Annotated in this window: 34 protein-coding genes; 19 read left to right on the forward strand and 15 right to left on the reverse strand. The window is 63.1% G+C overall.

What is annotated here, in order from left to right:
* Positions 1-85: 85 nt before the first annotated feature.
* Complete coding sequence (locus ABW043_RS09750; RefSeq protein WP_353921017.1) at positions 86-697, reverse strand: hypothetical protein; 612 nt, start codon at positions 695-697, stop codon at positions 86-88.
* Positions 684-1,838, reverse strand: a complete 1,155-nt coding sequence (locus ABW043_RS09755; protein ID WP_353921018.1) for a hypothetical protein — start codon at positions 1,836-1,838, stop codon at positions 684-686. Before ABW043_RS09755 ends, ABW043_RS09750 begins: the two co-directional genes overlap by 14 nt.
* Positions 1,839-1,995: 157 nt before the next feature.
* Between ABW043_RS09755 and ABW043_RS09760 the strand changes: the two genes are divergently transcribed.
* Positions 1,996-3,135, forward strand: coding sequence for a glycosyltransferase family 2 protein (locus tag ABW043_RS09760; protein WP_353921019.1), 1,140 nt, complete (start codon positions 1,996-1,998; stop codon positions 3,133-3,135).
* Positions 3,136-3,206: 71 nt separating this feature from the next.
* Here the strand turns inward: ABW043_RS09760 and dxs are convergent, their stop codons facing one another.
* The 7 genes from dxs to ABW043_RS09795 form a co-directional block, all read right to left on the reverse strand.
* Entirely contained in the window at positions 3,207-5,135 is a 1,929-nt protein-coding gene (dxs, locus tag ABW043_RS09765) for a 1-deoxy-D-xylulose-5-phosphate synthase (protein WP_353921020.1), read from the reverse strand.
* A 144-nt stretch (positions 5,136-5,279) separates the two neighbouring features.
* On the reverse strand, positions 5,280-6,959 hold the full coding sequence (gene mepK / locus ABW043_RS09770) for a peptidoglycan L,D-endopeptidase MepK (RefSeq protein WP_502908634.1): 1,680 nt from the start codon (positions 6,957-6,959) through the stop codon (positions 5,280-5,282).
* A gap of 195 nt (positions 6,960-7,154) precedes the next feature.
* On the reverse strand, positions 7,155-8,855 hold the full coding sequence (locus tag ABW043_RS09775; protein WP_353921022.1) for a L,D-transpeptidase family protein: 1,701 nt from the start codon (positions 8,853-8,855) through the stop codon (positions 7,155-7,157).
* Between the two features lie 148 nt (positions 8,856-9,003).
* On the reverse strand, positions 9,004-10,653 hold the full coding sequence (locus ABW043_RS09780) for a saccharopine dehydrogenase family protein (RefSeq protein ID WP_353921023.1): 1,650 nt from the start codon (positions 10,651-10,653) through the stop codon (positions 9,004-9,006).
* Complete coding sequence (locus ABW043_RS09785; protein WP_353921049.1) at positions 10,650-11,888, reverse strand: FAD-dependent oxidoreductase; 1,239 nt, start codon at positions 11,886-11,888, stop codon at positions 10,650-10,652. Before ABW043_RS09785 ends, ABW043_RS09780 begins: the two co-directional genes overlap by 4 nt.
* A 113-nt stretch (positions 11,889-12,001) precedes the next feature.
* On the reverse strand, positions 12,002-13,288 hold the full coding sequence (gene fabF / locus ABW043_RS09790; protein WP_353921024.1) for a beta-ketoacyl-ACP synthase II: 1,287 nt from the start codon (positions 13,286-13,288) through the stop codon (positions 12,002-12,004).
* Positions 13,289-13,352: 64 nt separating this feature from the next.
* Positions 13,353-13,739 (reverse strand): MarR family winged helix-turn-helix transcriptional regulator, encoded by a 387-nt coding sequence (locus ABW043_RS09795; RefSeq protein WP_353921025.1) that lies wholly within the window; start codon positions 13,737-13,739, stop codon positions 13,353-13,355.
* A 177-nt stretch (positions 13,740-13,916) separates the two neighbouring features.
* Here ABW043_RS09795 and ABW043_RS09800 point away from each other — a divergent pair, with 177 nt between their 5' ends.
* The 7 genes from ABW043_RS09800 (at position 13,917) to ABW043_RS09830 (ending at position 21,255) form a co-directional block, all read left to right on the forward strand.
* On the forward strand, positions 13,917-14,807 hold the full coding sequence (locus ABW043_RS09800) for an alpha/beta hydrolase family protein (protein WP_353921026.1): 891 nt from the start codon (positions 13,917-13,919) through the stop codon (positions 14,805-14,807).
* Between the two features lie 174 nt (positions 14,808-14,981).
* Positions 14,982-15,911 (forward strand): ABC transporter permease, encoded by a 930-nt coding sequence (locus ABW043_RS09805; protein WP_035086923.1) that lies wholly within the window; start codon positions 14,982-14,984, stop codon positions 15,909-15,911.
* Complete coding sequence (locus ABW043_RS09810; protein WP_353921027.1) at positions 15,908-17,080, forward strand: ABC transporter permease; 1,173 nt, start codon at positions 15,908-15,910, stop codon at positions 17,078-17,080. The genes ABW043_RS09805 and ABW043_RS09810 overlap by 4 nt, the downstream gene beginning before the upstream one ends.
* The gene (locus tag ABW043_RS09815; protein ID WP_353921028.1) at positions 17,077-18,081 is read left to right on the forward strand and encodes an ABC transporter ATP-binding protein; all 1,005 of its coding nucleotides are present in this window, start codon (positions 17,077-17,079) and stop codon (positions 18,079-18,081) included. The genes ABW043_RS09810 and ABW043_RS09815 overlap by 4 nt, the downstream gene beginning before the upstream one ends.
* Positions 18,078-19,097: an ABC transporter ATP-binding protein gene (locus ABW043_RS09820; RefSeq protein WP_353921029.1), complete on the forward strand. Its 1,020-nt coding sequence runs from the start codon at positions 18,078-18,080 to the stop codon at positions 19,095-19,097. The genes ABW043_RS09815 and ABW043_RS09820 overlap by 4 nt, the downstream gene beginning before the upstream one ends.
* On the forward strand, positions 19,094-20,674 hold the full coding sequence (locus tag ABW043_RS09825) for a peptide ABC transporter substrate-binding protein (protein WP_353921030.1): 1,581 nt from the start codon (positions 19,094-19,096) through the stop codon (positions 20,672-20,674). The genes ABW043_RS09820 and ABW043_RS09825 overlap by 4 nt, the downstream gene beginning before the upstream one ends.
* A gap of 59 nt (positions 20,675-20,733) precedes the next feature.
* Entirely contained in the window at positions 20,734-21,255 is a 522-nt protein-coding gene (locus ABW043_RS09830) for a peptidylprolyl isomerase (protein ID WP_353921031.1), read from the forward strand.
* 137 nt (positions 21,256-21,392) lie between these two features.
* Here ABW043_RS09830 and ABW043_RS09835 read toward each other — a convergent pair whose 3' ends face one another.
* Complete coding sequence (locus ABW043_RS09835; protein ID WP_353921032.1) at positions 21,393-22,511, reverse strand: PLP-dependent cysteine synthase family protein; 1,119 nt, start codon at positions 22,509-22,511, stop codon at positions 21,393-21,395.
* 309 nt (positions 22,512-22,820) lie between these two features.
* Between ABW043_RS09835 and ABW043_RS09840 the strand changes: the two genes are divergently transcribed.
* On the forward strand, positions 22,821-25,325 hold the full coding sequence (locus ABW043_RS09840) for a PIG-L family deacetylase (RefSeq protein ID WP_353921033.1): 2,505 nt from the start codon (positions 22,821-22,823) through the stop codon (positions 25,323-25,325).
* Positions 25,326-25,542: 217 nt separating this feature from the next.
* Here ABW043_RS09840 and ABW043_RS09845 read toward each other — a convergent pair whose 3' ends face one another.
* From ABW043_RS09845 to ABW043_RS09855, 3 genes are read right to left on the reverse strand one after another with little or no spacing between them, the layout of a single operon-like run.
* Positions 25,543-26,397, reverse strand: a complete 855-nt coding sequence (locus ABW043_RS09845; protein ID WP_353921034.1) for a DMT family transporter — start codon at positions 26,395-26,397, stop codon at positions 25,543-25,545.
* 1 nt (position 26,398) lies between these two features.
* On the reverse strand, positions 26,399-28,738 hold the full coding sequence (locus ABW043_RS09850) for a PIG-L family deacetylase (protein ID WP_353921035.1): 2,340 nt from the start codon (positions 28,736-28,738) through the stop codon (positions 26,399-26,401).
* 32 nt (positions 28,739-28,770) lie between these two features.
* The gene (locus ABW043_RS09855; protein WP_353921036.1) at positions 28,771-29,994 is read right to left on the reverse strand and encodes an ROK family protein; all 1,224 of its coding nucleotides are present in this window, start codon (positions 29,992-29,994) and stop codon (positions 28,771-28,773) included.
* A gap of 197 nt (positions 29,995-30,191) precedes the next feature.
* Between ABW043_RS09855 and ABW043_RS09860 the strand changes: the two genes are divergently transcribed.
* The 8 genes from ABW043_RS09860 (at position 30,192) to ABW043_RS09895 (ending at position 38,164) form a co-directional block, all read left to right on the forward strand.
* Positions 30,192-31,427 carry a sugar ABC transporter substrate-binding protein gene (locus ABW043_RS09860; RefSeq protein WP_353921037.1) on the forward strand — a complete coding sequence of 412 codons (1,236 nt, stop codon included), beginning with the start codon at positions 30,192-30,194 and terminating at the stop codon, positions 31,425-31,427.
* Between the two features lie 127 nt (positions 31,428-31,554).
* Positions 31,555-32,487, forward strand: coding sequence for a carbohydrate ABC transporter permease (locus ABW043_RS09865; RefSeq protein WP_353921038.1), 933 nt, complete (start codon positions 31,555-31,557; stop codon positions 32,485-32,487).
* Positions 32,488-32,489: 2 nt separating this feature from the next.
* Entirely contained in the window at positions 32,490-33,338 is an 849-nt protein-coding gene (locus ABW043_RS09870) for a carbohydrate ABC transporter permease (protein WP_353921039.1), read from the forward strand.
* 3 nt (positions 33,339-33,341) lie between these two features.
* Entirely contained in the window at positions 33,342-34,850 is a 1,509-nt protein-coding gene (gene argH, locus ABW043_RS09875; protein ID WP_353921040.1) for an argininosuccinate lyase, read from the forward strand.
* A complete protein-coding gene (locus ABW043_RS09880; RefSeq protein ID WP_353921041.1) occupies positions 34,850-35,917 on the forward strand; it encodes an ABC transporter ATP-binding protein in 1,068 nt (355 codons plus the stop codon). The genes argH and ABW043_RS09880 overlap by 1 nt, the downstream gene beginning before the upstream one ends.
* Positions 35,914-36,813 carry a carbohydrate kinase family protein gene (locus ABW043_RS09885; RefSeq protein ID WP_353921042.1) on the forward strand — a complete coding sequence of 300 codons (900 nt, stop codon included), beginning with the start codon at positions 35,914-35,916 and terminating at the stop codon, positions 36,811-36,813. Before ABW043_RS09880 ends, ABW043_RS09885 begins: the two co-directional genes overlap by 4 nt.
* Positions 36,814-36,833: 20 nt before the next feature.
* Positions 36,834-37,577, forward strand: a complete 744-nt coding sequence (locus tag ABW043_RS09890) for a glucosamine-6-phosphate deaminase (protein WP_353921043.1) — start codon at positions 36,834-36,836, stop codon at positions 37,575-37,577.
* Between the two features lie 92 nt (positions 37,578-37,669).
* Entirely contained in the window at positions 37,670-38,164 is a 495-nt protein-coding gene (locus tag ABW043_RS09895) for a hypothetical protein (protein WP_353921044.1), read from the forward strand.
* A gap of 65 nt (positions 38,165-38,229) precedes the next feature.
* Here ABW043_RS09895 and ABW043_RS09900 read toward each other — a convergent pair whose 3' ends face one another.
* The gene (locus tag ABW043_RS09900; protein WP_353921045.1) at positions 38,230-39,360 is read right to left on the reverse strand and encodes a helix-turn-helix transcriptional regulator; all 1,131 of its coding nucleotides are present in this window, start codon (positions 39,358-39,360) and stop codon (positions 38,230-38,232) included.
* Positions 39,361-39,530: 170 nt separating this feature from the next.
* Between ABW043_RS09900 and ABW043_RS09905 the strand changes: the two genes are divergently transcribed.
* Positions 39,531-40,028: a cupin domain-containing protein gene (locus ABW043_RS09905; protein WP_353921046.1), complete on the forward strand. Its 498-nt coding sequence runs from the start codon at positions 39,531-39,533 to the stop codon at positions 40,026-40,028.
* 84 nt (positions 40,029-40,112) lie between these two features.
* Here ABW043_RS09905 and ABW043_RS09910 read toward each other — a convergent pair whose 3' ends face one another.
* Positions 40,113-41,297 (reverse strand): MFS transporter, encoded by a 1,185-nt coding sequence (locus tag ABW043_RS09910; RefSeq protein WP_353921047.1) that lies wholly within the window; start codon positions 41,295-41,297, stop codon positions 40,113-40,115.
* A 112-nt stretch (positions 41,298-41,409) separates the two neighbouring features.
* On the opposite strand from ABW043_RS09910, the gene ABW043_RS09915 reads away from it, so the two are divergent.
* Positions 41,410-41,781 (forward strand): ArsR/SmtB family transcription factor, encoded by a 372-nt coding sequence (locus ABW043_RS09915; RefSeq protein WP_353921048.1) that lies wholly within the window; start codon positions 41,410-41,412, stop codon positions 41,779-41,781.
* The last annotated feature ends 259 nt before the right edge of the window (positions 41,782-42,040 follow it).

The raw sequence follows: 42,040 nt of genomic DNA on the forward strand, positions 1-42,040 counted from the left end.
ATGGAGCAGGAAGCCATACTCGAGCTCTACATGTCGGCGCTCGGCATGATCGAAGGTGGCTCCGACCACTGATATCTAATGCAGCTCAGCCCGGTACTGCCGGGCTGAGCGACAAGGCGGTGAGTTTGACCGAGCGCCAATAGGTGTTCGAGACCCGCTTGCCCGGCGAGATGGCGTCGGGGTAGTCGAGTTTGATATCGACAAAGCCATCGCCATCCAGAGCACTTGCGGGGATCGAAATGGTGAACCGCTCGGTCTTGTCCGGCGTTACGGCAATTTCCCCGATTTCCTGATCATTGGCGGAGACGATGACACGCTGCTGGGCTGGGCCGGGCAGGGTTACGCCGGTCAATTCCAGCATCAGTGTCAGCGGGCGGGTTTCGCTGGTGGCAAAGCGCAGGCGAGACAATTGGCCGACGGAATGGGTGCCATCGCCCGCCGGGCCAGTCCAGCCGCAGGGGCGGAGTTCGCGGGTTTCATCGCCTTCCGAGCGGAAATTGAGTTCGGTGCCCAGCACATATTTTCCCGTCACCGGCTGCGGCAGGCAGGTGGTGGTGCGGTCGATGTAATAGGCCCGATAGTCGTCCGAGACATTGGGGTGGAGGCCCTGCCAGAGAATGGCGAGCTCGAAGAGAGCGAGGATCGCTGCGAGCGCATAGGCGCCGAGCGCCAGGGGTGATCGATCAGACAAGCGCAACATTGCCTCCGAGCCAGGCGAGGGTGACGAACCAGGCGCCGATGATGAGACCAATGAGGCTGATGGCGAAGACCACGCGGTTTTTGCCCAGGATCGTCGCGGCCGTGATGGTGATCGGGGCCATGCCGGCCATGAAGCGCAGCATGGAGGCAAGGCCGGCCGCCAGCGGAATGATGATGCAGAAGAGGCAGAAGACCACGGCGGGCCATTGTCGGCGCCAGGCGAGGACGCCGGTGATGATGAGGCCGGTGACCGCGGCGAGTGCCAGGATCTGGGAATTGCTGAGGAGCGCGCCGCCGTTGGACCAGTTGACGAGGCCTTCCCAGAGATAGGTCAGGGGATTGGCGATCTGCCGGCCCCAGGCGCGCTGGGTGTGGCTGAAGGCGAGGCCATCGCCGATCCAGTAATTGAGGAAGGCCATGTAGGTGAAAAAGCCGAGCGGCGAGATGAAGATGGCAAGGACGAGTTTGGGCTGGCCGAGAAGCCCGCCGACAATGCCGCGCCAGGTTCCCTTGTCCTGCCGATAGTCCATCAGGGCCTTGATGCCGATGGAGAGCGAGGCGAAGACCCCGACGATGCGCGTCGCCGAGAGGAGGGCGGCGGCCGCGGCGGCACCAAGATAGTCGGAGCGCCCGAGGAAGCGGAAGACCAGCGTCGTCAGGAGGACGAACATCACCTCGGTAAAGAAGGTGGTGAAATAGAACGAGACCGGGCCCGACAGCATGAAGGCGGCGTAGAGCGTGTAGGCCCGGATGTTTTTGCCCAGCAATGGCCAGGCGACGACGACGGCGGCATAGGCCGTGACGATGGAGAGGAGGCTTGCCAGCACGATGGTGGGGAGGGGGATGATCTTGCCGATCAGTCCCACGAGGATCGGATAGAATGGAAAGAATGCCCAATTGCCGGCGGAGACGCGCGAGGGCACCGGAAAGGTGTCGTAGCCGGTCTCGGCCATGCGGACGTACCAGGTGCAATCCCAGCGGCAGAGCGCGCTGAAATATTGCGTCCATTCGGTATCGGGCTGGGCATAGCGGAAGGCGAGGAAGCGGATCAGCGTGCCGCTCAAGACGAAGATGAGCGGCAAAAGCAGGATGAGCGCGGTGGGCCTATCTTGCTTGAAATCGGTATGGGGGGAATACACGGCGCCTCCGGCCATGAGGGGAATTGGTGAAGTGACACAAAGCGCGGCGGGCCACATCTGCGCTGCACGCAACCCAGCCATGAAATCTATCCCACGCAACTTTAAGTGCGCGGCGTGCTTTTAAGGGGGATGCCCCGCAGCCAGAGTGCTCAAGAAAATGTCGAACGGCCCGATCCAAGAAGCCAGCGTCGCACTTCATACCAATTTCCGCCCCCCGCAGCTCGCCGTGATCGTCCCCTCCTATAATGAGCGGGGCAATATCGAGTTGCTTTACGAAAAGGTGGCTCTGGCTCTCGGCAATACACCCTGGGAAATGATCGTCGTTGACGACAACAGTCCCGATGGCACGGCCGATGTCGTCAACGAGTTGAGCCGGGTCTATGCCAATATCCGCTGCGTCAGGCGTTTTGGCCGCCGGGGCCTGGCCTCTGCCTGTGTCGAAGGCATGGCCGTTACCGCGGCGCCCTATGTGGCCGTCATCGACGCGGACCATCAGCATGACGAAACCATTCTCCCCAAGATGCTGGCCGAAGCGGTCAACGGCGCCGATCTGGTTGTCGGTTCGCGCTTTGCAGAAGGTGGGTCGGCCGGTGATGGTCTGAGCCAGACACGGCTTTCGGGCAGCAACCTCGCCAATCGGCTCGCCGGCATGATCGCGGGGCAGGCGGTGAGCGATCCGATGAGCGGCTTTTTCCTGATGCGCCGCGAGGCTGCTCTCGAGGCTGCGCCAAAGCTCGCGAGCGACGGGTTCAAGATTCTCATCGATCTGATCGTGACATCGGCCCGCATGGGCAAGCCGCTGAAAATCGCTGAAGTGCCCTATACGTTCCGTCCGCGCCATGCGGGCGAGAGCAAGATGAACCCGCTGATCGTGATCCAGTATCTGGGTCTCTGGGTATCGAAGATGACGGCTGGCGTGCTGCCGCCGAGCTTCCTGCTGTTTGGCCTTGTGGGTGGCACGGGCGTTGTCGTTCACCTCGCCACGCTGGCGCTATTCACCTCGATCTTCGGCCAGGGTTTCGTGGTGTCGCAGATCGCGGCAACGCTGATCGCCATGGGCTGGAATTTCGTTCTCAACAACAACCTGACCTATGCCGACCGCAAGCTCAAGGGCACGCGGCTGGTCACGGGCTTCCTCAGCTTCTGCGCCATCTGTGCGCTGGGTGGCATTGCCAATATCTCGGTGGCCAATGCGATCTACCAGTGGGATCACCAGACGTTCGTGGCCGGCCTTTCGGGCGCGATCATGAGCTCGGTGTTCAATTACGCGGTGACGCGGGCTTTTACCTGGAAGTAGCGCGAAGCCAGTTCCCCAAAACAAAAATCCCCGCGCGAGCGGGGATTTTTTTATGCGCGATTGTTTTTGGTTCAGGCCTGGGCGAGCGCCGCTTTCATGGCGGCTTCGTCATAGCCGAGAGCCGTGAGCGCCGTCTGCACGATACCAGCGCGGTCAAGGCCGGCGGCGGCGTACATGTCGGCCTGGCTCGAATGCTCGTCGAAGCGATCCGGGATCATCAGTGGGCGGAAGCGCACCTTGCCGTCGAGCAGGCCGTTGGAAGCGAGGAAGGTCGCGACGTGGCTGCCGAAGCCGCCAAGGCCGCCTTCTTCGGTCGTGATCAGTACGTCGTGGGTCTGGGCCAGACGGGCGGTCAGCTCTTCGTCGAGCGGCTTGAGGAAGCGAGCGTCGACGATGGTCGGGTTGAGGCCGAGCGCGGCGAGCTTGTCGGCGGCGGCCATGACTTCGCCGAGGCGCGTGCCATAGGAGAGCAGCGCAATGGTGCTGCCCTGGCGGATGATGCGACCTTTGCCGATCGGCAAGATTTCGCCGCGGGCGGGCATGTCGACGCCCATGCCATCGCCGCGCGGATAGCGGAAGCTGATGGGGCCGGCGTCATAGGCGGCAGCGGTTGCGACCATGTGGCGGAGTTCGGCCTCATCGGCCGCTGCCATCTGCACGATGCCGGGAATGGCGCCGAGATAGGCGTTGTCGTAGTTGCCGGCATGGGTTGGGCCGTCGGCGCCGACAAAGCCGGCACGGTCGATGGCGAAGCGCACCGGCAGGCCCTGGATGGCCACGTCGTGGATCACCTGGTCATACGCGCGCTGCAGGAAGGTCGAATAGATGGCGCAGAAGGGGCGCATGCCTTCGCTGGCAAGGCCGGCCGCAAAGGTGACGGCGTGCTGCTCGGCAATGCCGACGTCATAGATGCGATCGGGGAAAAGCTCGGCGAACTTGTCGAGGCCGGTGCCCGAGGGCATGGCGGCGGTGACGGCGACGACGCGCTTGTCGTTCTGCGCTTCCTGGATCAGCGTTTCAGCGAACACCGAGGTGTAGGACGGCGCGTTCGAGGGGGCCTTGGTCTGGGCGCCGGTCACGACGTTGAATTTAGAGACGCCGTGATACTTGTCGGCCGAGTTCTCGGCCGGGGCGTAGCCCTTGCCCTTCTTGGTCACGACATGGACGAGGACGGGCCCCTTTTCCATTTCGCGCACATTGTCGAGCACGGGCAGCAGGTGGTCGAGATTGTGCCCATCGATGGGCCCGACATAATAAAAGCCGAGCTCTTCGAAGAGCGTGCCGCCAGTAAAGAACGAGCGGGCGAATTCTTCGGTTTTCCGCGCCGGTTCGTGGAGGAATTGCGGGAGCTTGCTCACCACCGACTTTGCCGCGTCGCGCGTGCCGCGATAGGCCGGGCTCGACACGAGTTGAGCGAGATAGGCGCGCAAAGCGCCGGTCGGCGGCGCGATCGACATGTCATTGTCGTTGAGAATGACGACGAGGCGCGCGTCCATATCGCCGGCATTGTTCATGGCCTCATAGGCCATGCCCGCCGACATGGCGCCATCGCCGATCACGGCCACGACATTGCGCGGGGTATCGAGGTGTTCGCTGGCAACGGCCATGCCGAGGCCGGCCGATATCGAGGTCGAGGAGTGGCCGGCGCCGAAGGGGTCGTATTCGCTCTCGGCGCGGCGGGTGAAACCGGAAAGGCCGTCCTTCTGGCGCAGCGTGCGCATGCGGTCGCGGCGGCCGGTGAGGATCTTGTGCGGATAGGCCTGGTGGCCGACGTCCCAGATGATGCGGTCATGCGGGGTATCGAAAACCGCGTGCAGAGCCACCGTGAGTTCAACGACGCCGAGGCCGGCGCCAAGATGGCCGCCAGTGACGGATACCGCATCGACCATTTCGGTGCGCAGTTCGTCGGCAAGCTGGCGCAGCTGCTCGCGCGGCAGGGCGCGCAGATCGGCGGGCGATTGGACCGTGTCGAGCAACGGCGTGTGCGGCTTTTCGGCCAAGCTGGGGCTCCTTGGGAAGCGGCGGCAACAGAAATGTGTTTAGGCGCGTGACTGTGCCAATGCAAGGACCGGCACGGTTAAGTGCCGGTCTGATCAAACGCTTGAAATCAAAGAAAGTGGCGCCGATACGGCGTCGTCAGCGTTTTAGTTGGTGGCCGGTGCGAAACGGCGATTTCCGCCCATGGTCGTGTCTTCGCCGGCACCCATGACGATGACATAGCTGCCCATTTCCGGAGTCGGGTCGAAATCGGCCTCGTCGCGATCAAAGATCACGGCGAAGTGGTTCGAACTGAGGCTGGCCGGGGCGGCGAAGACATCGGCAACGTGCTCGAAATCGGGCGCAACAAGGTCGGGCTTGCGCATGCCGGCAGCGACGGGGGGCGAGATGTGGTTGGTCAGAGCCGCAACGAGATCGGACTGCTGGGCCGTTCCGACGGCGTCGAACGTGCCGGAGAAGAGATTTGCCATCTCTGCATCCGAAGGCGGCAGTGCCGTCAGTTCGGTTGGCATCGGGGTGCCGACGGAAGCAAGAACGGAGCGCGAAGCGGGTGCGGCCGGAATGGAGCCGGTCACGGTCGGGCCCAGCGAGGCGATCACGGGGCGGCCAAGGCCGGTTGGTGCTGCCGCATAGGCTGTGAGCGTGACTTCGGGCTCGGCGGCGTGGAGCGGCGGCATGGGGACCGGAGCGTCGGTGAGCGCGGCAAGAGCGGTGACGGCGTCGCCGGCCGGCAGGGCCGCAGCCGTGGCGACACGCAGGGTTTCGGACTTGATCGCCGGGGTTGGCGCCACGACGGATGGTGTCAGTTCCGCAGCATCGAGCGGGGCGCTGCCGACGGTCGAGAAGGGCATGAAAGCGGGATCGGCAGGGACGGGCGCCACGGCGGCAGACTGAGGTTCTGCGGCCGCAACCATCATGGTGGCGGGGCGCGGCGCGGGAACCGGAGCAAGCTCGGAGGTGGCGGTCTGCGGCGCGAGGGCTGCGACCTGAACGGGAGCCGGTGCTGCTGCAGCGACCGGCGCTGCGGCATTGCCCGGCTTGCCGCCGAAGAGCACGTCCATCAGGGTTTTGCCATTACCGCCGTTGCCGGCATCGGCGACCATGGTGCCCGAAGATCCGCCGCCATTGCAGGGATAGGCGTGGCACTGTTTCCACTCGGCCATGGCAATGTTGTAGCCTTCCTGCGAGAGCGGCTTGCCGTCGGTGGGCAGGTGCATGGTGCGGCCGTCTGGGAAGATTTCCTTCAATTGCGCGCGGGTCATGCGCGGCCAGGCGCGGACGGAGCCGACGTCGAGATGGACGAAGGGGCTGCCGGAGGTTGGGTAATAGCCGACGCCGCCGACCTGCTTACTCATTGCCACGGCACGCAATTTTGCCAGGGGCACGCCGGGGATGAAGAAATCCATGGCGGTGCCGCGCATGTGCTGGGAATTGTCAGCGACCCCGGAAGACTTTTCGGCCAGCATGGCGTTGGTCTTGGGGGAGCGGTAGGCCGAGACGATATTGACCGGCTGAGAGGCGCCAACCTCTTGATAAACCTCCCAAATCAGGTCGAAGAGGCGGGGGTCCATCTTGGTGGGTTCGTTGCGGCGCCAGTCGCGCAGGAACTGGTTGAGCTCGTTAAGCCCGGATTGCACATATTGGCCATTGCGCTTGAAGACGATGCGCGAGGTTTCCTTGGTGTGCGTATAGTAGAGATAGAGGGCGCGCTCGGTCGCAGCCACGGCGGGCTGGACGGCAAAAATGCCGGTCATACAAATAGTTACAAGCGTTGTTGCGAGAAAACGCAAGAAAACACTACGCTGCAAAAAGGAAATCCCCGTCACGCCTAACTCTGCCCGGTTCAATGCCAGTATCGTTCGACGTTAGCGCAAAAATCGCACGATTTTATTAACGCTAACCAGGTGTGAACCGACCAGGTGGCCCCCTCACGCCTTCGTTATTAAGGGCAAAAACGGGCGCAACCAAGGCGAAAATGCTAACAGACTGTTACCGCCTGGCGTAGCCGGGGCCACAATTGGTTAGGGCGAAAGCTCTTCGGGGACGTTTTCGACCTCGGCGACGATGGTCGGCGGGGCAGAATTGGCGAGGCCCATGGCTTCGATCAATTTTTCATTGTGCCCATAGACGTCGCCATAGGAGCGGATCGCTCCATCGGTGCCGACGCGCAGCGTGAAGTAAGCGAGGTGCACCGGGATCTGGGTTTCCGGGTTCACCCAGCGCTCGGAGGGGCCGAACATGGCTTCGAGCGAGGCGCGGCTGATCTTGGTTTCATTGGCCATCAGCGCATCGGCAAATTCGAACGGATTTTCGACGCGGATGCAGCCGTGGCTGAAGGCGCGGAAGGAGCGGGCGAACAGCGACTTGGACGGCGTATCGTGGAGATAGACGTCGTGCTTGTTGGGGAAGAGGAACTTGATCTGGCCAAGGGCATTGCCGGCGCCGGGGCGCTGGCGGACCTTGAAGGGGAAGTAGGAGGTGGAGACCTGCGACCAATCGACCTGCCAGGGGCTGACCGGGGTGCCGTTATAGAGCAGGTCCATATTATGGCTGTCGGTATAACCGGGATTGCGCAGCACGGCCGGGGCGATCTCGCCCTTGATGATCGAGGACGGGACGTTCCAATAGGGGTTCACCACCAGATGCCGGATATTGTCCGAGAAGATCGGGGTCTGGTTCTTGGTGGTGCCGACGACGACACGGGTGCCGTATTCCTCGACGCCATTACGCTGAATGGAGAGGCGGAATTCGGGGATGTTGACGAAGACGTTGAACTGGCCGAGATCGGCAGGCATCCAGCGCCAGCGCTCCATATTGGCCAGAATATCTTCGCGGCGCGTGGCATTGCCGCCATTGAAGGCCGCAATGGTCGCTGACCCGATAATGCCGTCAACTTCGAGGCCCTGGCTTTCCTGGAAGGTTTCGACGGCGGTGACGAGGGTGTCGTCGTAAAGGTTGGTGGCCCCTGCCGGCAGTTCGAGGCGGGCACGGATGGCGTGGACGCGGGCGTCGGAATTGCCGGGGCGCAGCACGGGGCCATCGCCGATCGGGGCCGGACGGGCCGTGGTGCTGGTTTCGAAATTGGCGAGAGCGGCCTTGAGGGCCAGGAATTCGGGGTGCTTTGGCTCAAGCTCGGCCAGGATCGGGGCGGGGTCCTGGCTCTGGGCGAGGCGCTCGAGCAGGGCCGCCTGATCGAGCGGCTTGGGCGTGATGTCGAGGTTTTCGCTGACCGACTGGGGGCGAATGCGACCATTGTAGAGGTGATTGGCATAGCGCAGCACGGCGCCGGAAAAGGCGGTTTCGAGCCCGGCGAGCGCGATTGGGTCGCTGCTATTGGCGCGCGAAAGGTCGATGTCCGCGGTCAGATAATCGCTGGGGCGCAGGCCTTCGGTATCGGCCTTTTCAAAGAGCGCGATGATCTGCTGCGCGGACGGAGAGAAAGTGACCTTACCGCCGGCGCCTTCGCTGAGCCAGATCGGCTCGAAGTGACGTTCGCCATAGAGGAAATAGAGCTTTTGCGCCTCTTCATAGGCGCGGGAGCCAGACTTGGCAGAGCCATAGGCCGAGGAAAGACCGGTCTTGATGGTGCGTGCGAGATCGTTCTGCGGCGGCGCGATGACGACGGGCTGAATGGCCAGAGCGGCCACTTCCTGACCTATTGCCGAATGGCCAATGGAGGTCGCAGCGAGCACTGCAACGAGACTGACCAATAGCTTACGCATCTTCGCTCCTATTACGCCGGAAACACCTGCGAATCCCTGAGATTCGGGCACATCTGGAGTAAATTCATTACTCATGAAACCTTAACGGGAGCAATCGCTCCCATAAACGTGATGTTCATCTGTGGCGGAGACGCAACGCCGGGGGCAGCTAGACCGACAGATGGCCGCGATAGGCGACAAGGCGGCCAAGGAGCGGCAGGTCGATTTCGACATCGAAGAGGTGGCGACCTTGGTCGTCGACACGTTCCTCGGCCTTGATCTGCGGCAGCAGGAAAGCGGGGATAGGAAGGCCCAGAAAGCTTCCATCGACGCGCTGCATGTCGAGGCCACTGGCGTCGGCCGCAAGACGCATGCGGATGCTGAAAAGACCAAAGCTCTCGGCGATGAGGCCGCCGGATTCGCGCATCTGGGAGCGCATGATTTTGCCGGCGAAATTGCGGGACCAGTATTCGCGGCCATCGCGCTGCTCGATGACGACGCGCACCGGGACGGTGCCGGGTTTTGTCGGCATGCCGAGCAGTTTTGCGACGAGACGATTGAGCGGGGAAGACGCAGGGCGAACGAGCGCCTCGCCATCGGCGACGATGGCGGGCATGCCGCGGTGGAGACGCCTTGTGGTCTCGGGCAGGGACGAGAACGCGGCGCCGAGCACGCGCTGATAGAGCGGGGGTTCCGGCACGAGGGTTTCGGATGAGATTTCGATAGAGAGGCTGGTGTACCAGGCGCTGATTTCGTCGATGCCGAGGAGGCCTGCGGCGCTTCTGGCGCCGGGTTCTATCGGGGTGCCGAAGGCGAGGCGCTGGACCATGGCGGCAGCCGGGCCGACGGGCACATAGGGGCCGTCGCCGGCCGTGGCCTTGAGTTGCCAGCGCGCGTGGCTGGCCTGCCCATTGGCGTCTTCGCCCGAGATCTCGATGAGCATGCCGCCATCCTGGCTGCCGAAGCGGTCGAGAGCGTTGGCCACGAGCGTGCCGAGGCCGGTGAAGAGGCGCGCAGAGGGGACAAAGCGCCAGCGCACGGCAAGGCCGGAGAGGGCAATGAGCCAATTGAGCACGGGCAGTTCCATGCCCGCGTCGAAGGCGGCGCGGACGCGCGGGGACCAGCGCGCGGGCAGGGTGTCGAGATCGGGGACGTCGGCGAGCATGGCGCGGCGGGGTTTCAGGCCGGAGATGGTGACCCAGCGCGGGCGAGACCAGCCATGGCCGGTCTGCCATTCGCCTTCGCGATAGACGCGGACCGGCTGGCCGACCCAGGAAAGAATGCCTTCGATGACGGAGCGGCCCTTGGGTGTCTGGTTGCCGGGGACGATGGCGCAGTCGATCGTGTCCAGGCTGCGCCAGCCGGCGGCAAGGCTGTCGAGGGCGGCATTGCTGAGGGCGGGGGTGGAACTGGCGCCGGTGGTGACCGAAATGCCGCTGGCGCGGGCGGCAGCGTCGAACTGGGCTATTCCGGCGATGAACTGGCGGGAGTCGGCGAGGTCAACATAGTGGCAGCGGGCCGCTATGGCGGCACTGATGAGATTGGGGCCGGAAAGTTGGAAGGGGCCCGCGCAATCGACGACGATCTGGCAGCCGAGGGTGTTGAGGTTTTCCGCGGTGGCCGTGTCGCGGTCGATCTGGATCGTGCTGTGACTGCCCTCGGGATCGAGGCCTTTCAGCTCCTCTGCGAGCGCTGCAAGTTTGCCGGGGGAGCGTCCGCCGAGCGAGAGCTGGAAGCGGCCGGCTTGCGCGAGGAGCCGGGCGAGGCGGGACCCAAAAGTGCCGCCGGCGCCGATGATGAGGACGTGGGGGCGGGTCATTGCCGCGTCTCTTCGGGATAGAGGGCGGGCGGCAGGCCGATGCGGCGCAGGGGATTGAGCAACTGGCCGGAGACAAGGCCGGCGAGCAACCAGGGAATGGGCGGAATCTTGGCGCCGCTCGATATGGCGATGTCGCGGAGGAGCGGAAGGACCGCGCTGTCGGACTGGTAGAACGGGGTCAGGGCGATGGACATGAACTGGTAGAAGCGGACGTGCCAGCGGCGCATGCGGCAATAGAGATCGAGTGCATCTTCGATGGAGGTGGAGCGCTCGATGGCGGCGGAAAGCGCGGCGGCATCAAGGAGGGCCATATTGGCGCCCTGACCAAGCTGGGGACTGGTGCAATGGGCGCTGTCGCCGATGAAGGCGATGCCCTCGCCGGCCGGTACGCGCATTGTGCCGTGAGCATAGCGGGCGAGGGTCATGTCTTCGAAACTGGACATGTTGTCGAGGTGGGGCTGTGCGTCCGGCCAATGCGACAGGACCTCGGCATGCCAGGCGGCAATTCCCCGGGCGCGAACCGTTTCATAGTCGTCGGGTTTAAGGCTCCAGAAGAAGGCGGCGAGTTCGGGGCCATCGAGGGTTCGGCGGCCAATGGGCAGGACGCCGATCATGACGCTGGCCTTGCGATAGCGCTGGGTCAGGGCCTCGCGGTCGAAGCCGCCATCGATCCAGGGGACAGTGCTCCAGATGGCGCCGTATTCGAGGGGTTTTGGGCCGCCGCCAAAACGGGCGGAGGCCCTGAGGGGTGATCTGGCGCCAGAGGCGTCGACGATGAGGTCGAACGGGCCTTCGCGGCGCCCATCGCTTTCTAGCCAATGGCCGCCTGCGGCTGCCGTGTGGCCGGTGGCGGTGAAATCGGTGACGAGGCGGATATCCTGCTGCAGGACGGCGTTGTGCAGCACATCGAAGAGCGTGGCGCGGTGGACGCCGATAGCGTGGATATTGCGGCCGAGGGGGCGGTAGCTGACATCGAGCACTTTGCGGCCAGAGCGGGAATCCGTGCCGGTCAGGCGGCTGACCCGGGCGCCGAGGCCGGCCATTTCACTCCTGAGGCCGAGGGCATCGAGAACGGCGAGGCCGGTCGGCTGCAGCATGAGGCCGGAGCCGACAGGGTGGGGCGTTTCAAAACGCTCGAAAATCGTCACCCGATGGCCGCTTCTCTTAAGGAAGAGGGCGGTGCTGAGGCCGCCGGGGCCAGCGCCGACGATGGCAATTTCGAGAGATTTTCGCAGGGTGGCACCGCGTCATGAAATCATGGTGCGGCATTTGTGGCGCAGGCAAGTGCCTGCGGCAACCAGATTATTTTGCAATTGGCCGGGCCCTGCAAGGCCCGGCCAAGGCGAACTTACTGCGGGGCCTTGCCGAAGATCAGCGCTGCGTTGACGCCACCAAAACCGAAGGAATTGGAGAGGGCGTAGTCGAGCTTCTTGGCGCGAGGCTGGTTGGGGACGAGGTCGAAGGGGGCGGCTTCTTCGATCGGGTCTTCGAGATTGATGGTGGGCGGGAGCTGGCCGGTTTCGAGGGCCTTGATGGAAAAGACGGCTTCGAGAGCGCCGGCGGCGCCGAGGAGGTGGCCAGTGGCGGACTTGGTCGAGGAGATCGAGAGGTCCTTACCGCGGCCGGTGAAGACGGCGGCCAGCGCAGCGATTTCGGCCTGGTCGCCGACGGCGGTGGAGGTGGCGTGGGCGTTGACATAGCCGATCTGGGACTGGTCGAGGCCGGCCATGGAGAGGGCATTGCGGATGGCGACCTGGGCGCCGGCACCATCGGGCGCACCAGCGGTCAGGTGATAGGCATCGGCCGAGGTGCCGTAGCCGGCGAGAATGGCGAGCGGCTTGGCGCCGCGGGCGCGGGCGTGGCTGAGCTTTTCGATGACGATTGTGGCGGCGCCTTCGGAGAGAATGAAGCCGTCATGACCCTTGTCGAACGGGCGCGAGGCCTTGGCGGGATTGTCGGCATGGGATGCCGAGAGGGCGCGGGAGGCGCCGAAGCCGCCGAGGGAGATGGGATCGACCGAGCCTTCGGCGCCGCCGACGACGGCGATTTCCGCTTCACCGGTCATGATCAGGCGCATGCCATCGCCGATGGCCTGGGCCGAAGCGGCGCAGGCGGTGACCGGGGTGCCGATGGGGCCGCGGAAGCTGTGGATGATCGAGAGCCAGCCGGCGGCGAGATTGGCGAGGAAGGAGGGCACGGTGAAGGGCGAGAGGCGGCGCGGGCCCTTGGTGTTGATGGTTTCGACGGCACGCGCCATGACCGGGGAACCGCCGACACCGGAGCCGATGATGGTGGCGGTGGCAGCCTGGTCTGCCGGGTTTTCGGGGTGCCAATTAGCCTGGTTCAGGGCCTCGGCGGTGGCGGCGATGGAATATTGGATGAAGACGTCCATCTTCTTGATGTCCTTGCCGTCGATATGATCGGCGGGATCAAAGCCGGCTTCGTCATTGGCCTTGGACGGGACGAGCCCGGCGATGTGGGACACAAAATCGGTGGTGTCGAAGCGGTCGTTGCGGACGACGCCGCTGCGGCCGGCGAGGAGACGCTGCCAGTTGGTTTCGACGCCAACGCCGAGAGGGCTCACCACTCCCATGCCGGTAACGACGATGGGGTCCTGGGGATCGGGGCGCAGCATGGGTTTTGTCTCCTGTGTATATGCACGATCTGATGTGCAATTGGGGCGAATTGAGGGTCTTGGCCTAGAGTTTGGCGAGGTGGCGGAGGCCGGTGAGTGTCGTTTGGAAGTCGGGGTCGGCGAGCAGGGCGCGTAGTTCCTGCTGGGCGCCTTTCCAGATGGGCAGGGCGGCTTCGAAGGCTTTTCGGCCGTCGGGGGTCAGGGTGATGCGGCGCATTCTCGCGAGATCGCCGGGGCCGGTTGAGAGCAGTTTGCGGCGTTCCAGTACGGCGAGGTTTCGCGACAGGGTTGTGCGGTCTACGGCGAGAAAATTCGCCATTTCGGTAATCGAGGCGGCGGAATCGGTGCTCAGGGTGCCAAGGATATTGAACTGGGCAGCGGTGATGCCGACGCTGCGCAATTGGTGATCGGCGCGACGGGTCAAAGCCCGCGCCGCCTTGCGCGTGTTCATGATCAGGCAGTCGTCAAGCGCGTACTCCATGGGTGGTGATTTAGATCGTGCATATGCACATGTCAAATTTGCGTGGGGTGTAGACAAGGCTTTTGGGCGTCATACACTCGTCATGATCGCGGTTGGGCGATCGTGGGGGGCCGCCCTTCTTGGTGGTCACCGGTAGAGGGTTAAATTATGAAAGCCAGACGTTTGGGATCGTCGCTGCTTGTGGCCGGCGTCGCGATTTTTGCTGCAAGTGTCGCTGTGAGGGCAGAGACGGTGAATGAGGTGAGCGTGCAGAACGGCGCGCGGGCCGTGCCGGCGACGGTCGTGGTGCCCGATGGGGAAGGGCCGTTTCCGGCCGTGGTGATGAACCACGGGCATGGCGGCGGGCGGCAGGAGAATGGCGGCTTTGGCCGGATTGCCAAGGCGCTGGCCGACAAGGGCATTCTGACCATCCGCATGGATTTTGCCGGATCGGGCGACAGCAAGGAGCCGTTCACCGAGGGCTACCTCAGCAACATGATCTCGGATTCCAATGCGAGCCTTGGCTATATTCTCGAGAACTATGCGGTTGATGAGGATCGGCTCGGGATTTTTGGCTACAGCATGGGCGGGCGCATTGCGCTGACCGTGGGCGCCGGCAGCGACAATCCCTATAAGGCCATCGGGCTCCTGGCGCCTTCGGCCGACTGGGGGCAGGAGATGATGGTGGGGTTCCTCGGTGGGCAGGCCGAGTATGACCGGCTCTATGCCGAATCCGGCGGGGACAAAGGCTATGCGGAATTCACGACCCAATGGGGACAGGTGCAGCAACTGAGCCGGCAGTGGTTTGACGACATGATCGCGTCAAAGCCGCTGGAGCTGGCGGGGAGTTTTAAGGGGCCGATGATCGTGGTGCATGGCGACAAGGATGTTGTCGTGCCGGCAGCGGTCAATGAAGCGGTGATTGCGGCTTATCCGGAAGCGAGCCTGGTGGTGGTGCCGGAGGCGGATCATGGCTATGGTTTTTACAGCGACCAGCCTGACGTGACGACGCTTGTCGACACGACCTTTGCCGACTTTTTTGCCGAGAGCCTGAAATAGGTTCAGGATGAAGGGCGGCTTCGCGGTCGCCCTTCGTTTCGGCTCAAGCTTAGCAAATATGCCCTGTGATCTCGCCTCTATCGGATTGATATTGCGTCATTTTGGTGATGCAATAGACATATGTTTCGAAACCGCGTCGATCTTCAGCACGGCTTTCCTGAGGCGGCGTAGCTGATGTTTACCTATATCCTCAATCGCCTGGGCATGATGCTCGTCACCCTTTGGGCGATTGTCACACTGACCTTTTTCCTCATGCATGCCGTGCCGGGCGGGCCTTTCGTTTCCGAACGCATGCTGGCGCCGGAGATCGCGGCGGCGCTCAATGCCAAATATGGGCTGAACCTGCCGATCTGGGAGCAGTATCTCAATTATCTCGGGCGGATTCTGACCTTCGACCTCGGGCCCTCGTTCAAGTATCCGGGGGTGTCGATCAATTCGATGATCGCGGCGGGCTTGCCGGTGACGCTGCAGACGGGGCTCCTGGCGGTGATCTGCGTTGTGGCGCTCGGCGTGCCGCTGGGGGTAATCGCAGCGCTCAATCGCAATCGCTGGCCGGATACGACGGTGATGTTTATCGCGACGCTTGGCGTGGCCATTCCGAGCTATGTGATCGCCACGGTTTCCATTTACGTTTTTGCGCTGCGGCTTGGCTGGGTGCCGACTTTCGGGCTTGATGACTGGCGAGGCTATTTCCTGCCGGTTTTTGCGCTGTCGGGGTTCTGGATTTCCTTCGTGTCGCGGCTGACGCGCTCGTCGCTGCTCGAAACGCTGGAGCAGGATTATATGGTGACGGCGCGGGCCAAGGGGCTGCGCAAAGGGCAGATCCTTTTCAAGCACGGGCTGCGCAATTCGCTATTGCCGGTGGTGACGGTTTTGGGGCCGGTGGTGGCGAACCTGATCACCGGGTCCTTTGTCATCGAGCAGATTTTTGCTCTGCCGGGGATCGGGCGGCAATTCGTGCTGTCGATCACCAATCGCGACTATACCGCCATCATGGGCATCACGATTTTCTATGCCGCGATCCTGATGGTGATGATCCTGATCGTTGACCTTCTTTATGTGTGGCTCGATCCGCGCATCAAACTGACCAAGGCTGCCGCATGACCGATATATCGCCGGAAATGTGGGCCAAGGTGCCCGCAGGGGAGAAGGCAGCGCCCATTCCGCCACCCGCGCCGACCTATGGGCAGGAAGTGCGGCGGCGGCTATGGGCCAACAAGCCGGCCGTGGTCAGCATTGTCTTCATTGTTCTCTTGGTGATCGCGGCGTTCTTCGGGCCGTATTTCTCGCCGCACACCTATTTCAAGCAGGACCTGAAGCTGGCGAATATTCCGCCCTTCTTCGAGACCTATGCGGTGACGGATGGTGCCGGGGAGACGACGCGGTTTTTCCTCAATGCGTCGAATTTCAACCTCTATGAGGTTGATGCCGAGGGAAACATGCTCGGGCTCCTGCGTGGTGGCCGCAAGGACATGATCAAGAAGAGTCAGCCTTATGAATTCGGCGACCAGACGCTGACGCTCGACTATTCCAAACTGCCGGTGCGGCTGCTGCTCGAAGATGGCAGCGAGGTAAGGTCGAGCGGCTGGAGCTGGAACCGGACTTATCTTTTCGGCACCGATCAATTGGGTCGCGATATCCTGGTGCGCCAGCTCTATGGCGCGCAGATTTCGCTGACCGTGGCCTTTGTGGCGACGCTGGTGAACTTCTTCATCGGCGTCTTTTATGGCGGCATTGCCGGCTATATGGGCGGGAAGGTCGATGCGGTGATGATGCGCTTTGTCGAAATCATTTCGACGATTCCGCTCACGCTCTATGTCGTGCTGCTGATGGTGGTTTTCGACTCCGGGCTCCTCTCCATCATCGTCGCCATCGGTTCGGTGTTCTGGGTGGATATGGCGCGGATCGTGCGCGGGCAGATCCTGAGTCTCAAGAGCCAGGATTATGTGGCGGCGGCGCGGACCATGGGGGCGTCGCCCGCGCGCATCCTGACGCGGCACCTGCTGCCCAATTCGATCGGGCCGATCATTGTCACCCTCACCATGCTGATCCCCTCGGCCATCTTCATCGAGAGCTTTATGAGTTTTATCGGGCTCGGCGTGACCCCGCCGCTGGCGAGCTGGGGCTCGTTGACCTCGGAGGCGGTCGAGACTTTGCGTGCCTATCCGCATCAGCTTTTCTTCCCAGCGGCGGCGATTTCGCTGACCATGTTTGCCTTCAACTTCCTGGGCGATGGGCTGCGCGACGCGCTTGATCCGAGGGTTGGGCGATGAACCAGCCAATTCTTTCGGTTCGGGACCTGACGACGTCGTTCTTTACGCGGCGGGGCGAAGTGCAGGCGGTGCGCGGCGTCAGTTTTGACGTGCATGAGGGCGAAATGCTCGGGCTCGTGGGCGAGAGCGGCTCGGGGAAATCGATCACCTGCATGTCGGTGTTGCGGCTGTTGAAAGCCGGCGGAACGATCAAGGCGGGCTCGGCGACCTTTGAGGGGACCGATATTCTCTCGCTCGATGAAGAAGCTTTGTCGGACCTGCGGGGCAATCGGATCGGCGTGATTTTTCAGGACCCGATGACCTCGCTCAACCCCACGCTGACCGTGGGCGAGCAGGTGATGGAGGCCGTAAGGCGGCATCGCAAGGCGAGCGCGGCGGAAGCGCGGGCACGGGCGGTGGAGCTGTTCGAGCTGGTGCGGATTCCCTCGGCAGCAAAACGCCTCGATTCCTATCCGCATGAATTTTCGGGCGGCATGCGGCAGCGCGTGATGATTGCCATGGCGCTGGCCTGCGATCCGAAATTGCTGATTGCCGATGAGCCGACGACGGCGCTGGATGTGACCATTCAGCGGCAGATTCTGGCACTGCTGAAGGATTTGCAGCGGCGGCTCGGCATGTCCGTCATCCTGATCACGCATGACCTTGGCGTCATTGCCGAGGTGACCGATCGGGTGCTGGTGCTTTATGGCGGGCTGATCATGGAGACGGCGCCGGTGCGCGATCTCTTCGCCCGGCCGGCGCATCCCTACACGGTGGGGCTCTTGGGTGCGGTGCCGGACTTGCGGGATGATACGCATCGGCGGCTTACGCCTATTCCGGGGAGTCCGCCGAATATGCTGGCACCGCCGCCGGGATGTCCTTTTGCGCCGCGCTGTCCGCACGCGATGAGCCAATGCATGGCGGCACTGCCACCGCTTTTTGGTGGGTCTCACCAATCGCGGTGCTGGTTGCAGCATCCTGAGGCGCCGAAGGTGGACGCGGTACACGAGGTGGCGGCATGACCCAGCCTCTTCTGCAACTGCGCGATCTTCACAAGCATTTCCGACTGCCGGCTGCGCCGTTTGCGCCGAAGCCTATCCTGCGGGCGGTGGATGGGGTCGATCTCGACCTGATGAAGGGCGAGACGCTGGGGCTGGTGGGTGAATCCGGATGCGGAAAGTCGACGCTGGCGCGGACGGTCATTCGCCTGCATGAACCGACTTCGGGCAGTATCGTCTTTGACGGCCAGGAAGTTGGAAAAGCGCCCGAGGGGCTGCTGGGCAGTTTCCGGCGGCGGGTGCAGATGATTTTTCAGGATCCCTATGCCTCGCTCAACCCGCGGATGAGCGTCGGCGACCTGATTGCCGAGCCGCTGGAAATTGCCGGGGTGGGGACGGCAGCGGAGCGGCGCAAGAAAGTGGCGAACCTCCTTGATCGCGTGGGTTTGCCGAGCGATTCCGCGCAGCGCTTTGCGCATGAATTTTCGGGTGGGCAGCGGCAGCGTATCGGCATTGCGCGGGCGATTGCTCTGGAGCCCGATCTCGTCATCTGCGACGAGCCGATTTCGGCGCTCGACGTTTCGGTGCAGGCGCAGGTCGTCAACATGCTTGAGGACCTGCAGGCTGATCTCGGGCTGACCTATCTTTTCATCACCCATGACCTTTCCATGGTCCGGCATATCTCGGACCGGATCGGGGTGATGTATCTGGGGAAAATCGTCGAGCTGGCGAGCAGTGCCGATCTCTATCATCGGCCTTCGCATCCCTATACCCGCGCCTTGCTCTCGGCCATTCCGGTGCCGGACCCGGAAGCGGCGCGGGCAGTGGAGCCGATGCAGGGGGAAATTCCGAGCCCGATCGACATTCCATCTGGTTGCCGCTTCCGCACGCGCTGTCCGCTCGCCACCGAGCTTTGCGCAAGGGTCGAGCCGCAACTGACCGATATTGGTGGGGGGCATCTGGCCGCCTGTCACTTCGCCGGGCAACTGGCGCAACAAGCAAACGGGGTAAGGGCCCCGCTACAGGAGAGAGTGCAATGAAGAGACTGGTTCTGCCGCTCATAACCGCGGCGCTGCTGGCTTCGGCCGGTTCGGCCTTTGCCGCCGGCGAATTGACCTATGTGGTCAACAATGAAAGCGCCAAGTACGATCCCGGCACCACGGCCGAGACCTTTGCTTCCCCGATCATCGGCAACACATTTGAAGGCCTCGTGCGCCTGAGCCCCGAGGGCGAAGTCGTGCCGGCGCTGGCCGAAAGCTGGGACATCTCCGAGGACGGCCTGACCTACACGTTCCACCTGCGCGATGCGAAATGGTCGGATGGCGAGCCGGTCAAGGCGTCGGACTTCGTCTATGCCTGGAAGCGGATGCTTGATCCGGCGACCGGCGCGATGAACTCGCAGATGCTCTATCACATCGTCGGCGCCGAAGAGGCTTTTGGCGGTGGGGATGCTGCAGCGATTGCCGTCTCGGCGACTGACGACAAGACGTTGACGTTCACGCTCAAGCAGCGCGTGCCCTATATGCTGCAGCTCCTTAACTACCCGACCTTCTATCCCGTGCGTGAGGATGTGGTTTCGGCTGATCCCGAAGGCTGGACGCGTAACCCCGCGACCTTTATCGGCACCGGCCCGTTCCGCGTGACGGCGTTCAACCAGGGCGAGTCGGTCGTCTTCGAAAAGAACCCGAACTATTATGACGCTGACGCTGTCAGCCTCGACAAGCTGACCTTCCGCCTGATCCCCGATCCCGCGACGGCGCTGGCCGCGTTTGAAGCGGGCGACGTGGACGGTATCGAAGCCGTCCCGGCGCCGGAAATTCCGCGTCTTTCGGTCGAGTCCCCTGGCTTCATGATCGTGCCGGCTCTGGGCACGACCTATGGTTTCTTCAATCCGCACCAGGCGCCGCTCGACAATCTCCATGTGCGCAAGGCGCTTTCCATGGCGATCGATCGTTCGGAAATCATCGAATTCGTGCTGCAATCGGCCGACACGCCGGCTCTCGGCCTCGTGCCGCCGGGCATGAGCCTTGCCGGCGAAGATTTCACCGAGGGTCGCGATACCTTTGGTCTCTCGGAAACGGCCGATGTCGAAGGCGCGCAGGCGGAACTGGCCGAGGCCGGCTACCCAAATGGCGAAGGTTTCCCCTCCACCATCTATGTGACCTACTCCTCCCCGCCGATCGAAAAGCTGCTCGAAGCCATCCAGCAGATGTGGAAGGAAAATCTCAATATCGACGTCGAGATCCAGGCCACCGAATGGCAGGTTTTCTATCCCGAAGTGCAGAAGGTCGAGTACCAGATCGCGCAGATGGGCTGGGGCGCCGACTATCCGCACCCGATGACCTTCCTTGACAACTTTGTCACCGGCAGCGCCAACAATCTCGCCAACTGGTCGAATGCCGACTATGACGCGGCCATCGAAGCGGCCAAGGCTGCGAGCGACGAGACCGTGTCGCGCGATGAGATGCGCAAGGCCGAAGCGATCCTGATGAACGATCACGTCATCCTGCCGCAGTATCACCGCTACAACTACATGATGATGAGCCCGGAAGTGACCGGTTTCTGGCGTTCGCCGCTCAACGTGCCTTATTTCCGCGACGCTCAGATCGCAGAATAATTGAACCGCTCCCGCTGGGTCGTCCGGCGGGAGCTCTCTTTCATGTCTGGACTTTTATCGTGACCATCCCTGTCATTCTCGAAACCGAACTCGGCAATTTCACCATCACCGTCGACGAAAAGAACGCGCCTGTCACGGCTGCGAATTTCCTCGCCTATGTCGATGGCGGCTATCTTAACGACGCGACGGCCTATCGCATCGTGACCGACACCAATGAGCCGCAGAAGCCGATCAAGATCGAGGTGGTGCAGTGGGGTTATGGGGTTTCGGATGAGAAGCCGACGCCTTTTGCCCCGATTGCGCACGAGACCAATGACAAGACCGGGATCAAGCATAGGAATATGACCGTCTCGATGGCGCGCTTTGCGCCGGGCTCGGCGGCTTCGGAGTTTTTCATCTGCATCGGTGATCAGCCGGAACTGGATTTTGGCGGCAAGCGCAATGCGGATGGGCAGGGTTTTGCCGCCTTTGGTCAGGTGACTGAGGGGGAGGATACGGTGCGGCGGATTTTTGCAAAGGCTGCGGCGGAGAGCGATCATCCGGAGGTGCCGGTGAAGTTTTCGCGGGTGGCGCGGGCCTGAGTTTCAGGCGCGCCCAACATCGAAGTGCTTCGTCATTGCCCGGCTTGTCCGGGCAATCCATTTTTGGGGTCGCATCCTGCGGAGGCATGGACCACCGGGACAAGCCCGGTGGTGACGACAGATGGGGAATTGGGTGCTTAGACGCGCTCTCGGCGCTGTCCGGCGATCAGCAGGTCTGGATCGAAGACGCCTGATGCGATGACATTCTCGATGCGGGCCATGTCTTCGGCGATGTCGATGCCTTGTTGGCTCAGCCATTCATCTGAAAAATAAGTCTGGGCGTAGCGTTCGCCGCTGTCGCAGATGAGGGTGACAATGGAGCCGGCTTCGTTGTTTCGCGCCATTTCTGACGCGGCCCAGAGAAGGCCGATGAAATTGGTGCCCGTCGAGCCGCCGACGCGGCGGCTGAGGCGCTTGGAGAGGACGCGGGTCGCGGCGATCGAAGCGGAGTCGGGGACTTTGAGCATCGCGTCGACGACGTTGGGCACGAAGGAGGCTTCCATGCGGGGGCGGCCGATGCCTTCGATGCGGCTGCCGCGCTTGCAGCGGCAGGCCGTATCCGTCTGGGTCCAGCCTTCGTAGAAAGCGGAAAACTCCGGGTCGGGTACGCAGAGCTCGGTTTGAAAACTCTTGTAGAGAATGTAGCGGCCGATGGTGGCCGAGGTGCCGCCGGTGCCGGGGCTCATCACCACCCAGCGGGGGATGGGATGGCGCTCCATGGCCATCTGGCGGAAGATCGACTCGGCGATATTGTTGTTGCCGCGCCAGTCGGTGGCGCGCTCGGCAAAGGTGAACTGGTCGAGATAGTGACCGCCTTCACGAGCTGCGAGGTTTTTGGCCTCGTCATAAATGGCCGAGGGTTCGTCGACGAAGACGCACTGGCCGCCATATTGCTCGATGGCTTCGATCTTGGTGCAGGAGGTCGTGCGCGGCAGGACGGCGTAGAATTTGAGGCCGAGAAGGCGGGCGTAGTAGGCCTCGCTGACGGCGGTGGAGCCGGAGGAGGCCTCAACCAATGCCGTATCGGGGCCGATGACGCCGTTGCAGAGGCCATAAAGAATGAGCGAGCGCGCCAGGCGATGCTTCAGGCTACCCGTGGGGTGGCAGGACTCGTCCTTGAAGTAAAAGTCCACGGCGGGAAAGCCGGGCAGTGCCACGGGGATAAGATGGGAATCGGCAGAGCGCTGGGCGTCGGCGTCGAGCTTGCGAATGGCTCGGCTGGTCCAGGAATCCTTGTGTTCTAAATGATTTGTCATTTGGGGAACAAATTGCCATCCAATCTTCACATGATGGTACTTTGTTCTTTCATGCTGGTCAATTTTAGATTCGATGACGTCGGCTGTGCGAAGAGGCTGAAGGCTGCCATGTACGGCGCCTGGGGAGAACAGCCCCTTGTGCGAGTGCATGCTAAAGCACGCAGCTTGATCAAAAATTCGTTCTAAAAATCTCGATTAACACACTTGAGTTAAGTTAATCGGGCTCACATAGTCCTGTCTTGAAGCTGTCATATCGGCCGACCGGAGGGGTCGGCGACGAGGGGCAGTGTAAGGAGAGGACCCTAGTTTATGCCACGTTTGACCCGTCGAACTTTCATTGCGTCGGTGCCGCCGCTGCTGGCCGCCACGCAGATTCCCGCCTGGGCGGCTCCCGCCTCCGATCTGGAGCTGATTGCGGCGCAGAAGGGTGAACCGGCAATCGTAAAACTCTATCGCCAGCTCGAACGCCTGACCTCGACGGTCACCTTTATGACCACGGGCGCGCATCCTGACGACGAGCCGAGCGGCATGCTGGCGGCACTCCGCCATGTCTATGGTATTCGGCCGGTGCTCTACTGCATCACGCGCGGCGAAGGCGGTCAGAATGCCATCGGGCCGGAGCGCGGTTCGGTGCTGGGCGTGCTGCGGACGCGCGAAATCACTGAAGCCTCGCGCTCGCTCGACGCGTCGCTGGCCTTTGGTAGCCAGGGCCATCACGACAATATGCACGACTTCGGGTTCTCCAAAGACCCCAACCAGACGATCGATCGCTGGGGCCGCGACCGCGTGATCGAGCGCATGACCTGGGCCGTGCGCCAGTACAAGCCCGACGTGATCATGAACTGCTTCCTCGACGTGGGCGGGCAGCACGGTCACCATCGTGCGGCGAATGTGGCGACGTTTATCGTGGCCGGCATCTCGGGCAATGCCGAGGAGTTTCCTGACCAGATCGCGGCCGGTTTGAAGACCTGGACTGTGCCCAAGATTTACCAGCCGGCATGGGGCGGTGGTGGTGGCGTCTATGACGACGAAACCCCACCCCCGCCGACGACGCTGGTGGTGCGAGCACCCGAGCGCGATCCGATTTCCGGCGCCACTTTCCCGCAGATGGGCGAATGGTCGCGTTCCTGCCACCTGACGCAGGGCATGGGTCGTTGGCAACCAAAACCGCAGACCGAATGGCCGATCAACCTCTCCTGGGCCGCAGACGGCGAAGCCGGCAGGGAAGAGAGCGACATTCGCGATGGGCTGATTGCCACGGTTGGCCACATTGCCGAACTCGACGGCATGCCCGTGGCTTCGGCCGATGCGCTGCGCAATGCGCAGGGGCTGATCGATGAAGCACTGGCCGACTATGGAGATCCGGTCGAGGTGGTGAAGCGTCTGGTTGAGATCGGCAAGGCCGTGGCGGAAGCCCGCTCGACGCTACCGACCGAGTTGGAAGACCAGGTGGCACATCGCCTCGATCGCAAGATCAGGGAAGTTGATCTGGCGCTGGCGACGGCGGCGGGCATGCAGGTGCGCGCTTATACCGACGGTTCCGATCTGCATCCGGGCCAGGACATCATCGTCAAGGCAATGGTCGATGCGCCGGACACGATCACCGTGGATTCGGTCGAGGTAATTGCCCGCAATGGCATTACCGGCGAAACGGCCGAGGATGGGGTCAAGGTAAGCGTGGCGGCAGATGCGGCATTGACCAATCCGCTGACCGAGCAGTTCGACCCGCTGGGCGGCAATGGCGATGCCTTTGTGCGCCTGACGGCGACGATTGCCGGCCACAAGGCCGTGCTCGACGTGGACCTCGAAGACGCGCTGCGGGTTTTGCCGGAAGCTTCGCTGGAACTGAAGCCGGATGCAGTGGTGTTCAACACCGAAAGCGAGATTTCGCCGGTTGCCTTCACTGCAGTGGTTTCGGGCGGTACGACGGCCGATCTCGACTTCAAACTGCCCGAGGGCTGGTTGATGGCGGCGAAGGGTGACACGGGCCTTGAAGCAGGATCGTTCGAACTGACGCCGCCGGCCGAGCTGGGGACCGAGCGGATTACCATCGCTCCGACGCTGTTGGGCAAAGAGGCCTATGCCATCAACGTCTTCACCTATCCCCATATCGGGCGATCGGTGGTGCCGACTGAGGTGGCGGTGCCGGTGCAGTCGGTTGGTGCGGTCATTCCCGAGGGCAAGATCGGCTATATCGGTGGTGGCAATGACAATGTCGCCATCTGGCTCAAGCGCCTCGGCGTTGACCTCAAGGAGCTGAGCCCGGCCGATATGGAAGCCGGCGCCTATCGCGATCTCGATACGCTGGTCGTGGGTATCTTCTCCTTCGGTCGCCGACAGGATCTCGTGGCGGCGCTGCCGGGCGTGCATGAATGGGTCAAGAAGGGCGGGCATCTCGTGACGCTCTACCACCGTCCGTCGGATGGCTGGGACCCGGCAACCGTGCCGCTGGCCTTCCTCCAGATCGGGTCGCCCTCGATCCGCTATCGCGTGACCGATGCCAAGTCGGCGGTGGATGTGCTCGAACCCGATCACCCGCTCCTCACCTATCCCAATGCGATTACCCAGGAAGACTGGGACAATTGGGACAAGGAGCGCGGGCTCTACTTCGCTTCGGAATGGGACGAGGCCTATGTGCCGCTGCTCGCCATGGCCGATGCCGGCGAAGAACCGCTGACGGGTTCGCTGCTTTCGGCGGAGATCGGCGAAGGTCGGCACACCCATACCAGCCTCGTGCTGCATCACCAGCTCGACAAGCTGACCCCGGGTGCCTTCCGCATCATGGCCAACCTGATCCAGAAGGCAAAGCGCTAAGGCGCAAAAATCCGGCTCGCGTAAACTCCCAACGCGAGCCGCTGCCGCCCTTTATGGGCGGCGAAGCCCTCGGCCATGCCCGGCCGGGGGTCTTTTTGTTTTTGGGCCTTTGTTCCGCCACACCGTCGTCACCACCGGCTTGTCCCGGTGGTCTATGCGGAGGCGAGATGGATTGCCGGGACAGGCCCGGCAATGACGAAGGAGAGAGGAATGGTGTTCAGCGCTTCGGACGGTCGAGGCGGGTCGTCAGGACGAGGGCGCCGATGATGATGGCGGTGCCGATGAGCGTTGTGGGCGCGGGGACCTCGCCAAAGGCCAGGAAGCCGGCAAGAGTGGCAAGGACGATGGAGAGATAGCCGATGGGGGCGAGGAGATTGGCCGGGGTGGATTGATAGGCCCGGAGGAAACAATATTGGCCGATCTGGGCGAGGACGCCGATGGCAAGGAGCAGCGGCCAGTCGGCAGAGGCGACCGGCTGCCAGGAAAAGGCGGCGGGGAGGGCGGTGAAGACGGTGAGGCCGACGGTGTAAAAGACCATCAGGACGGTGGTGTTTTCTTTCGCCAGGGCGCGGGTCTGGACGGTGGCGAGGGAGCCGAAGAGGACGGAGCCGAGGGCGGCGAGGATGCCGACGTTCCATGAGATTTCGCCGGGAGCGACCATGATGAGAACGCCGGCAAAGCCGACGGCGGCGCCGATCCAGCGCCAGGGGCCGGAGCGTTCGCCGAGGAGGATAGTGGCCAGCGCCAGGACGACAAGCGGGCGCATGAAGCCGATGGCATTGGCGAGAGCCAAAGGCAGGGCGGTGAGCGCGGCGAAATTGGTATTGAGGGCGAGCGTGTTGCAAAGCACGCGGAAGGCGTGGCGGCTCCATTGCTTCGTCTGTCGCAGCGCCTGGCGGTGGCGCCAGGCGAGGGGGAGGACGCCGACGAGGCCTATCAGCGAGCGGATGAAGACCATCTGCACGGCGGGATAGCTGGCGCCGCCGAGTTTTACCAACACGGTCATAACCGTGACGAGCAGCATGTCGCCCGCGAGCCAGGCAAAGCCGGCTCGCGATTGTGTGGTCTGCATGTCAGGCGGACTGCAGGAGATTGGCCATCAGGCGGAAGGCGCCGGGGACGAGCTTGTCGAGCTGGTGGTGAAGGACAAGGCTTGTGTGGGTGTGGCGGCCCTCGCCGATCTTTGCCGAGAGCAGGGAGCCGGTGAGGGGTTTTTCGCCCGCGTCGCTCATGGCGAGGAGGGGGGTATAGGCCTCGTCCCAGGCGGAGGCGAAGTAGAGGCCGCGTTCCTTGTCCCAGCCGGCGAAGTCTTCGGCTGTGATGCGGTTGGGGCCGGCGAAGAGTTGGTGGTGGGGATCGAGGAATGTCACTTCGGCCGCGGGATTGGTGGTGCGCCAGCGCAGCGACGGGCTGCCGATGGTGATGGGGCGCGGCGGGGTGGCGTCGGGTGTCCAGCCATCGCTGGGGCGATGGTAGAGGGTGACGAGGTGGCCGCCGGCTTCGACCCAGCGATGGAGTTTTTGGGTAGCGTCCTTGAGGTCGGGGCGGAGGCCGAAGGCGAAGATGCCGATGACGATCGTGTCGTAGGCGGAGAGATCGCCGGCAAGGGCTTCGGCGTCGAGTTCGGTGACATCGGCGCCCATGCGGCTGAGCCAGAGGCCGACGCGGTCGGAGCCGCCGCCGATATAGCCGATCTTAGTATCGGGGACCGTGAGGTTCAGCGCCAGGATGTCGAGCGACAGGGGGCGGGCGAAGCGGGTGCGGCCGATATGGGGATAGGCGATCGGGGTGACGCTATAGGCGGGGGTGCCATCGACGAGGAGCGGCAGGCTTTGGCGGCCGGCGGTGAGGAGCACGTCGGAGGTGACGGCAAAGGTGTTTTCGCGGCGCTCGATGGTCAGGCTCGGGGCGCCGGGGATGGCGATGCGGTCGAGGGCGATGTCGGTTTTGATTGCTACGGTTTTGGTCACCGGGGCCGACAGAGGAAGAATCAGCGCGTCGGGGTTGATCGCGACCGTGTAGGCGGGGGCGAGCTGGAGGTCTTCTTCGGTGTCGCGGGTGAAGCGAATCAGTTCGCCGTTCACTTCGGCTTCGATGAGGAGCGAGACGCTGCCGTTATTGCCGAGATTTTCCCAATCGGGGCGGAACGCGTTTTCGATTTTGGCGTCGGGGCGGGCGGTGAGCGGGATGGTCGCGCGGTCGCCCGAGATTTCTACCGAATCGGTGGGGGCGAAGGCGGCTGAGGTGATGGGGGTAGCGCGGATAGTTTGGGCGGTGCCGCGTTCGACCTCAACGACGAGATCGACTGTATCGCCGGGGGCGACGCTGGCTGAGGAGACCGAGGCGTAGATTTCTATGCCGGCGGCAATGGCCGTGGCGGCGTCGAGTTCTTCGAGCTTTCGCGTGAGGCGGTGGGCGTGCTCGGGTGCGATATCCTGCTGCGCGCCGCGGATGGCGCGGCGGGCGATGCTGAGGGCGGGGAGAATGGCTGAACTATTGGGGAAGGCGGCGACGGCTTGGGCCAGGGCGGCGTCGGCTGCGGCGAGATAGGGCGAGGGGCCGAGATCGGCGAGGGTTTTGGGAAGGTCGTCGAGGAGTTCGCTTTGTGCATTGGCGCCGACCCGGTGGAGCTGCCACTGCGTTTCGCCGGGGTGGCGCCAATGGCCCATGTTCTGGCTGGCGTGGAAGGCGCGGGACACCTCGCCGAGCTGCCAGAAGGGCATGCCGGTGGCGAAGTCTTTGCCGGTGGCGCGGACGGTGATGTTTGCCGGTGGGGGCGGGACTTCGTCGTCATAGGTGTCGCCGCCGCCGGACCAGGCGGGGAGGCAGAACTTTGTGACGGTCCAGGGCGTGAAATTGTCGGTTTCGTAAGCGGGGTCGGCGGCGAGGGCGAGGGCCCGTTCGGCGGCCTCGGTCATGGCGCGGTGGTGTCCGTGCTGGCCGGGGACATCGAGGAAGGTGGGGATGACGACGTCGGGGCGGAATTCGCGATAGGCGCGGACGAGGCGGTCAATGGTGCGGTCTTCGCCCCAGCGCGAGAGCGTGTCGGGGCCGGATTTGGAGAAGCCGAAATCGTGGACCGGGTCATTGGGGCCGTGGCCGAGCCAGGCGACATCGGCGTCTAGGGCGCGAGCGGCTTCTTCCATTTCGCGCGAGCGCAGGACGCCGAGGGCACCGCCGCGTTCAGGGCCGAGCGTGTTCTGGCCGCCTTCGCCGCGGGTGGAGCAGGCGACGACGATACGCATGCCCATTTCGTGGCGCATGGTGGCGAGCATTTCATTGTGCTCGTCATCGGGGTGGGCGCCGGTGTTCATCACCGTCACTGTCGATTTTAGGCGGCCGAGGGCGCGGGCGAGGGTGACGAGACGCGGTTGTGCCGCGCGACGGCGCAGGCGTTCAGGGGCGGTAAGCATGGCAAGTCCAGAGGTTTTTTAGACGAATAGCGTCAGGCGACGGGGTCGGAGACGCTGAGATGGGGGGAGACCGTGTCGAGGAGCGGCAGGGCGGCGGCGCCGAGCGCGGCCGTTAGCTGGCCGGTCTGGCCGCGAATGGCGCGGGGCAGGGTGCGTTTCTGGCGGGTGGCGACGGAAACGGGGAGTGGGTCGAGCGCGGATATGACGGCTTCGAGGACGGAATCGGGGAGGCCGCCGCCGAAGATGACCGTTTCGGGATCAAAGATGTTTTCGAGCATGGCGACGGTGGGCGCGAGATAGTCGGCGGCCATTTCGATCCATTCGGCGAGGGTCGGATTGGCCTCGTCGTGGAGCTTCTGGATGTCTTCGACGGTCGCGGCATAGATGCCGGCCATGGCGAGGCGTTCGCGGAGGGCAAAGACCGAGACGAAGCGTTCGAGCGCGCCGGCGGGGCCGTAATGGACCTTGCCCTTACGCGGGACGAGGCCGACATGGCCGATTTCACCGGCATTGCCGAAGGCGCCGCGAAGGGGCCGGCCTTCCTGGATGACGCCAAGGCCGAGGCCGACGCCGAAATAGAGATAGCAAAAGCTGCCGAGCTGGCGGCCAGCGCCATAGAGGCGTTCGCCGACGACGGCGGCGGTGGCGTCGTTTTCGACGACGACATGCTGACCGGTGGCCTTGGCAAAGAGTGCGGCAGCATCAACGCCTGTCCAGCCGGGGAGGGTGGCGGGGCCGACCGAGCTCATGCCTTCGACTTCGAAGGGGCCGGGCATGACGACACCGATGCCGAGGAGCTTGCTGCGGTCGGCGCCGAGCGAGGCCTGCAGGCGCTGGACTTCGGCGGTCACCTTGTCGGGGACGGTATCGGGGCCGGTGGCTTCGAGCGGCAGGATGGATTTGGCACGGACGCCGCCCGAAAGGTCGAGAAGGGCCGTGACCATGTGGTCGGCAGCAATTTCGACGCCGGCGGTGAGCGGGCCATTGGGATTGACGGCGAACTGGATTGGGGGCTGGCCGCGGCCGGAGCGCAGGCGGCCAAGCTCGACGAGAAGCCCCTCTTCGAGCAGTTCATCGACGATATTGGCGACGGCCTGGGGTGTGAGCTGGGCGCGGCGGGCGATCTCGGTGCGGCCGAGATGTTCGTGGAAGCGAATGACTTCGAGCACCACGCGCCGGTTATGCGCGCGGTTGCGCTCGGGGTTGGACCCGATGGCGACGCGCTGACGAAGATCTTTCTTGCTGCGGCCGTTCAATTCTTCGCCTCCCCATATGTCTGGCTAGCACGGCAATGGAGGGGGAGACTAGCCGGGGAACAAGATAACGCAAGTAGATTATGTTATTGACAAGCCAGTGTCACATATTGGACGTTGAGGGCCTGTCAGGCGGCGTGGGCCGTGTTTTTGACATGAGAGAGCAGTCGGAGGGTTCGACGCTCCAATGGAGGGACTTTATGCGTAAGGCATATGTGGCCGGGCTTGCAGCCGGCATCAGCTTCATCGCAATGGGCGCTGCCCAGGCCGTGGAAATCGAATATTGGCAGTATGTCTTTGACAGCCGCGTCCAGGCGATGGACCAGCTGATCGAGAAATTCCAGGCCGCAAACCCGGATATCACCGTCAAGCAGACCACGTTCCCCTATGCCGACTACCAGACGCGCGTTGTCGCCGCCAAGGTTGCCGGCCAGGGCCCGGACGTTGTGCAGCTGTTCTACGGCTGGACCGACCAGTTCGTGAATGGCGGGCTGATCCAGCCGCTCGATCCGGCCGTGTTCCCGCATGCCGAAATCGAATCCGACTTCTTCCCGATCGTTTCGGCTATGAAGCGCGGCGAAGACTATTATGGCCTGCCGACCGCCGTGCGTTCGCTGGCCCTGTTCTACAACAAGGCGATCTTTGCCGAAGCCGGCATCGAGGCGCCGACCACGCTGGACGAACTGCTGGCGGCTGCCGAAGCCACCACCAAGCGCGATGGCGCGGGCAATATCACGACCGCCGGCATCACCATGGACATGGCCGGCCAGGATCACCACTGGTGGCGCGAAGTGCTCATCCGCCAGAACGGTGGCGCCCCTTATGACGCCGAAGGCAATGTCGCCTATAACGACGCAGCCGGTGCTGCGGCGCTGAAGTTCTACACGGCCCTGCAGACCGAAAAGAATGTCGGCCTCGTGGGCTTCATGGATGAAGGACAGGCCGCATTCCGCGCTGGCATGGCCGCAATGACCATCGACGGCACTTTCCGTCTCGGCGCCTTCGCCGACAACCCGTTCGAATGGGGTGTGGTGGAACTGCCGGCTGACGCCAATGGCCTGCGCTCGAACTATTCGAGCTACTTTGCCAACGGTATCGGCGCGACCTCGACGGGCGAAGAACTCGCCGCGGCGCAAAAATTCCTCCAGTACATTTCTTCGCCTGAGGCGATGGAAATCTGGCTGAACACGGTCGGCGAACTGCCGGCACGTCGTGACGTGGCCCTGACCGAGGCAAACCTGGCGGATCCGATCCGCGGGCCGTTCCTCAAGGGTCTCGAATACGCCCACACCACCCAGTTCTATGATGAAGCCGCACAGCGCCAGACCGCTATCGACATGGTCAACCGCGTGCTGCTCGAAGGCCAGTCGATCGAAGACTCGATCGCCCAGGCGGCTACGGCCGAACAGGCGATCATCGATCAGGGTCGTCAGTAAGGGAAAAGCTCTTAGGAGCTCGAACTTCGCCACAAACACCGACTGTCATCCCGGCCTTCGCCGGGGTGACGGCCGGTGATATTTTGGCGCTTCGGGAACTCCCTGGCATTTCATCGCAGGAGCGAACATGGCGTCGGCGAACGCACTTCCACAGACAGGCCCGGTTCGCTTCTGGGACCGCCTGAATATCAGCACCAAGCGGGTCATCTGGGCCTGGGCGTTTCTCGCCGTGCCGATCATCTTTTATGCGGGCATCCGCTTTTATCCGACATTCCAGGCCTTCTGGCTGTCCCTGACCAATTGGGACCTGCTGCGGCCGGCCCAGTTCATCGGCTTTGCGAACTACCAGAAAATGTTCGCCGATCCGGTCTTCTGGAAAGTGTTCCAGAACACCTTCCTCTATCTCATCATCGGCACGCCGCTGAGCCTCGTTATCTCGTTCGTGATCGCCTATTATCTCGATCGCGTTAAGGTCATGCACGGCTTCATCCGCGCCCTCTATTTCCTGCCATTCCTCACCACGGCCGCGGCCATGGGCTGGGTCTGGCGCTGGTTCTACCAGCCGGTGCCTATCGGGGTGATCAACGGGTTTTTGTCGTCCATCGGGATTGCGCAGCAGCCCTTCCTTCGTTCGGTCGATCAGGCGCTGTTTTCGATCCTGATCCCGGCGATCTGGGCGGGGCTTGGCTTCCAGATCATCATCTTCATGGCAGGCCTCCGCGCCATTCCCGGCACGTTCTATGAAGCGGCGCGTATCGACGGGCTGGGTGATTGGGCGATCCTGCGCAAGATCACCATTCCGCTCCTGAAGCCGACCACCGTGTTTCTCGTGGTGTTCTCCTCCATCGGTTTCCTCCGCATCTTCGATCAGGTCTACAACATGACCTCGAACGATCCGGGCGGGCCGCTCAATGCGACCAAGCCCCTGGTGCTGATGATCTACCAGACCGCGTTTTCGTCCTACCAGATGGGCTATGCGGCCGCGCAGACCGTGGTTCTCTTCACCATCCTGCTCATCGTGTCCCTGCTTCAGCTCTATGTGCTGAGGGAAAAGAAATGACCATGGCCTCGACCAAAGAGCTGGCGGCCAATAGCCGCGATATCCGCCCCGGGCGCATCATTACCTGGACCCTGTTGCTGATCGGCGGGCTCATCATGATCACCCCGCTGCTGTTCATGTTTTCGACCTCGCTAAAAACCTCGGGCCAGGTCTATGACCTGCGCCTGATCCCGGCGGCGCCGACCTTTGACAACTATATCAAGGTGCTCGGCGATGGCCGCTTCATGCAGTGGTTCTTCAACTCCACGCTGATCGCCGTTACCGTGACGATCTCGAACGTGTTCTTCGATAGTCTCGTCGGCTACACGCTGGCGAAGTTCGAGTTTCGCGGTCGCTACTTCATCTTCCTCGCCATCCTGTCGACCCTGATGATCCCCACCGAAATGCTGGTGATCCCCTGGTACCTGATGTCGAGCCAATTGGGCTGGCTGAATTCCTACTGGGGCATCATGTTCCCCGGCATGATGACGGCCTTTGGTACCTTCCTGATGAAGCAGTTCTTCGAAGGCGTGCCGAACGACTTCCTTGAAGCCGCGCGTGTCGACGGGCTCAACGAGTTCACCATCTGGTGGAAGATCGCCATGCCCATGGTGGTGCCGGCGATCTCGGCTCTCGCCATCTTCACCTTCCTCGGCAACTGGACCGCGTTCTTCTGGCCGCTGATCGTCACCACCTCCAAGGAGCTCTATACGCTGCCCGTCGGCATATCGAGTTTCTCGGCGGAGGCTTCCATCCAGTGGGAGCTGATCATGACCGGCGCTGCCATCGGCACCATTCCGACGCTTCTCGTCTTCCTTCTCCTGCAGCGCTACATCGTTCGTGGCGTCATGCTGGCCGGCCTTAAGGGTTAAGCCATGACCGATCCCCGTTCTGCCGATCAGTCGGTTTTTCCCGATCCGGTCTACAAGGAAACAGTTCTGGCGCCGCTGTTCGACGGCGCCAAGGACCACCATGTTGAAGGCTTTCGGGCCATCGACCGCGCGCATCTGGTGATGCTCACCGAGACCGGTATTCTGGATGCCGGTCAGGCGCGCGACATTGCTGCGGCGCTCGATAGCATCGATGCCGAGATTGAGCCGTCGAAGCTCGTCTATACCGGTGAGGTGGAGGACTTCTTCTTCCTCATCGAGAAGGAGCTGAAGAAGCGCGTTGGGCCAGATCTCGGTGGGCGGCTTCATACCGCGCGCTCGCGCAATGATATCGACCATACGCTCTTCAAGCTCGGGCTGCGCGAGCGGCTCAATGTTCTCATTGAGAAGGCGCTGAAGCTGCATTCGACGCTGATCGATGCGGCGGAGCGCGAGAAGGATACGCTTGTTGTTGCCTATACCCATGGGCAGCCGGCGCAGCCGACGACGTTCGGGCACTATCTCTCGGCGATCGTCGAGTTTGTGGGGCGCGATATCGAGCGGCTGTTCGAGGCCTATCGGATCGTCGAGCTTTCGCCGATGGGCGCGGCGGCGATTACCACGACCGGCTTTCCGACTGATCGGGCGCGGGTAGCAGAACTGCTGGGTTTTGCGGCGCCGCTGCAGAACTCATATTCGTGCATTGCCGGGGTGGATTATATCACCTCGACCTATTCGGCGATCGAGCTGATGTTCCTGCATCTGGGGCGTCCGATCCAGGATTTCCAGGTATGGACCAGTTTCGAGGTGGGGCAGATCTATGTGCCCAATAGCCTCGTGCAGATCTCCTCGATCATGCCGCAGAAGCGCAATCCGGTGCCGATCGAGCATCTCCGGCACCTCGCAAGCCAGACGGCTGGGCGGGCGCAGGCGATGCTTACGGTGATGCACAATACGCCCTTCACCGACATGAATGACAGCGAGGGCGAAACGCAGGCCATGGGCTATCAGGCCTTTGCGAGTGCCTATCGCGTGCTCGACCTGTTGGCGGCACTGGTGCAGCAGATCCGCATCGATCCCAAGCGGGTGCGGGACAATATTTCGCGCTCGTGCATTACCATTACCGAGCTGGCTGACTCGCTCGTGCGCCGGGAAGGGCTATCCTTCCGTGAGGGGCATGAGATTGCGGCGTCCGTCGCCAAAGCCGTGGTCGCCATGGGTGGCGATCTCGTCAGCGATGGATATGCGCCGTTCACGGCCGCTTTCGAGAAGGCGACCGGACGACGTTCGGCGCTCGATGAAGCAAGTTTCGCCGAAATCGTCTCGCCGGAATATTTCGTCTCGGTGCGCACCCGCTTTGGTGGGCCGGCGCCGGAGCCGCTGAATGCGGCCATTGCCGGCTACAGGCAGGACGCGGCGCGGCTTACCGACACTCATGGAAAAATACTGCGCCGCCAGGCTGATGCCGCGCGCTTGCTCAAAGAGCGCTTCGGCGCATTGAAGGGAACTGCCTGATGGCCAAGATCGAACTGCAGAAACTGGTCAAGGAATACGGCAAGACCCGCGCCGTACATGGCATTGACCTCACCATCGAAGATGGGGAATTCGTCGTCTTTGTCGGCCCCTCGGGCTGCGGCAAATCCACCACCCTGCGCATGATTGCCGGGCTCGAGGATATTTCGGGCGGCAATCTTCTCATCGGCGGCGAGGTGGTGAACCAGCGCGAGCCCAAGCAGCGCAATATCGCCATGGTGTTCCAGAACTACGCCATCTACCCGCACATGACCGTGGGCCAGAATATCGGCTTTGGTCTCTACACCTCGAAGCTGTCGAAGGCCGAGAAGCAGAAGCGGATCGAAGAGGCGGGCAAGACTCTCGGCCTTGAAAAGCTGCTCGACCGGCGGCCAGCGGCTCTGTCGGGTGGCCAGCGCCAGCGCGTTGCCATTGGCCGCGCCATGGTGCGCGATCCGGCGGCGTTCCTCTTTGACGAGCCGTTGTCCAACCTCGATGCGCAGTTGCGCTCGCAGATGCGTATGGAGATCAAGAGTCTTCATCGCCGGCTTGGCACGACCATCGTCTACGTGACGCATGATCAGGTCGAAGCCATGACTATGGCCGACAAGATCGTCGTGATGCGCGACGGCAATATTTTGCAAGTGGGGACGCCTACGGATCTCTACGAAAATCCGGTCGATGTCTTTACCGCTCGGTTTATCGGCAGCCCGTCGATGAACATGGTGGAAGGCACGATTGCTGGCGGCAATCTGAGCGTCGAGGGCGCCGCGATTTCGGGGCTCACCTTGCCGGCGCATGAGGGCAAGGCGCTGATCGGCGTTCGTCCGCATGACCTGGTGGTCGGCGAAGCGACGGGCGTGGGGCTTTCGGCCTCGGGCGTGGTCGAGGCGGTGGAGCCGCTTGGGTCGGAAACGCTGGTGCACCTCACTGTTGGCAAGGCGCAGGTGATCGCTACGGCGCCGGGGCGGGTCGTGCCTGCTATCGGCAGCACTGTGTCGGTTCATGCCGGCGCGGGGTCGCTCTACCTTTTCGACGCCGTCAGCGAAAAGGCTCTGGGCCGCGCATGACATCTTCTCTTCCACGCGCCGGGGCTGTGCTCAATCTCGGCCGCATCTATTGCGACATGGTGTTTCGCGGGCTCGACGGCATGCCCCAATTGGGGCGTGAGCTCTTTGCCCGCGAATTCGCCATGACGCCGGGCGGCGGGGCGCTGATCACCGCTGCGCATCTGGCCGCACTGGGGCGCCATTCGGCACTGCTGGCGCGGTTCGGTACCGATGCATTGTCTCTCGCGCTTTTCGACGAGATCGATGCGCTGGGGCTCGACCTGCAGTTTCTCGATCGACACGAGACGGCAGGGCCGCAGCTTACCGTCGTCATGGTGCATGATGGGGATCGCGCCTTCCTGTCGCGCCGGGCTGGCCATGCGCGGCCGGCCGGGTTTGAAGCGGCAATCGCTTCGGCTGAGGTAGCGCACCTCCACATCGCCGAATATGCGACGCTGCACGAAATGCCCGATGCGATTGCCAAGGCCAAAAGCCATGGGCTGACGGTGTCGCTCGATCCGAGTTGGGATGCCGAACTGATCCGCGACCCGCTGTTTTTCGAGCGGGCATCGGGCACCGATGTGTTCCTGCCGAATATGGAAGAGGCCGAGGCGCTGACCGGGGAGACCGATCCGGCCGCGGCGCTTGGCGTGCTGCAACGGCATTTTCCTGTCGTGGCGCTGAAGCGCGGCGGCGAAGGCGCTATTCTGGCGGCGGGTGGGACGGTGATCGATCTGCCTAGCCCGCGTGTCGAGGTGGTGGATACGACCGGGGCGGGCGACGCGTTCAATGCCGGCTTCATTCATGCCTGGCTCAATGGCGCCGACAATCGTACAGCCCTCGTGGCGGCCATCGATGCCGGCACCCGCTCGGTTCAGGCTTCGGGCGGAACCGGCAGCATCAGCCGCGCGAGCTGATCCTTTTTGCGTAGAGACTCATGACCAAAGCTCAGTTCCAGGTTTTTTCTTCGCCAGAGGCCGTCGCCGAGGCGGTTGCCTCCCATATCGGCGGCGTGGTTCGCACGCGCCCGCAAACAGTGCTGGGGCTCGCGACCGGCAAGACTTTTGTGCCGATCTATGAAGCCTTGGTGCGGTTGAGCGGGGAGACCGGTCTTTCCTTTGCAGAGGCGTCGAGCTTCAATCTCGACGAATATGTCGGGCTTGCTCCCGATCACCCTGCTTCGTTTCGGCGCTATATGGAGGATAATTTCTTCCGTCATGTCGATCTGCCGGCGGAGAGGGCGTTGCTGCCTGAGGCCGGCGGCGATGCGGAAGCGGCTTGCCTTGCCTATGAGGTGGCGATTGCGGAGCGCGGCGGCATCGATGTGCAATTGCTGGGGATCGGGCGCAATGGGCATATCGGGTTTAATGAGCCCGGCTCCGCCTTTGATGGCCGCACGCAGGTGGCCAAGCTGACGCCCTCGACCATTGCCGCCAATACCAGCGATTTTCCGGCGGGCGAACTACCCCCGCCCGAGGCGATCACCATGGGTATCGGGACCATTCTCGATGCGCGCGAGATCGTGCTGGTGGCGACAGGCGCAGCCAAGGCGGAGGCTTTGACGCGAGCCTTTGTGACGTCGCCCGACCGCGATTGCCCGGCCTCGGCCTTGCAGCAGCACGCTCACGTGACCGTGTTCTGCGATGAGGCCGCTTTTGCGGGGATGGGGCGCCCGGCATAGGGACAAGTTAGCGGCGCGTTTACCCTCGCGTTTCAAGGTGGCGGGGCCGCGGCAGCGGCGATCTGTTTCCTTAAGACGAGGCCGAAAACGCGATGTCGAAACTCCTTGCCACTGCGCTTGGCCTGTTGCTCGCGACGCCCAGCCTTGCTGCGGACTGGAAATATGAAGGCGGCTCAGTGCCCATCGCCTATTTCGACAATGGCGATGCGCAGTTTCAGTTTGCCTGCCGCGGCGGTGACCTCGCCATGGCTTACTGGGTGCGAAAGCCGAGCAAGGAAGTGGCGGCGGCGGCTAGCCTGAGCCTGGCGATCAATGCCAGCGGAGCGACGTCCGGCAGTCTTGCCGCAACGGGCGGCACGATTTTCGCGCAGGATTTTCCACTCATCCACAACGATGGCAGCTCGATCCTGGTTCGCGGGCCGGTGGCCCGGCAATGGGCCGCAATCGCGCAACGTGCGGCCGATCTGATCCGCGTCGGGTTCGTGCGGCACAAGGGGCAGGGCGGGCTGGAGGTTTTCGACGGGCAGGAATTTGGCGCCAGCGGCTCGAACGCCGCGATCGCCAAAGTGCTGCGCCAATGCGGGTAAGAAAGCGCCAGTTCGCGGTGTGAATGGGCGGCGCCCTCATGGGTGACCGATAAAACGGCAGAACTTCAGCCGATCGAGATGCTCAGCATGCTGCGGACCAGGGCTGGCTGACTGTGGACGCCGACCTTGTCGAATACCCGCTGCAATTGTGTGCGCGCCGTCGACAGCCGCACACCCTCGCGCTCGGCCACTTGCGGTAGTGCCAGTCCCTCGACAACGGCTGCTGCTACGCGGTGCTGAGCCGGAGAAAGCCCAAGCGCACGAGACGCCAGTTCGAGGCGGCTCCGTAACAGTTCTGGATTGTCGGCGCTGACGAACAATTTTCCGCCACTGCGGGTCGCCCACCAGACGCTGACCGGCTCGCCATGCCCGAGGTCATGCACAATCGGAATGTGGTGTGTCGGCTCCAGGAGGCCCTCGTCCATTTCCGCCAGACGTTCGATGGCGGCCAGCATGGCCTCCTGCGCGACGCGATCGACCAATTTCAGTTTGCCGCCGCTCAGCCTCAGGAAATCGTCGCCAGCCATCAGCGTTGAGGCCGAGGCATTGCATTGAATGAGGCGACAGAGGCGGTCGACCTGCCAGGTCGGCGCGTCGGTCTGGCCGAAATTGTCGTCAACAACGCAGAAGCTGGCGATCTTCCATTCGCCTGCCGGCCTTTCAAGCGTTGCCAATACGTGGCTGTGGCCGGGCCCGCGCCAGCCTGACAATCCGGCGGTGGGAAAGGCAAGCGTGAACGCGACCCAGGCCATGGTGTCGCTGGCATGAAGCACCCGGTCTTCAAAGCGCGTGCGGTAGGCGATGAAGGGACAGGGGTCAGGGTCCTGGCGGATATCGACGCGCAGGCTCTGCGCCAATGCGTCCCATCCCCGTCGCTCGGTGATGCCGAGGCCGCCTACCTTTGCCAGCCAGCGATCATCTGCGGTGCCCAAGTGACAAGCAGCAATCGTGTCGAAATCGCGCATCCACTTGGCGATGTGCTCGCGTTGGATCACCTGCCAGACGGGCTCGCTTTCCCAGGTCGGCTCGGCTATTCGCGCCTCGCGGCAGACCCGATCCATCTGATCGCGGATCGCCTCGGTCTTGAACCAGCGCTCGGGCCGAACGTGTCCCCGTGTGGCTACTTCCGTGCAGACGGCGCGCCAGTCCTCGTAGTGCCCGCTCATGGCCACCCACCAGGCCCGATAGAGGGTCAAGCGTCGCTGCTCTGCCTGCGTATCCAAGGCTCTCACCGTGCCGTCCGGAAGCCTTCGAGAAGCTCGCATGTTTCAACATTGGACGCCAGCGATGTCGGCCGATCGACTGACAGGCCAAATCAGTCCCGCGTCGTAAACAAGGGCCTCTCAATCAAGCTACGGAGAAGTCCATGATCCGCGCTCCTCTTGCAGTTGCGACACTGTTTGCACTCACGGTCACCGCCGCGCTGGCTTATGAGCCCATCATCGCCAAGCCGGGCGAATACGTGACCGTCAAGCCGGCCCAGCAGTCGATCCATGTCCTTGCCAGTGCGGGCCAAACGGACGGCGAGCTCGGCATTATCATCATTGAGGGCAAGACGGGCGAAGGTCCGGGGCCCGCCATCACCCATGCGAAAGAGGCAGAGAGCTGGTACGTCCTCGAGGGTACGTTCGATTTTCACATCGGCGACGAGACGTTCGAAGCGGGCCCCGGGACCTTTGTTTCGGTGGATGCCGGGCAGGCCCACGGCTTCAACAACAAGACCGATGGAAAGCTGCTGGTCATCTTCAACCCGGGTGGCTACGAGCAGTTTTTTGCCGACTGGGCCGAACAGGGGCTCGAGCGGGGGCCGGCCCTTGGGGCGCTCGAGAACACATATGGCGTGACGCGCCCGCCGCGCCCATGACCTGAACGGGGGCGGGGCCCGCTTACGGACCTCGCCTCACCTTTGCCGGCCGCGCCCCGAGCGACGTCGTCCACGAGAGCATGTTCACCCCAAGCGGGCCGGCATCGCTTCGGCGCGGCGCTTGGCTGCCCCGTTGATCAGAATGCCGAGTGCGGCGGTGAAGGGCAGTATCGCCCCGATCCAGCCTAGGTCGCTGGCCGACCCATATTGCAGCACCAGTCCGCCCAGCAGCGAGCCGCCGGCAATACCGAGGTACAGAGCCGAAGCATTGAGCGACAGAACCAGGGGGGCCGCGTCGGGTGCGAGGCTCAGCAGGTGGCTCGACTGCGCCGGAGGGAAGGCCCAGCCGGTGGCGCCCCAGAGGAGGACGATGGCAAAGAAAGCCGGTCCGGCAAAGGGCGCCGGAACAAAGGCCACGGCGGAAATCGCCAGCAGCATGACCGCATTGAGAAGGCCGGCGCCGATGACAGTCTGCCTTGCGCCGATGCGATCGGCCAATTGCCCGCCTGCTGCGTTGCCAAAAGCGGCGCCTATGCCGAAGGTGAGGAGAACCGCCGGCACCAGATCGCGCGGCAGGCCGATCGACTGCGTGGTGACGATCGCCAGGTAGACGATAACGGTGAAAGCGCCGGCAAGATTGAGGAGGGTCGTCAGGAGCGCGCCGGGAACGCCGGGCAGCGCGACGGCCGCAATGCGCTGGCGCAGGGTGAGCTGTTGGCCGCGCAGACCGGCGGGCAGCATGATCCAGATCGACGTGGCGGCGACAAGAGCAAAGACCGCGACCATGGCATAGGTGCCGCGCCAGCCCACAAGGCTCGCCACCAAAGCGCCGAGCGGCGCGCCGAACGCGACGGCCATGGTGGTGCCGCCCACGATGGCTGCGATAGCGCGAGCCCGATGGTCCGGGGACGAAATGGCGACGCCGGTTGCCTGGGCCGTTGCCGTGTAAAGGCCGGCCGACAGGGCCATCAGGATGCGCGCTGCCATGAGGTCCAGATAGCCTTGGGAGAAGCCGGCCCATACCGCGCCACCGGCAAAGACGACGGCGGCAGCGGCGAGAATGCGGCGCCGATCGGCCGTGCCGCAGAGCGCTGCAAGAATGGGCGCGCCAAAGGCATTGGCCAGTGCAAAGGCGAGAACGAGATAGCCAGCCTGGGTGAGAGTGGCGCCGGTCGAGTCGGCAATCTGCGGCAGGAGGCTCGAAATGGCGAAGCTTTCGACGCCAATGGCGAAGGTGCCCACGGCCAGCCAGATGAGACGGATATCCATGGTGGGATCCTTTGTCCAAAATTTATTGGACAATTGAACCTCAAACGGACCGAAGTCAACATCTTGTTCAATAGATATTGAACTAAGGCGACAACGGCGCTAGATATCGGCCATGAGCCTGCCGCATCCCGAGACCGACCAGATCACCCTTCCCAACGTGCTTGCCGCGCTTGGTGACGATACGCGCCTTGCCATTATCGGCTGTCTGGCGCGGTGCGATCAGTTGAACGGCCTCGTCTGCGGACAGTTGAATGGTCTGACATCCAAGACCAATCTCACCTATCACGTGGCCAAGCTGCGCGAGGCGGGCGTCGTCAATGTGCGGCCCGAGGGCACGAAGCGCCGCGTGACGTTGCGCCGGGACGATCTCGATCAGCGCTTTCCGGGGTTTTTGGACAGTGTCATTGCCAGCGCCGTCGACCTGCCCGCCGTGGAAACCACGATGCAGAGCTTGCTCTCGGACGACGAAAGCGCCGCCTCCTGATCGGTGAGTGCGTCTGAATAGATCAGGGGCCCGGGACGCCCTGACCCCCGGAGTTTCCGGGTGCCTTGGGCGTCTCGGGTCCCATAATTTCAGGCTTGGTGGACAGAAGGAATTCTGCGACCGCAGAAATGCCTGCCCTCTAAATTAGAAGCTGTAGTTCACGCCGGCGCGGATGACGCTGAACTTGTGGCCGATGTCGCGGGCGCCGCCCGGGAGGCCGCCATAGGTCTGGCTGCCGAGGTCGACATAGAGGTATTCG

The organism is Devosia sp. (genome assembly GCF_040509215.1).
Lineage (GTDB): Bacteria > Pseudomonadota > Alphaproteobacteria > Rhizobiales > Devosiaceae > Devosia.

What these genes read in the sequence shown, in the direction of transcription:
- ABW043_RS09840 (WP_353921033.1), top strand. Translation starts at nt 22,821, where the DNA reads ATGCCACGTTTGACCCGTCGAACTTTCATTGCGTCGGTGCCGCCGCTG.
- ABW043_RS09810 (WP_353921027.1), top strand. Translation starts at nt 15,908, where the DNA reads ATGACCGATATATCGCCGGAAATGTGGGCCAAGGTGCCCGCAGGGGAG.
- ABW043_RS09895 (WP_353921044.1), top strand. Translation starts at nt 37,670, where the DNA reads ATGTCGAAACTCCTTGCCACTGCGCTTGGCCTGTTGCTCGCGACGCCC.
- ABW043_RS09885 (WP_353921042.1), top strand. Translation starts at nt 35,914, where the DNA reads ATGACATCTTCTCTTCCACGCGCCGGGGCTGTGCTCAATCTCGGCCGC.
- ABW043_RS09890 (WP_353921043.1), top strand. Translation starts at nt 36,834, where the DNA reads ATGACCAAAGCTCAGTTCCAGGTTTTTTCTTCGCCAGAGGCCGTCGCC.
- ABW043_RS09915 (WP_353921048.1), top strand. Translation starts at nt 41,410, where the DNA reads ATGAGCCTGCCGCATCCCGAGACCGACCAGATCACCCTTCCCAACGTG.
- ABW043_RS09805 (WP_035086923.1), top strand. Translation starts at nt 14,982, where the DNA reads ATGTTTACCTATATCCTCAATCGCCTGGGCATGATGCTCGTCACCCTT.
- ABW043_RS09870 (WP_353921039.1), top strand. Translation starts at nt 32,490, where the DNA reads ATGGCCTCGACCAAAGAGCTGGCGGCCAATAGCCGCGATATCCGCCCC.
- ABW043_RS09795 (WP_353921025.1), bottom strand. Translation starts at nt 13,739, where the DNA reads ATGAACACGCGCAAGGCGGCGCGGGCTTTGACCCGTCGCGCCGATCAC.
- ABW043_RS09845 (WP_353921034.1), bottom strand. Translation starts at nt 26,397, where the DNA reads ATGCAGACCACACAATCGCGAGCCGGCTTTGCCTGGCTCGCGGGCGAC.
- argH (WP_353921040.1), top strand. Translation starts at nt 33,342, where the DNA reads ATGACCGATCCCCGTTCTGCCGATCAGTCGGTTTTTCCCGATCCGGTC.
- ABW043_RS09820 (WP_353921029.1), top strand. Translation starts at nt 18,078, where the DNA reads ATGACCCAGCCTCTTCTGCAACTGCGCGATCTTCACAAGCATTTCCGA.
- ABW043_RS09760 (WP_353921019.1), top strand. Translation starts at nt 1,996, where the DNA reads ATGTCGAACGGCCCGATCCAAGAAGCCAGCGTCGCACTTCATACCAAT.
- ABW043_RS09850 (WP_353921035.1), bottom strand. Translation starts at nt 28,738, where the DNA reads ATGCTTACCGCCCCTGAACGCCTGCGCCGTCGCGCGGCACAACCGCGT.
- ABW043_RS09905 (WP_353921046.1), top strand. Translation starts at nt 39,531, where the DNA reads ATGATCCGCGCTCCTCTTGCAGTTGCGACACTGTTTGCACTCACGGTC.
- ABW043_RS09780 (WP_353921023.1), bottom strand. Translation starts at nt 10,653, where the DNA reads ATGACCCGCCCCCACGTCCTCATCATCGGCGCCGGCGGCACTTTTGGG.
- ABW043_RS09835 (WP_353921032.1), bottom strand. Translation starts at nt 22,511, where the DNA reads ATGACAAATCATTTAGAACACAAGGATTCCTGGACCAGCCGAGCCATT.
- ABW043_RS09910 (WP_353921047.1), bottom strand. Translation starts at nt 41,297, where the DNA reads ATGGATATCCGTCTCATCTGGCTGGCCGTGGGCACCTTCGCCATTGGC.
- ABW043_RS09775 (WP_353921022.1), bottom strand. Translation starts at nt 8,855, where the DNA reads ATGCGTAAGCTATTGGTCAGTCTCGTTGCAGTGCTCGCTGCGACCTCC.
- ABW043_RS09825 (WP_353921030.1), top strand. Translation starts at nt 19,094, where the DNA reads ATGAAGAGACTGGTTCTGCCGCTCATAACCGCGGCGCTGCTGGCTTCG.
- ABW043_RS09880 (WP_353921041.1), top strand. Translation starts at nt 34,850, where the DNA reads ATGGCCAAGATCGAACTGCAGAAACTGGTCAAGGAATACGGCAAGACC.
- ABW043_RS09800 (WP_353921026.1), top strand. Translation starts at nt 13,917, where the DNA reads ATGAAAGCCAGACGTTTGGGATCGTCGCTGCTTGTGGCCGGCGTCGCG.
- fabF (WP_353921024.1), bottom strand. Translation starts at nt 13,288, where the DNA reads ATGCTGCGCCCCGATCCCCAGGACCCCATCGTCGTTACCGGCATGGGA.
- ABW043_RS09865 (WP_353921038.1), top strand. Translation starts at nt 31,555, where the DNA reads ATGGCGTCGGCGAACGCACTTCCACAGACAGGCCCGGTTCGCTTCTGG.
- ABW043_RS09860 (WP_353921037.1), top strand. Translation starts at nt 30,192, where the DNA reads ATGCGTAAGGCATATGTGGCCGGGCTTGCAGCCGGCATCAGCTTCATC.
- ABW043_RS09815 (WP_353921028.1), top strand. Translation starts at nt 17,077, where the DNA reads ATGAACCAGCCAATTCTTTCGGTTCGGGACCTGACGACGTCGTTCTTT.